Below are 57,671 nucleotides of genomic sequence, written 5' to 3'. Positions count from 1 at the left end.
GGCATGCTGTGAAATCTGACGAACCAATAACTTCCTGTAATCATCTGGCATTACATCTTTGGGTTCTACTTTATTTTCGTCGTGAACGTATTGAACAAATTTTTCTAAGTCCATAATCTTTTAATTTGAGAATTTGAGAATTAGTTAATTTGAAAATTATTTAGAGAAACTGAGAATAAACTATTATCCATTTTCAAATTTCCAAATTAGCGCATTTTCAAATTGAATTAAACATCATAATTAAGCATCACCACATTCGTTGTCGGGTGACATTGACAGGTAAGAACATAGCCTCTGGCTACTTCGTCTTCGGTAAGCGCATAGTTTTTCTCCATGAAAACTTCTCCTTCCAAAACCTCCGCTTTACACGTACAACAAACTCCTCCTTTGCAAGCAAAAGGTACAGGAAGATTGTCTTTCAATGCTTTATCTAAGATACTCTCTTTTTTAGAATTTAAGTGAAACGAATATTCATCATCATCGATAATTACCGTTACCATACTTTCAATATTGGCAATAGCTTTGAATTCATCACTCATCTCCTCCGTATTTTCTTCGTCAGGAGCTGTGAAGTATTCAAATAAAACCTGGATAGCAGGAACTTTTTTATCCTTTTTAAGATAATCGGCGATCCCCTTGATCATTTCTGAGGGTCCACAAATAAAATAAGTGGATTCTTTTACATCAATATCCGTGTATCTTTCAAATAACTGTTCTAATTTTTCGGCAGAAATTCTTCCTTCAAAAACAGGATCTTCATGTTTCTCCCGGCTTACCAGGTAAACCACCTTAAGTCTTCCGTTGAAATGTTCTACCAATTTATCTATTTCCCCTTTTCTCAAAATATGATTCATGCTTCTGTTACTGTAAAACAGATACGCATTACTGTTGGGTTCCTGATAAAGGCTTTCTTTAATATTGGACAAAACAGGAGTGATACCGCTTCCTGCTGCAAGACCTACATAAGTTTTCACATTGGTAGGATGATAAGAAGTATTAAAACCACCCATCGGAGGCATTACTTCCAGCATTTCATCCATATGAAGATGTTCGTTGAAGTATCCTGATACTTTTCCGCCTTCTAATAATTTCACCAAAACTTCCAGCGTATTGCTTTTTTCACTTGGAGCATTACAGATAGAATAAGAACGTCTTTCTTCGTTTCCGTTGATCATCATTCGGAAACTAAGGTACTGTCCCTGTTTGAACCTGAACTTGTCTTTCAGTTCTTCAGGAATTTCCACAGCCACATTTACGGCTTCCGGAGTATCTTTCTGAACTCTAACTGTTTTAAGTTTATAAAATGAATTCATTATTTTTTTAGTATTCTATTAATTTTCCCACCTTCACATTTCGGTAAGCTATCCTGGGTATGAACTTTTACTTTTGTAGTAATCCCTACCCGTTTTTTTATTTCGTTTTCTATATTTTTTCCAAAGATTCCGACAAATTTAAAATATTCATCGGTATTGGCTTCTATTCTTTGATCTTTTACAAGGTCATCATCAATTTCTATATCGATATCCAGTGCTACACACATATGCTCTTTTTCAATCGGGGTCAGATAATAATTGGGAACAACACCTTTTACATATGAAAATGCATCTTCAATCTGGCTTGGATAAACATTTACCCCTCTTACAATCAGCATGTCATCTGCCCGGCCAACAATAGGTTTCATTTTCACCATTGTTCTTTTGGCATTTTCATCATAATAAAGACTTGTAATATCATTGGTCCAGTACCGTAAAAGGGGCATCGCTTTTTTCGTTAGAGTCGTAATCACCAATACGCCTTCTTCTCCGAATGGAACCGGCTGCTTGGTTACCGGATCTAAAATTTCAGGATAAAAATGATCTTCCCAAATATAAGAACCTCCTTTTTCTTTGAAATCTTCCATTGAAACTCCCGGTCCTATAATTTCACTTAAGCCATAAATATTCGTGGCATGAACCCCTAACCTTTCTTCAATATGTCCTCTGATAATCTCCGTCCAGGGCTCTGAACCCAACACCGCATATTGAAGACTGATTTCATCGGCTGAAATTCCTCTGTTGGCAAATTCATCAGCAATAGTCAGTGCATAAGATGGTGAACAGCAGATCACCTCTGGCTTAAAATCCATAATCAAGTCTACCTGTCTGGCTGTCATTCCTCCTGAAATGGGAAGAACACTCATTCCCAACTTTTCCGCTCCGTAATGGAGACCAAGCCCCCCTGTAAAAATCCCATATCCGTATGCATTATGTAACTGCATCCCTGGTCTGGCACCTGCAGCATACAGGGATCTCGCCACTACCTCACTGAAAAGATCCACATCCTCTTTGGTATATCCTACCACAGTTGGTTTCCCTGTAGTTCCGCTTGAACAATGAATTCTCTGCAGCTCATTTTTGGGAACTGTAAACAATCCAAAAGGATAATGATCTCTTAAATCCTGTTTGTAAGTAATGGGAAGTTTCGTGATATCTTCTATTGTCCTTATATCCTGTGGAGATATTTTTAATTCATCGAATTTTCTTTTATAAAACTCTGACTTCTCCTCAAGATAACCAATTAAACCTGTTAACCGGTCGGATTGAAGCTGTCTCAACTGACCCAGCTCCAGATATTCAACTGAAAAACCCATAAAACTAACTAACATTTGTTAGGTGTAAATTTAAAAAGAATTTGCAAGCTGACAAAATTTTTATGATTTTTATCATATTTTGAATGATTCTAAATAAGAACATACTAATGATTCCCTTTATTTAAACCCGTAAGTTTTGATATTAAGGCTAAGGAAAGTACAATAGGGTTATTAATAGCACGCTTAAGTTTTGAAAAAAAAACAATAATTTACTTTAATGGAAATTGACATTCAGAGCAAACGCAATGGAGTGTGGACCTATTTATAAAATAAGTGTAATAAGGCCATTATTGTTTCTGGTTCCCTAATAGCCCAAAAAGTATCTTCTCTCTGATTTCATCAATAATTTCATCAGTAGAATCACTGTTTCTTTTGAACCAGAAATAAGAATTGTTTAGGGTATGAAGAATAAATCTTGTGGTAAATGAAGGTGATTTTAAATCCCAGTTTTCGGCCTGGTAAATTTCAGAAATAAGTTCCTCCACTTCCTGCTGATAGTTTCTCCTTAATTCCACAAATTCAGAAAGTCTTTCTTCCAGGTGTCTCCATTCGTTGGAATAAATATGGGTTACATCCCGGTTCTCCAGGACTACCGATAAATGTTTATCCAGAAATAGGTTCAGTTTTTCTCTGGGAGGAATATTGGTGTTTTTTACTTCCTGAAGCTCATCAAAAAAATCCTGTGCAATGCCAAAGCATATCCATTCCAAGATTTCTTCTTTCGAACGGATATGCGCATAAAGGGATGCGGCCTTAATATTGAGTTTTGTAGCCAGATCTCGTACTGAACTGCCCATATATCCTTTCTCCTTGAAAAGTTCTACAGCTACGTTTAATATTCTTCTTTGTTTTTCTTTAAGCTCCATCTGGTAAAATGCAAAAGTAGTTATTCTCAAAATAATACGCTGGAATTTAACACAGCATCGGGTAAATTAGCTCATTTCTCCCATTGACGGCCAAAGATATTTCACTCCTGGTATGACGTATTGTTCATCATTTTAAAGAAAATTATTAAGAATCGGAAATTTTGTCAAGTTAATTTTACGTTAAAAATGTTGATTTCGGAAATTTTGTCCTATTTTTTTGTAAATTTAATAATTGAACGATTTTTGTGATACAGTCATCGAATAAATGATTAAATAATTGATGGCATTAAGAAGCCAAGCCTTAAAATTTGGTTTCTTGATGTTTTTTAGAACTCCAATTAAAACAACCAAAATATATAAAATATGAACTTAAACCAATATACTGTAAAATCACAGGAAGCCATTCAGGCAGCTCAGCAAGTAGCTCTTGAATTGGGTAATCAAAGTATCGAACCTCAACATATACTTGAAGGGATCTTTCAGGTAGATGAAAATATATCGCCTTTCTTATTAAAAAAATCTGAAGCAGATGCCAATCTGGTAAGAGAGCGCAACCGTGAAAATTTAGAAAAACTTCCAAAAGTACAGGGAGGGAATATTTATCTTTCCCAGTCTGCCAATAAAGTATTGCTGGATGCACCCAACATCGCTAAGAAAATGGACGATGAATATGTAACGATTGAACATTTATGGCTATCCCTTTTGGAGACAAGCTCTGAGGTATCCAAAATGCTCAAGGATATGGGCGTTACCAAAAAATTACTGGAAGGAGGTATTAAAGAATTAAGAAAAGGAAGCAAAGCTACTTCTGCAAGTTCAGAAGAAACTTATCAATCCTTAAATAAATATGCCAAAAACTTTAATGAATTAGCAGCTGAAGGAAAGCTGGACCCTGTGATCGGACGTGATGAAGAAATCAGAAGGGTTTTACAGATCCTTTCCAGAAGAACAAAAAACAACCCGATCCTTATCGGAGAACCGGGAGTTGGTAAAACAGCCATTGCTGAAGGAATTGCTCACAGAATTATCAGTGGGGACGTCCCTGAAAATCTAATGGATAAGACATTGTTTTCATTGGATATGGGAGCATTGATCGCCGGAGCAAAATATAAAGGTGAATTTGAAGAGCGTCTGAAATCTGTAGTGAATGAAGTAAGCAAATCTGACGGACAGATCATACTTTTCATCGATGAGATCCACACATTGGTAGGAGCTGGAGGTGGTGAAGGCGCAATGGATGCTGCCAATATTCTGAAACCGGCTTTAGCAAGAGGGGAACTGAGAGCTATCGGAGCGACTACCCTCAATGAATATCAAAAATATTTTGAAAAGGATAAAGCGTTGGAAAGACGTTTCCAGAAGGTAATGGTAGAGGAGCCTGATACAGAGTCTGCAATTTCCATTCTTCGGGGTATTAAAGATAAATATGAGGCTCACCATAAGGTAAGAATCAAAGATGAAGCAATTATTGCAGCTGTGGAAATGTCTCAGAGGTATATTTCAGACAGATTCTTACCGGATAAAGCAATTGACCTCATTGATGAAGCTTCTGCTAAATTGAGAATGGAAATCAATTCAAAACCGGAAGAACTGGATGTACTGGATAGAAAATTAATGCAGATGGAAATTGAATTGGCAGCCATCTCAAGAGAAGGCAATGAAACTAAAATCAACCACTTAAAAGAAGATATTGCTAAAATTTCTGAACAGAGAAATGAAATTAATGCCAAATGGCTGAAAGAAAAACAGAAAAGTGAAGATTTAACGCAGATCAAAAAGGAGATTGAATCTTTAAAATTAGAAGCGGAAAGAGCATCCAGAGCCGGTGATTATGCCAAAGTAGCGGAAATACAATATGGAATACTCCGTGAAAAAGAGGAACAACTGCAAAAGGTTGAACTTGAAATGCAGAACCATCAGAATGAGCTGATCAAAGAAGAGGTTACTGCCGAGAATATTTCTGAAGTTATTGGTAAATGGACGGGTATTCCTGTCACCAAGCTATTACAGTCGGAAAGAGCAAAATTATTGAATCTTGAAGCTGAGCTTCACCATAGAGTTGTAGGACAGGATGAAGCGATACAGGCTGTAGCAGATGCTATCAGAAGAAACAGAGCCGGATTGAGCGATGAGAAAAAACCTATCGGATCTTTCTTATTCTTGGGAACCACAGGTGTTGGTAAGACTGAGCTGGCAAAAGCATTGGCGGAATTTTTATTCGATGATGAGAACAATATGACGAGAATTGATATGAGTGAATATCAGGAACGTCACAGTGTTTCAAGACTCGTGGGTGCGCCTCCGGGATATATCGGATATGATGAAGGTGGTCAATTGACGGAAGCCGTGAGAAGAAGACCTTATTCAGTAGTGCTTTTAGACGAAATTGAAAAAGCCCATCCTGATGTTTTCAACACATTATTACAGGTGTTGGATGACGGAAGACTTACTGATAATAAAGGTAGAGTTGTAAATTTCAAAAACTCAATTATCATTATGACTTCGAATTTAGGTTCCCATCTGATCCAGGAGAATTTTGAAAATATCACAGAGGAAAATCAGGACGAAATTGTAGCTAAAACAAAAGACGAGGTCTTTGATTTATTGAAACAAAGTCTACGTCCGGAATTCCTGAACAGAATTGATGAGATCGTACTGTTCCAGCCTTTAAGAAAAAAAGAAATCGGAAAAATCGTTCAGTATCAGTTGCGAGGATTCAATGATATGTTAGCAAAACGGAACATTATCATGACTTTCACTCAGGATGCTGTAGATTATCTGATGGAGAAAGGTTACGATCCTGCATTCGGAGCAAGACCTTTAAAAAGAGTTATCCAACAGGATGTACTGAATAAATTATCTAAAGAGATCCTTGCCGGAAATGTAAATGAAGGAGATAGAATCACATTAGATTTCTTTGAAGAAACAGGTCTTGTTTTCAGACCTGCCGAACAATAAAGTAGTTTTTTTTCATATACATTATTTTGTAAGTAAGTGCTGTAGAATTTTCTGCAGCACTTATTTTTTTATCCTACTTTTGGGATAAAATTTCATCATATCCAAAAAACATATTATTAATTTAAATAAAATATCTTAAATCTGTAAAAATATTTCATTTAACAAATGACAATCCCCCAACTACTTTATGAAAGCATCCTTTGGGTAGAAGGAGCTACAGCACTCATCGCACTACTCTGTTATCATCGTGAAAAACAGCAGTATTGGAAATATTTTTGCCTATACCTGATCATTATATTCCTATGTGAGGTGTTCGGAAAATACAGTCCGCGTTTTATAGAATATGACAGTCCAAAATTTTATAATTATTTTGTGATACCGCTGGAGTTTATATTCTTTTATTGGCTGTATGCTGCGAAAGCTTTCGGAAGGCCCAGACTTTTTTACATTGTAACTTTTATATACCTGCTGTCATTTATCCCAAATGAGATTTTTCTTGATACCAATAAGGAAATCTTTTCCATAAATTACACACTGGGCTGTCTTATATTAATGATCCTTGTGATTATGGAGTACTATAATCAGGTAAATTCTTCTGAGATTGTCAATTTCAGCAAAAACAGAATGTTTTACATCAATCTGGGAGTTACTTTATTTTATATCGGAACCTTGCCTTTCTGGACTTTTTTTGCTCAAATAAAGCAGTATAAAGAAATCTGGAATATTTATTATTCTTATTTTCAAATTTCTCTCATTATCATGTACATCCTGTTTTCAATTTCGCTGATAAAAGGAAAACAGGAACTTAAATATCCCTGATATTTTACACTTAAAAATAAGCAGGTTATCTTTTTAACTATTTTTATCCAGACAACGTGAATTATCATTACATTTACATCACTAATCTAACTAAAACAAAATCAACATGAAAAAATTAAAAAGAGATGAATTAAAGAAAATTGACGGTGGCGTTCTTTCATCGATCATTATGTGTGACGAGTTCTGGAATTGCCCAACAGGCCTATGCTGCACAGCAGGACTGGTTTGCAAGGACCGGACAAAATATCCATGCATATAAAATCTAAGCCGGAGATGCCTCCGGTTTTTTTTGTCATTATGATAACCTGGTATTTATTTACGTATAGTTGAATTTGCGTACAACCCGTAAAAACACGGTAAAAATAACAGTATAATCCCCAATCTATTACTGTTCTTTCTACCATATTTTTTCCGAAATTTGCAGATACACTAACATTTTTTATAAATACTAAGTTATGGAAGCAGAATCTACTAATGAACACGGACCAAAATCCGGCAGAATGCCCAATGATTTGATTAAGACTTTAATTGATAATTACCGTCAGAATCATTTGAGCGCAATTAATAATGCGTTGGGTATACAAGATGCCCACTCCATCTGGTTTGATCTTCCTAAATTAAAAAAGTTCATTGCGATGATAGAAGAAGAAGCCATGAAAAAGACTCCCGATGTAACTGAGGAAGATTTAGGAATCAGATTTTATTATGCCGCTTATCCAAAGCTTGAAAACTGGAATCTTATGGAATCTCACCCTGTATCGGAAGACTATGCAGGAAGGCATACCCTGGTGATGATCCCTACGGTAAAAAAAACAGATGAAGAAGGAGAAATCCACCATTATGATTTCAATACTTTAGAACATTCTATAAATTTAACATTAATTGCAAAAAAGGGAGGTAAAGAGGAAGATCCTATCGGAGAAAATAACGGACAACTTATTCCTCCATCCAATCCAATAGCTGAATATTTTTAATACTTAATTGATGATTTTATAGAATATGACCGATTTCCAAGAATTTGTAAGCAAAACTATGCTTTGGGCCGAAGGACTTGCTGCGGTTGTATCGCTTTTGTATTATAATCGTGTAAAGAACCAGTATTGGATTTTCTTCATTTTCTATTTGGTTTTTATTTTTCTTGGAGAAGCTTATGGTAGATGGGGAAAATTCCCTTATTTTTCCAAATCCCACTATTATAATTACTTTTTGATGCCTATCCAGTTTATATTTTTTTACTGGTTATACGCAGCAAAGTCTTTAAGAAAGCCTAAATTATTTTTTGTTTTATCACTCCTATACCTGCTTTCATTTATCCCCAATGAATTATACTTTACGGGAAGTAAAATAGTATTTGCCTTTAATTACACCTTTGGCTGCCTTGTTTTAATGCTTCTTGTAGTGATGGAATATTATAAACAAATTAATTCACAGGAAATTCTCAATTTTAGCAAAAATAGGATGTTTTATATTAATCTTGGAGTAACCCTTTCCTATATCGGAACATTACCGTTCATGGCCCTTTTCTCCGTTTTGATTAATTATATGGAAATCTGGAATATTTATTTTAGTTATTTTCTGATCTCAGGTGTAGTGATGTATATTTTATTTGCAAGTTCATTTATATGGGGAAAACAGAACTCTTAATTGTCATTATTTTATTTAATATATTTTTTGTGATGTTTATCGTTGCAGTGGCTATCTATATCAGAAATTACAGGCAGCGCAAGAAAGAATATCTGACTGAAATTGAAATAAAAAATGAGATCCACCAAAAGGAGCTTCTGGCAACCCAGCTGGAAATCCAGCAGGCAACCATGCAGCAGATTGGAAGGGAACTTCATGACAATATTGGCCAAAAGCTGACGTTGGTAAGTCTCTATACCCAGCAAATGCTTTACGAGAATAAAGTTCCGGAAGCCAGTGAAAGAATTGAACAGGTCTCACAGATTATCAACCAGTCTTTACAGGATCTACGCAGTCTTTCAAAAACATTAACGGACGATAATATCAACCAAAAAGAAATTAAAACACTCATTCAGGAAGAGGTAGATATTACCAATTCTTTTAAAAGGTGTACCGTAAGTTTTGAATGCAGCTTTGATCAGCTCGATTTGAGTTTTGTTCATAAAAACGTAGTTCTGAGAATTATCCAGGAGTTTATTCAAAACAGCATAAAACATTCGGGCTGTAAGAATATTTTTATTACTTTAAATACTTCCGAAAATATCCTTTGGGAACTTTCTATTAATGATGACGGTGCTGGATTTGATACCAGCCAGACAGCGTATAATGGGATTGGCCTTACCAATATGAAAAACAGGGCTAAAATCATTGGTGCAGATTTTCATTTTGAAAGCCAGAAAAATACAGGAACTTATCTTCATATTATTTTAAAAAAGCAATCATGAAAAAAACAATTGTAATTGTTGATGACCATATACTTATTGCCAAAGCTCTGGAGGGTATTATTGGTAATTTTAATGAGTTTGAGGTGATCTACGTGTGTGAAAATGGAAAAGATCTGATTCAGAAATTTGAAGAGGGTAACAAGATTCCGGATATCATCCTATTAGATATCAGTATGCCTATTATGAATGGTTTTGAAACGGCAGCCTGGCTCTCGAAAAACCATCCAGATATCAAGATAATGGCCCTCAGCATGCAGGGTGATGACAATAGCGTCATTAAAATGATTAAAAATGGGGCAAAAGGTTATCTGCTAAAAAATACACACCCAAAAGATCTGGAAACAGCATTGACTAGATTAAATTCTGATGGATTTTTCTATCCTGAATGGGCCTCAAAAATTATATTCTCAACCCTCAATAAAGATAAAGAATCTGAAATCACGGTAAAAATTAGCGAAAGGGAAAAAGAATTCCTGAAATACACTGTTACCGAGCTCAGTTATAAGGAAATTGCAGACAGAATGTGTTGCAGTCCAAGGACAGTAGAAAGCTACCGGGATCAGCTTTGTGAAAAACTGGATTTAAAAACCCGGGTAGGACTTGCCGTTTTTGCCATTAAAAATGGTTTTGGCAGTTGACACAGAATAAAAATATTTCGTTTAAATAAACAATATTTACAATTATTTGCACCAAAATTACACCGTATTGTGAAATATAAAAATGCAATTCATCGGATTGATTAAAATTCAATAAAAATTCAAATTAAATACCAAATAAACAATTAAAATATAGATTAAATAACTATTTATCAAACAAACCGTTAAATAATTTGCATATCAATTTCAAATAATATAATTTCACATCCTCAAACAAAAAGACGATATAAAAAAATTATTATTTGGAGCTATTGTACTAAGCTTCATGTCAGCTTGTAACAGCGACAACATTTCAAACCAAGGTGAAGAGCCTACAGATCAGGCAAATTCTCCTTCTACAACCGCATTAAAAAGAAGCTGTCCTTCTGTAGAACTCAGAGAAGCAGCCCTGCAGAAGGATCCTGCATTGAGACAAAGGGCAACAGAGATTGAAGCCTCTGCTGAAAGATTTGCCAACGATATAAAATTTGGAAAGGTCCTCGCTGATGGAACCGTTGAAATTCCTGTAGTAGTGAATGTATTATACAGAACTGCTACTGAAAATGTTTCAGACGCAAGAATTGCAGAACAAATCGCTGTTTTAAATGCTGATTATAGTGGTACAAATACAGATGCCTCTAAAATACCTACAGAATTCCAAGGGGTAAAAGCTGGCGATGTAAAAGTAAAATTCAAACTGGTAAATACCGTAAGAAAAGTAACAACTAAAACATCATGGACTCCCACTGATGTAGACAACCACACGATGAAAAAAGTCTCTACTGGAGGAATAGATGCTACCAATCCTACCAATTATTTTAATATCTGGGTGGTAAGCAGTATGCCAGATGGTCTATATCAGACTCTTGGATATGCTACTTTTCCTGAATCCGCAGGATTATGGAATGATGGTGTAGTAATTGCAGCTCCATATTTTGGAAAAACAGGAGCAACTGCTAATTTCAACCTGGGAAGAACAGCCACTCATGAAGTAGGGCACTATTTAGGACTTATACACATCTGGGGAGATGCCAGCTGTGGAAATGATCTTGTTGCCGACACTCCAACTCAAACTGGATTCAATAATGGAAAACCACGCTACCCACTTTATAATACTTGTGGCGGAGTAAAAAGATCTGTAATGTTTATGAATTACATGGATTACGTAGATGACGCTGCTATGTTTATGTTCTCCACCGGACAAAAAACAAGAATGCAGTCTGCGGTTGCAGCATCAGGACCAAGATCCGGGCTAAGAGTTTTATAACAAATCTGATTGCAGTTTTATTTAATATTATAAATCCATCCTTCATATTGGGATGGATTTTTATTTTCACATACTATAATTACAACATCAAAAAAGCTTACAACCCTTATCAGGATTGACTGCTTTAGAAATCAAAAAAAACATCTTAACCAATCGATAAAATGTAATATTTTATTATAAATAAAAAATAAATACAATTATTTACATTAAAATAATTAAATACAAGAAAAATTTAAATCATAAATTTTGATTTTGATTAAAATACACTCTAATTGCAATTTACTTAAATAATAATCAAGCAAATTGTATATTTAATAGTAATTTATTAAACAAAACGCGAAATGATTTGCATATTAATTTCAAATACTATAATTTCACATTCTCAAACAAAAAAGAAACGATATGAAAAAATTATTATTTGGAGCTATTGTACTTAGCTTTATGTCAGCTTGTAACAGCGACAACATTTCAAATCAAAATGAAGAATCTACAGATCCGGCAGTTTCTTCTTCATCAATGGCTTTGGAAAGAAGCTGCCCATCAGAAGAAATCAGAGAGGAAGCTTTAAAAAACAGCCCTGAACTCCGACAAAAGTTTGCTGATCTGGAAGCCAATACAGCAAGGTTTGCCAATGACCAAAAACTTGGAAGAGTCTTGGCAGATGGGACCGTAGAAATTCCGGTTGTAGTTAATGTAATCTACAGCAGCACAGCAGGAAATGTTTCAGACGCAAGGATTGCAGAACAAATAGCTGTATTAAATGCTGATTATTCCGGAACAAACACTGACGCTGGTAGTATTCCTACAGAATTTCAAACAGTAAAAGCAGGTGATACAAAAGTACAATTCAGATTAGTTAATACCATAAGAAAGTCTACAACTAAAACAAGCTGGAAAACAGATGATTCCATGAAAAAAGCCTCATCTGGCGGTATTGATGCTACCAACCCAACCAATTATCTAAATATTTGGGTGGTAAGTAAAATGACTTCTCAAGGAAAAAGCATTCTTGGCTATGCCACTTTTCCTGAATCTGCAGGATCATTAAATGATGGTGTAGTCATTGCTGCTCCATTCTTTGGAAAAACAGGAGCTTCTTCTCCTTACAATCTAGGCAGAACTGCTACTCATGAGGTAGGACATTATCTGAATCTAAGACATATCTGGGGAGATGCAATGTGTGGGAATGACCTAGTAGATGATACTCCTACACAAACCTCATCTAATGGAGGCGCACCAACATACCCATTATACAACACCTGCAATAGTGTAAAAAGGTCTGTTATGTTCATGAATTATATGGATTATGTAAATGATGCTTCCATGTTTATGTTCTCATCTGGACAAAAAACAAGAATGCAGGCTGTAGTTGCCGCATCCGGAGCAAGAGCAGGGTTAAGAGTTTTATAATACATCTCTAAATACAATCTTATTTAATATTTTAAATCCATCTCCATTGAGATGGATTTTTTTATTTTTAAGAAGTTTAATCCTCAAACATCATAATGATAAAAGGTCATTATCCTCCAGTTAAAAAAATGCAGTGATCGCGGCAAAATTTACGGGACAATTAGCTTCCTTTTCCAACGGCTTGAAACGGATATGCCAGATGACTAAATTTTCATTAAAAATCAAAAACAATAGTATTTTTTTTAGTTAAAAAACACAAAAAAGTGAAATATAAAAACAAAATTACTAAAATTGATTAAAATTCAAATTAAATTAAATTTATTTAGGATAATCACAATCATTAACAATAAAGATTAATAATAATTAAATAAATTAAGAAATAATTTGCACATTAAGTTTATTTAATATAAATTCACAAACTCAAAACCAAAATAATATAATATGAAAAAACTTCTTTTTGGAGCTGGAATTCTATTTCTGGCTTCTTGTAACAACGATGTCAATTCTGTAACGGAACAACAGGACATGCAACCCCAGGAAACCGCCAGCAGAAGATCTTGCCCGTCGGACGAAATGAGGAACAAAATTCTAAGTACAGATCCTGCAGCCAGAGCCAGAGTTAACGCTATTGAAGAGTTTACGGAAAAGCGTCTTAACGACATAAAAGTAGGCAAGGTATTGGCAGATGGCACCGTAGAAATTCCTGTAGTATTCAATGTTGTTTATAACACAAGCAGTGAAAATGTATCAGACACGCGCTTACAATCCCAGATTGATGTCCTGAACAGAGATTATGGAGCTACCAATGCAGACAACAGCAATACACCATCAGAATTCGTTCCTGTAAAGGCCGGAGATACCAAAATCAGATTCAGATTAGCTAAAACAGTGAGAAAGCAAAGCAGTACAACGCTTTGGAATCCTGACGAGAATAAGATGAAATCAGCAAGTACAGGTATTGCAGCTACTACTCCAGACAATTATCTAAACATTTGGGTAGTCAATAAAATGACAGGCGGCACCCTTGGATATGCTTATTATCCGGGAACTATTACAGGTTCTTTAGATGGCGTGGTAATAGCTGCTCCCTATATAGGAACAGGATCCGGAACTTCAGCACCTTTCAATTTGGGAAGAACAGCCACTCATGAAGTGGGACATTATTTAAATCTTCCTCACCTTTGGGGCTCATCAAACACAGGCTGCCAGACAGATTACTCTAATGATACACCTGTTTCGCCTGGTCCAAATTACGGAACACCTTCTTATCCTCTTAGCCGTGCTTGCGGTGGAGTAAGCCGTTCTCAAATCTTCATGAATTACATGGATTATGTGGATGACAAGATCATGGTCATGTTTACAACCAATCAAAAACAAAGAATGCAGGCTGTGGTTTCTGCATCCGGACCAAGATCAGGGTTGAGAGTATATTAAACCATTAATATATTAAGATTTGCTTAAAAAAAATCTGTCCCAATTTAGGGATGGATTTTTTTTATACTTTTATGCGATTCTAATTTCAGAACAACAAAGATGAAAAAAATAATATTAGCAGCCAGCATGTTTTTACATTTATGCTGTTATAAAGCACAAGATACTGTTCAGTCTCAAAATCTGCAAAAAGATATTTCATTAATAAGCTCTGATATACCTATTGAAAATAAAACAACATTCTTCAAAAAAGAATGGGTGAAAAAATCTATAGCTCCAGCCATACTTTTTACAGCTGCTGCAGCAACCTGGGGAGAGAAGGAAAATATCCGTGAAGTCCGAAACCGCTATCTTCCTACATTCAAGGCAAAATATGATGATTATCTGCAATATGCTCCTGCAGTTGCTGTTTACGGATTAAAACTTTCGGGAGTTAAAGGGCGGAACAATATAGGAAGAGCTACACTTTCTTACATTACCAGTTTAGCTATTATGGGTATTGTGGTGAATTCAATCAAATATACATCAAAAGTTGAACGACCTGACCGCTCTAAAAATAATTCATTCCCATCCGGCCACGCTGCTATGGCTTTTACCAATGCAAGTTTTCTGCATAAAGAATATGGTATGGTAAACCCAGCATACAGTATTGGAGGATATAGTACAGCCACTCTTACGGCGCTTGGTCGGAATTTAAACAACAGACACTGGCTTCCTGATGTATTGGCCGGTGCAGGAATAGGTATTATATCTACGGAATTAGGCTATTTCTTTATTGACAAAATATATAAAAACAAAGGTGATAATTTAAGTCTTTTATCGAGGATACAGGGAAATGATTATCCTTCTTTCCTGGCTATAAAACTGGGCACAGCATTGGGTACAACAAATTTCCTGAAAGAGTCTGATCTTGACAATAAAAAACAAGTAGGCTTTGAAGGCGGATTGGAAGGAGCTTATTTCTTTTCAAAAAAATGGGGTATCGGAGCAGACATCACCTTTAGCAGCTTTCCCGTTAAGCCTCTAAAAGAAACGTTAGATAACGGAGAAGATTTTGGAGATTACACTATTATTACCCAATCTTTAGGTTTTCTAGGTGCCGGAATAGGGCCTTATTTCTCGCACGAGTTTTCAGATAAATGGCAGTTTACATTAAAAGCCACTGCCGGATACGCAGCCACAGCAAGCGGAAAAGTCTCTATAAAAAGTGACAACATAGACACACCAACTCATGAGCTTCCTATTGCCAGTTATAAACCTAAGCCCGCTTTCCGGTGGAATACGGGAGCTTCCCTTACTTATAAATTCAATCCCGGAATAGGACTTACATTATATGCCGATTACAACCAGATAAAATCTACGATCCGATATCATTTTAGTGATGAAATAAAAGAAAACGACGAATTAAATGAAGAGCTTAATCATGTCATTGCAAAGGAAAGAATCAATTATATCACGTTAGGTTTACGGTTAACAGCCTATTTTTAAAATAAAAAAGCCTTCAAAAATCTGAAGGCTTTGCTTTTATAGTATTTTAGTATTGTCTTCCGGAGTGTAATCCATAAAAAGATCTCCATCCAGCTGTACCGATTTTACTTTTTTCTTGATGGGAATCACAAGATCAGTTAGTTTTTGGTCTTTCTCCCAAATGGAAGGTGAAAAATGCAGCTTCTCCGTTGTTCCGTCCTCATAAGACAGGATAGCATCAAACGGAATAGCAAAGCCTCCTACATTGATAACATTTACCGTAAGCAGATCATTCATCTGGGAAACTCCCGCCACTTTTACATCTATATAATGATTGGTATAAAACCAGTTATGGAAGAACCAATTCAAATTTTTTCCGGATCCTGTATTCATAGAATTAAAATAATCCCAGGGAACAGGATGCTTACCATTCCAGTTATCCATATAATGATGCAATGCTTTTTTAAACAATTCATCTCCAAGATAATCTTTTAGGGCAAGATAGGATAACGATGCTTTTACATAAGAATTATTTCCATAGCCGGAGCCGCTTACCTGTGTGCTCATAGTGATAACAGGCTGATCCTGCTCTGCGGAAGCATCATTGATCCATTTTTTAACACGGAAGTTTTTATAAAATTCTTTCGCTTTAGCCTCACCGTTTTCATCAATTCCTATAAGATATTCCAATGTTGTTGCCCATCCTTCATCCATAAAAGCATATCTTGTTTCATTGATTCCCATATAAAAAGGGAAATAGGTATGCGCAATTTCATGATCGGCAGTAAGTCTTGCATCCTGAAGATCATCCGGAATACTGGAATCATTAATCATCATAGGGTATTCCATATCAGCATATCCCTGAATGGCTGTCATTACATTATAAGGATATTCTACTCCCGGCCAGTTTTTCGAAAACCAGTCCAGATTATAGCGCATCCACCCTACATATTGTTCGAAATCTTTCGCTCCGGCTTTGTATCCTGCCTGCACACTCGCTCTTTTTGTTTTCAGCTGGACACTGGCCGCATCCCATACGTAATGATTACTTAATGCAAAACAAAAATCAGTAATATGGTTCGCTTTAAACTTCCAAACATTCCATTTATTCTGTCTGGTTACTTTCCCGGACTTCATTTCCTGCTCTGTTGCAATATGTATCAGCTTATCACTCTTCAGGGAAGCTTTATATCTTTTTAAATATTCCGGCTGAAGGACAGCATCAGGATTCAGGAAATCCCCGGTTGCCCAAACCACATAATTTTTGGGAGCCGTAATAGCAAAACTATAATCATTAAAGTCATTGTAAAACTCCTGTCTGTCTGAATGGGGAAGCATATCCCATCCATTATAATCGTCATATACAGAAATTCTTGGGAAAGAATAAGCTACATAAAAAGTTTCAGGATCTATCTGTCCTTCTCTTCCACTCTGCACAGAAAGCGGGTATTCCCATTCTATTTTAACCTCAGCTTTTGATTTTGATTTTAAAGCTGATTTCAATTTCACTTTTTCAACAGTTCCCCAATCATCGCTGTCAATATCATACTTTTCACCATTTACAATAAATGATTTGATTTTAAGTCCCGAAGACAAAAAATCTTTAGAGACTGTTCCTGACCTTGGAGATTGTGGCTTATGAAGGTTATTAACAAACCTGATGGCCAATTCATTAAGGTTATCTGAGCTATTATTAGTGTAAACAATTGTTTCTTTTCCTGAAACTATTTTTGTATTGGCATCTACCTTTACTTCAACATTATAAATTCCTTTATTCTGCCAATAGTTTTTACCCGGCGCTCCCGAAATTTCGCGGGTTCCTTTTTCATAGGCTTTTTTGATATTTCTCGGCATATATAAGTCCTGTGCAGAAAGCTGGAATAATGAAACCACCACCATCACACCGGAAAAAATTCTCTTCATAACTATCTTTTTTAAGATTGGTATCAAAAATAGCGAAAATGTGACACAGAGCAGCAAATTCTTTGATAAGAATATTTAACAATAACCGTATTTTGTTTAATTATTTACAATCGTTCCTGTTCTTCTGTTTTTTTTATCGTTTTGGCGTTATTTACAGACTGGTTTCCAAAATTGAACTTCAAAGAGAAGGTAAAGCCTTGTGTATCGTTATAATCCAGGAAATAATTATCCTGATTGGCATATTGGGTGCTTACTTTCTGCCCCATGGTCCTGAAGATATCATTGAATATAAAACTGGCATCCAGTTTTTTGTTGAAAAACTTCCTGTTCATTACAAAATAAGCAGTCCAGGCATTCGAAATTTTAAATGTTCCCTGTATTCCCGGAGAATAGTAACGGTGTCCCACTTCTAATTTCCAGTCGTTACTTTTATCCAGCGTAAAGCTTGTAGAAACATTGGAAACCCAGTTCCATACTTTATTTTTGTACAGTATTCCGTCGGTACCTTTAAAATAATTTTCATTATGTTCTAGATTTTCGGACAGAATAAGGTTCCACCATGGTTTTATCTGCAAATTCTTATATACACTCAGTCCGAAAGCTTCTCCTTTTTCAATATTGGTAAAATAGTAGATCAGGCTGTTGGTATTGGGCTCCTGAAAGGAAATTTCCATAGAAGGATAGATCTCTTTTCGGTAGTATAGATCGAGATTCCACTCTTTCCAGGAATAGGTAAAGTTAAGATTATGAGTAATGGTCGCTTTTAATTTGGGATCTCCCTGGTAATAGGAGAAAAGGTTATAATAAGACTTTGCAGGATTCAGCCAGGAATAGGTAGGCCTGCTGATGCGTTTTCCATAAGAGAATCCAAATTCCTGTTTATTTTCCGTAGTATACTGGGTGTAAAAAGTAGGAAAAAGGTTCCAGTATTTATTTTTATTCCGGTCATAAGGCTCAGAAACAATTCCCTCCAGGTCGGTCATTTCTGCACGCAGCCCGGCCTTGAAATTCCATTTTCCAATGGTGTATCCTAAAGAAGAATAAACGGCAAAATTATGTTCCTTATAATCAAAAATACTGCTTTTATCCGGTCTGTACTGCAGCATTCCATTTTCATTATCAGAAAAATCCAATCTGCTGTTTGTTTTTACAAAACTGTATTTTACGCCGGATTCAAGGTCAAATTTTTCGTTTTTCCATTGATAATCTGCTTGTGTGGAATAGAGCTGAACATCAGTTTTATTTTGGGTCATAAAATTCTCTTCCCTTGGAGACTGTCCGGCAAAATTCAGGGAAGTGATCACATTTTGATATTTATCGGTGTTGTTTCCTGTAAAATAATTAATCCATGACAGGCTGCTTTTTTTATTCAATTTTCTATCTATCTGAAAGCTTAAAGAATTATTAATACTGCGGTTTTGGTGATCATTAACTGTGGTATAATCAGACTCAGCAATATTCTGATTATTATAGATTATTGTGGGAACATTGTATATTCCATAAGACTTTGGAGAGTAAAACCCTGAATAGTTGAGGCTTAAGCTGGTCAAACTGTCCAGTTCATATTCCACATTAAAATTCAGGGTATTCTGGTTATGGTTTTTATCCTTCCTGTTCATCGTACTTACCCATCTCTTCTGGCTTTCCAGATAATTGACATAATCTGTTCCTTCCCTGTAGTAAGTCCCCATCCCTTTATAATAGCTCGCCATAACGGAGAGTTTATCTTTTTTATAATATTGAGAAAGTCCGAAAACACCTTTTGCGTACTGTGTCTGTATATATTTAGATGACAAAATTCCCCGGTAGCCTTCAACTTTATTTTTTTTCATGATAATATTGAGCACTGCACTTCCCGATGCTTCATATTTTGCAGGAGGATTGGTAATCACTTCTACAGACTTCACCTCATCTCCCTGAGTATTTTCCAGGAGATTTTTGAGCTCATCGCCAGTCAGCATCACCTTTTTATCATTAATGGTCACCAAAATTCCGGTACTTCCTTTTACACTAAGAACATTATTATTAACCGTTACATTGGGTGTATTTTTCAAAATCTCCCAGGCATTGAGTGATGAAATATTACTGTTCTCCACATTAAACTCCAAACGGTCTACTTTTCTTTTCACCAAAGGCTTGCGCTTGGTCATCACCACCTCTCCTATTTCATGAGATTCTTTTTTCATGATGATATGCAATGGCTCAGGATTTTGAAGGTCCAGATTCTTTTCATACAGGGCATATCCTTCGTTCTTCACAACAAGCTTTACATTTTGTTCTGAAATTCCTTCTAAAATAAAGCTGCCGTCAATATTTGTTTTCAACACTTTAATCAGTTCATTCCGGGAATTATAGAGTTCCACCTTTATTGCGGAAAGCTTTTCATTCTGATTGCTGACAACCATTCCTTCAAGTTTTTGCTTTTGGGCAAATACCAACAGGGGAAAACATAGAAAAAGAAAAATTTTATACATCATTACTGTTTTTTGAATGACACAAAGCAATATGACTGTCTTGCTTTATGGTACAAAACTCTGAAATGAAAAGGAAAGTTTCGGTTAACAGGAGGTTAATGATAGGTTAACGTCCATTGCCCTGTTCTTTTCCTCTTAAGAAACAGAAAAATACAGTGTATGTACGGGTTAATGAAAGGTTAATATCAAAATAAATCTCCCCGAAAATAGCTAAAGCTTTATCTTTGTTTTAATGATGTCCAAAAGCAGATACCTTATTCCTCTATTCGCTACCTTATTCCTGATTTTATTGGGAATCCAGGTGTATTTCATTTATAAAACGTATCAGGTAAAAGAAAGAGATATCTACAGGTCTATTCAGGAAGGTCTGTCCAATTACACCGATAAACTGGAGGATGTGAGTACGAAAGAAATGAAAGATGATTCTCTTCAGAGTATTATTATCAGATATTATGATAAGGAAATCAGCAAAAAAGATTTTTTAAACCACTTCTTAGACAACAGACAACCTACCCGGAAAAAGCTAAATCGTTATATCAGCAGCCGTTTCAAAAAAGAAGGCTATGATATTTCTGCAAAAATTCAATACTACTCAATCATACATCTTCCGGACAGCACTAAAATAATCGATCAGCCAATCATCATTTTTGAAACAAAAAACAAGGTTAAAAATTCTAAAATTTCAACAACCAGCAGCTGGGAAACCTCTTCCACTAAAAGGAATGATAAAAACAATGAAAAAATTGAAAGGAAAAATACTTTTTTAGTCAAAAGTAAAACTGAATTTGAAATTGCCAATATTAAGAGCATTGTATTTAAAGAACTTACCTTATTGATTATTTGCTGTATCATCCTTCTTGCAAGCGTTCTACTGCTGTATATCTTCACTGTTAAAAACCTCATAAACCAGCAAAAACAGGTAGAGGTACTCCATACTGTAGTAGACAATATATCACACGAATTCAAAACACCTATTGCCACATTAAAAATAGCTTCTAAAACTTTAAAGAAAGAATGGAATCCGGAAACGCTTCCCCTTATTGACCGGCAGATTTACAGACTTGAGGCCCTTATGTCCCAGCTTCACAAAGATGAACTCCCGGATAAAACTACTCCCGTAAAGCCTGAAGATTGGGATTTCTTTATTCAGGATCTAGCCTTCACTTACTTCAATACAGACTTTAAATTTGAAAATAATATATCACAGGAGCTTCCTTTTGATAAAAACCTGATGGAAACCATTATCAAAAACCTCTGTGAGAACAGTGTAAAATATGGTGCTTCCAGTATAAAAATCAATATCAGCAGTTCTCTACAGCATTTAGAAATTGAAATTTCCGACAACGGCTTTGGCATGGAAACTAAAGAATTAAAAAATATCTTTGAAAAATTCTACAGGATACAGGCCAACAATATCCATAACAATAAAGGATTGGGGCTTGGGCTGTATATCGTTAAAAAAATTGTTACAGAATATCACGGCAAAATACATGTTTCCAGCCAGCCTAAAGTGGGAACTGCTTTTAAAATATCTATTCCTTATGAAAACTAAAATCCTTTTAGCAGAAGATGATCCTGATTTCGGAATGATCCTGAAACAATATCTTGAACTGGAAGATTTTGAAGTCACCTGGTTTGAAAACCCTGAAGATATTGTAAAAATAATCCCTTCCGAATTCCCTTTCCATATTGGAATTCTGGATATTATGATGCCTAATATTGATGGTTTTTCTTTAGCTAAAATGATCCTGCAGGAAAAAAGTGATTTCCCATTGCTTTTTTTAACCGCCAAGAATCAGAAAATAGACCGGTTAACCGGATTAAAAATAGGAGCAGACGATTATATTGCCAAACCCTGCGATCCTGAGGAACTCATTTTGAGAATAAAAAACATACTCAGAAGAACTTTACCGACGGCTGTAGAAACATACATTAAGATTGGAGAATATTCTTTAGACACCAGTAAACTTTTACTTTCACACAATGAGGGGAGCATACGCCTTACGGTTCGGGAACAGGAACTCCTTGTCTATCTTTTGAAGCATAATCACACCACGATAACAAGAGACAACATCCTGGATAACCTCTGGGAAACCAATGATTATTTTACAGGAAGAAGCCTTGATGTATTTATCAGCAGACTCAGAAAATATTTCAGCCATGACCCGGAAGTAAAAATCCAATCCCTGAGAGGAATTGGATTTGAAGTTGATTTTCCAACGCATTGATCTTAGAAAGAAAGCTCTGTAATCACCGGAAAATGATCCGATGGATACAGCAGGTTTTCCCTTCTGTCATTAATGTGTCTATTTGATTTGATCCTGAAACCTTTTGTAAAAATATAATCAATCCTTTCTTTAGGTACTTCGTTGATATTAAAGCCTGTAAAAGTTCCTACCGGACCATAATGCTTCGTTTCAGAATGATAGAAACTATCTTTCATATGTTGGGAAAGAATCTTAATCGGCTCTGTATCATCTGTCAGGTTAAAGTCTCCACTTAAGGTTACCGGAAGGTTTTTGGGATTAAGTTCTCGAATCTTTTTTATAATCAATTCAGAAGATTTAACCCTTGCCACATTTCCAACATGATCAAAATGAAGATTCATTGCTAAAAATTCTTTTTTAGATTTTCTATCCCTGAACACAGCATACGTACAGATTCTGTTCAATGCAGCATCCCAGCCTTTTGAAGGTTTTTCAGGAGTTTCAGACAGCCAGAATGTTCCGGATTTTACGACATCAAGCCTCTTGGTATCGTAAAAAATAGCAGAAAACTCTCCTTTTTCTTTTCCATCATCCCTGCCTACACCAATATAGTCATAGTTTTTCAATCCGCTTTTAAGATCTTTCATCTGCTCGGGAAGTGCTTCCTGAACTCCGAAATAATCGGGATGGTAATAGGTTAATAAATCGGCGACATCCTGTTTTCTTTGAGGCCAGGCATTCTCTTTATCCGATTCTACATTAAGCCGGATATTAAAACTCATCACCGTAAGGTCCTGTGAAAACCCCAATACAAAAAGCATCAGGAGCATAATTGAAAATCTGAAATTCATAGTTTATTTTATCAATAAGAGACAAAAATAAGACTTCTCTGTGACAGGGAAGCCTTATTTATATGATAATATTGTTAAATCAAGATTATTCTTTATTGAATTTATATTCTCTTCCTCCTTCTGTAAGCGTAATCATCTTTTTATCTTTACTGAAAACAACCGCCAGCTCGGCCTGGTCAAAAGTGAATCTATTATCTCCTGCGTACTCAAAAGGAAATTCCTGCTGTCCCATTACACTTCCAAAAAGCTGTCCGTTCTTCTCCACAAATGTGATCTTAAAATTGTTCTCTTTGCTTCCATATATTCCTGTAAAATCTTTTGCATTGATTTTTTCAACAGGTTTTGCATCAGAAGATGTCCAGGTGTTATTTTTTGTGTTAATATCGGGAACTACAGAATTCGGATCCAGTTTCACCTCATCTATTTCTTTAGCAGCATCTACTTTAAAGGTCCATTCTGTATTTCTTTTCCAGACTTCAACGGGTATTTTTACTGTTTTCGATGTTCCATCCTTAAATTTCATCTGTACTGTAGTAGGCATTGGTAGCTGGCCAAGATTTTCAACAGTTACCTCAGCCCCATTCTTAAAATCTCCATTGATATATTTTACATTTTTAACAGCCTGATCAATTTTCCACTTATTAAAAAACCAACCTCTCCAGAACCAGTTCAACTCTTCTCCGGAAACATTCTCCATAGTGTGGAAGAAATCCCAGGGCGTAGGATGTTTAAAAGCCCAACGGTTGATATAGGTCCGGAATGCTTTATCAAATTTTTCAGGCCCCAAAATGGCTTCTCTTAAAACGGATAATCCTGCGCCCGGTTTATAGTAGGCTAAAGCGGCAATATTCCTTTCTTTCATATTATCCGGTCCTACCATTATAGGTTCCAGGTTATCACCCATCAGATAGCTTCCTGTACGGGCAAGGTTTGGCTTTTTATAATATTCACCCTTATTAAAAGCTTCCGTTGACAGTCCGTTAATGAAAGTATTAAAACCTTCATCCATCCATGCAAATAGTCTTTCATTAGAACCTACGATCATAGGGAACCAATTATGACCAAATTCATGATCGGTAACCCCCCAAAGACTTTCTCCTTTTGAATCCATATGACAGAACACAATTCCCGGATACTCCATTCCGCCTTCATTTCCTGCAACATTAGTCGCTGCCGGATATGTATATTCGTACCATTTATTTGAGTAGTGCTCTATAGCAGCCTTGGTATATTCCGTAGATCTCCCCCATGCTTTATCTCCCGCACTTTCTGCAGGATATGCAGAAATAGCTAAAGATTTTTTCCCACTTGGAAGATTAATTCTTGATGCATCTATAATAAACCCCGAAGATGATGCCCAGGCAAAATCCCTTGCCTGTGTAATCTTAAACTTCCAGGTTTTTGTTCCGGCCGTTTTATTTTTACCAATTTCAGATTCAGAATGGATCATTACTGTTTTATCACTGTTTCTGGCTTCATTCCATCTGTTGATTTCCTCTCTGGTATACACATCTTTCTCATTGAGAAGCTCACCGGAAGCAACTACATAATGATTGGAAGGAACTGTAATATTGGCTGTAATATTTCCATATTCTAAATAAAATTCCGATGCTCCAAGATAAGGCATCGTATTCCATCCCAATACATCATCATAAACGCACATTCTAGGATACCATTGTGCCATGGTAAATATTTTGCCATTTTTCGTATCCTGCACTCCCATTCTGTCTGACCCGTATTCCGGAGAAATAAAAGAATATTCAACGGCAATTTTTGCTTTACCTCCTTTTGCTTTCAGTTCCTTAGGAAGGTCAATCTGCATTCTTGTATCTGTAATGGTATATTGTACTTCTTTACCGTCCAGTTTTACCGATTTAATATGATATCCTCCATTCAGTTCCTCACCATGAGCTCCGTTTCGGCTTCCCGACATAGGAACAACTCCATTTCCCCGGGAATCTTTTGCAAATAAATTCTGATCCAGCTGTAACCAGAGAAAACTCAATGCATCAGGGCTGTTATTCGTATAGGTAATTTCAGCAGTACCTGCTATTTCTTTTTTATCTTCATTCAGGCTGACATTCAAATAATAATCTGCTGAATTCTGCCAATAAGCATGACCGGGCTGCCCACTTGCAGAACGGGTTTCCGTACCTGTCTGGGGATAAAAAAATGGCTTAAACGCCTCTACATAATCATATTTTGGCGTCTCCTGTGCATATACAGATCCTGAAAAAAGGAAAAATGCAACTGCAGAAACCAGGGTTGGAAGTTTACAATTCATTTAATTATTTTATACATAGGTAAAAAAAACTCCTGGAATTGTTACAAATCCAGGAGCTTTTTATTTATTTTTTTTTATTTAATTTGATTTTTTAGACTTAATCATTGCTTCTAAAGCATCCCACATTTCCTGAGGGATATCCTCCAGCATATTAAATTCTCCTGCTCCCTGAAGCCATTCCCCACCGTCAATAGTTACCACTTCACCATTCATATAAGCAGAATAATCTGAAACAAGGTAAGCTGCCAGGTTGGCCAATTCCTGATGTTCTCCCACTCTTCTCAAAGGCACTTTTTTCTTCATATCAAATTTTTCCTGTAAATCACCAGGCAACAGTCTGTCCCAGGCACCTTTTGTAGGGAAAGGCCCCGGCGCTATCGCATTAAAACGGATTCCATATTTTGCCCATTCTACAGCTAAAGATCTCGTCATGGCTAAAACACCGGCTTTAGCACACGCTGAAGGAACAACGTAGGCAGATCCCGTCCACGAATAGGTAGTTACAATATTTAAAACAGTTCCTGCATGTTTAGCATCTATCCAATGTTTACCCACTGAAAGTGTACAGTTTTTTGTCCCTTTTAAAACAATATCTAAAATAGAATCAAAAGCAGAATGCGTTAACCTTTCTGTAGGAGAGATAAAGTTTCCAGCAGCATTATTTAAAAGGATATCTATTTTACCAAATTCTTTCAACGTTGCCTCTTTCATTGCTTCCACCTCATCCCAGTTTCTCACATCACAAGCTACACAAAGAACTTTCCCTCCTGTCTGCTCTTCCAGTTCCTTAGCAGTAGCCTGAAGTTTTTCAATATTTCGGGAAGTGATCACCACATTGGCTCCTAACTCAAGGAAATATTTAGTCATGGCTTTTCCAAGGCCACTTCCTCCTCCTGTTACAATCGCTACTTTATCTTTCAGTGCGCCTTCACGCAACATTGGTTGTGTATATAAATTCATGTATAATATTTTTCTAAAAATAATAAATATTGAACGGATTGTCCCTAAATTAAATTTATAAATAATGCCATAAATAATATTCTTTATTTTTTTAATTAATTTTAGCACTTAATAATATCGTTGCTCATGAAAAATCCGGGAACTGCTCTTGTTCTATCATTGTTATTTTGTAGTTCAAACTTTAACGCTCAAAAGTTTGAAAAGTTATACCAATATGTAAATCCGCTCATCGGAACTGAAAAAATGGGACACACTTATCCCGGTGCAACTGCGCCGTTCGGAGCTGTGCAGCTAAGCCCCGAAACCGATACCATTTCCTATGAACTCAATGGAAAATACAATGGTGATGTTTACAAATATTGTGCAGGCTACCGCTATGAAGACAAAACAATTACAGGGTTCAGCTCCACACACTTCAGCGGAACCGGACATTCTGATCTGGGAGATTTTCTTATCATGCCTACCGTTGGAAAACTGCAGTTGAACCCCGGAACAGCTTCTCATCCTGAAAATGGCTACAGAAGCAGCTTCTCCCATCAGAATGAAAAGGCTGAAGCGGGTTATTACAAAGTAAAACTTGATGATTATAATATTCTGGCAGAGTTAACAGCAACAACCAGAACCGGAGTTCACCGCTATACATTTCCAAAATCGGATCAGTCCCACATCATCCTGGATCTAATGGCCGGAATTTATAATTATGACAGTAAAAATGTCTGGACTTATGTTCGGGTAGAAAATGGGAATACAATAACGGGATACCGTCAGACAAACGGATGGGCAAGAACTAGGACTGTTTATTTTGCAATGACATTTTCAAAACCTTTTAAGTCATACGGCCAGAAAAATTATGATGGAACACAGGTGTATAAAGGATTTTGGAGAAAGTTTAACCAAACGGAAAACTTTCCGGAAATCGCCGGTAAAAATCTGAAAATGTACTTTGATTTTGATACCAATGAAAATGAAGCCATCGAAGTAAAGCTTGCTATTTCTCCCGTAAGTCAAATCAATGCCATGGAAAACCTGGAAAAAGAAACAGGAAATTTATCTTTTGATCAGGTAAGAGCAAAAACTCAGGAAGATTGGAACAAAGAATTAAATAAAATTGTCATTCAGGGATCTGAAACTGAAAAGACTAACTTTTACACTGCCATGTACCACACCTTCATTAATCCGACAGTCTATATGGATGTCAATGGAGAGTATAAAGGATTGGATCAGAATATTCATCAGGCAGAAGGTTTTACAAATTATACCACCTTCTCATTATGGGATACTTACCGTGCTCTTCATCCCTTTTTTAATATCATTCAGCCTAAGCGAAATAATGATATGATAAAATCAATGATGGCCCATTACGATCAGTTTTCGATGAAAATGCTTCCCATATGGTCTCATTATGCCAATGACAACTGGTGTATGAGTGGCTATCACAGTGTAAGCGTTGTCGCGGATGCTATTATTAAAGGAAATTATACCGGTAATCCTAGAGAAGCTCTTAAAGCCTGTGTGGAAACTGCCAATAAAAGGAATTACGAGGGTATAGGTCAGTATATTGATTTAGGCTATATCCCCGCTGAAAAGAACGGAACTTCAGTTTCAAATACATTAGAATATGCTTATGATGACTGGGCAATTGCTCAGCTGGCAAAACATTTGGGTGAAACAGATATTTATAACCAATTCATCAAACGTTCTGAAAACTGGAAAAATAATTTCGACACTACCATCGGGTTTATGCGTCCACGTCTTGCAGACGGAAGTTTCAAAAAAGATTTTGACGTATTAAGTACACACGGACAGGGTTTCATTGAAGGAAATTCCTGGAACTACAGCTTCTTTGTTCCCCAAGACCCTGATGAACTGATCAAAATGATGGGAGGCAAGAAAAAATTTGCCTCAAAGCTGGATGAGCTGTTTACGATGCACTTGCCAGATGCATTTTTTGCAGATACTGAAGATATTACCCGGGAAGGAATCATCGGAGGATATGTACATGGCAACGAACCGGCTCATCATGTTGTTTATTTTTATAATTGGGCAGGGCAACCCTGGAAAACCCAGTCACAAGTCCGACGTATTTTAGAAATGCAGTATAAAGCTACTCCTGACGGACTGGGAGGCAATGACGATACGGGACAAATGAGCGCATGGTATATTCTGAGCTCACTTGGCTTTTACCCTGTTGCTCCCGGTTCAGAAGATTATGCAATCGGAAGCCCGGCCGTTGACCATGCTTTTTTACATTTGGAAAACGGAAAAACCTTTGAAATTGAAGCCGTCAACCAAAGCCAAAAGAATGTATATGTTCAGAAGATTCTTTTAAATGGAAAAGAGATTAAAAATTTCACCTTAAAACATGCTGAGATTATGAACGGAGGAAAACTTACATTTTATATGAGTAATAAAGCAAGGAAGTAAGTGTTTCATAAAGCCTTCTATTATTGGTATTTAATAAATACAGACGCTCTGAGATTAAGCGAATTGTCAGATGATTGTAAAAAAGCACACAGGCTCTTACTCTGTAAAAAAAAGGCTGCATTTAGCAGTCTTTTTTTGATTTATAATCTGGTCTATAGCAGGTTTTGGCTAAAGCCAATGGATACTCTAAAATTAAAAAGCGGGCTAAAAGCCCGCTCCTATTAATATACTTGTTACTAAATATCTTTTACAGCATAGCTACAAAAGCAAATTTAAGATTTTACAGTTTTATCTTTTATTTTGTTACTCCTGAACTTCAAAAAGCAAACGCTCTCCAAACTTTTCTTCTGCAATTTTTCCGTGATCATATACCAAATGTCCATTTACAAAAGTATGCGTTACCTTAGAATGGAAATTCATCCCTTCCAATGGGCTCCAGCCACATTTGTACAATAAATTATCTTTGGCAACCGTCCAGTTTTCGTCCAGGTCCACCAGCACCAGGTCTGCTTTATAGCCTTCTTTCACAAAGCCTCTCTTCTCAACTCTGAAAAGGATAGCGGGATTGTGGCACATTTTTTCAACAATCTGTTCAAGAGAAATTTTACCATTTCTGTAGTTCTCCAGCATCACTACTAATGAATGTTGTACCAAAGGGGCTCCTGAAGGGCATTTTGTATATACATTTTGTTTTTCTTCTGCAGTGTGTGGGGCGTGATCGGTAGCAATCACATCAATTCTGCCATCTAATAAAGCTTCCCAAAGGCCATCTTTGTCTTTTTGTGTTTTTACAGCAGGATTCCATTTAATCAAGCCTCCTCTAGTTTCATAATCTTCATTGGTAAAGGTTAAATGATGAACACATACCTCAGCGGTAATTTTCTTTTCTTTCAATGGAATATCATTTCTGAAAAGACTCATTTCCTTAGCTGTTGAAAGATGGAATACATGAAGCCTCGCTCCTGTTTTCTGTGCCAGTTCAACGGCTTTTGAAGAAGACTTATAACAAGCTTCCTCACTTCTTATCAAGTGATGAAATTTTACAGGAATGTCCTCTCCATATTCATCCAAATACTTTTGTGTATTAGCTCTGATGGTAGCTTCATCTTCACAATGAACAGCAATAAGCATTTTTGTATTGCTGAAAATATTTTCCAGGGTTTCAGGATTATCAACCAGCATATTTCCTGTGGATGAGCCTAAGAATAACTTAATTCCCGGAACATTTCGGGGATTGGTTTTTAAGACCTCTTCAAGATTATCATTAGTTCCTCCCATCATGAAACCATAGTTAGCATAAGCTTTCTGAGAGGCAATTTCATATTTATCGGCTAATAATTCCTGTGTAACAGCATTGGGAACGGTATTCGGCTGATCGATAAAACTCGTTACTCCACCGGCAATAGCTGCTCTTGATTCACTTTCTATATCTCCTTTATGAGTCAGCCCCGGATCACGAAAATGAACCTGATCATCAATAACGCCCGGAAGAAGATGTTTTCCTGAACCGTCAATGACCTGATCTGCCTCGTCAGAAATATCAGTGCCTATTTTAGAGATTAGATCATTTTCTATTAAGATATCGCTTTCAAAGACTTTGCCTTCGTTGACGATTTTTACGTTTTTGATAAGGGTTTTCATTTACTCTTTTAGAAATTAGATGTTAGAGATATTTAGAAATCAGATTATAACAAATCCATTCTATTTCATTGTAAGCAAAATTAAGGTTTATGAATGAATTTTTAATATCACTTCTAAAAAATCAATTTCTAATATTTACATTTGCATAAAATTTTTCGAATTGTATAAGAAATTATTTGGGCAGACAGCTGTATATGGGCTTAGCTCCGTATTGGTTCGCATTTTCCCCTTTATCATTGCCCCAATTGTTACAAAAGCATTCGGGCCTGCTGCTTCATCACCATTTGTAGACTGGTATTCCATTGCAGGAGTAATTACAGTATTACTTACTCATGGTATGGAAACTTCCTTCTTCCGGTTTGCACAGGAAGATAATATCGACAAGAAAACATTGATTTCTACCTGTTCGGTGAGTATCATTAGTATGGGGCTCATCTATCTTATTCTAGGATATGTCTTCAGATACCAGCTAGCAGAAGCCTTTGAAACCCCCGATCAGGTCAACTATCTTATTATATTCCTTTTCATCCTCTCATTAGATGCATTTTCTACTATTCCCTCAGCTATATTGAGGCTTCAAGGGAAACCTTTTAAATATATGCTGTCTAAGGTAGCGGGTTCTTCAGTATACTTCCTATTGGTATTATTCTTTATCAGATGGCTTCCTAATCATCCTGAAGGAATACTAGGTCTAAAATACAATCCTGAATTTGGCGTTGGTTATGTTTTTATAGCAAACCTCATTCAAAGTATTATTACCCTTTTAATCGTAGGAAAAGAATTTTTCAGTTTCAGCATATCAAAATTCGATTTCAATTTATGGAAAAGAATTATGAATTATTCATGGCCGGTCATGATTGCAGGGCTTGCGGGTATTGTTAATCAGACTTTGGACAGACAATTTTTAAAATATCTGCTTCCTGAAGAAGAAGCCCGTCATCAAATAGGTGTTTATGGAGCTGTATATAAAATAGCAACCTTCATTACTGTCTTTAGACAGGCTTACCAATTGGGTATTGAACCTTATTTCTTTTCAAGTTTTAAGAATAAAGATTCCCATAAGACCTATGCTGTATTGATGGATGTTTTTGTCATTTGCAGCTGTATTATTTATATGGGGCTCATGGTTAACCTTCAATGGATATCAGAAAAATATTTAAGAAACCCTCTCTATTATGAAGGAATTGAAATTATTCCTTTTGTAATGTTGGGAGCTCTGTTTTTAGGAATTTACCTTAACCTGTCGATATGGTATAAACTATCAGACCAGACACGGGTAGGATTGTATATTTCAGTAATGGGTGCCATTATTACCATTCTTATCAATTTCTTATTCATTCCTCAGTATGGATATTGGGCCAGTGCAATGGCTGCTCTGATAACCTTTATGTCAATGATGATTATTTCCTATATATGGGGGCAAAAACAATACCCAATCCATTATAATACAGGAAAAATATTAATGTATCTTATTTTTACTATTACATTTTCATTAGTTTCTTTTTATTATTTCAGAACCAACTATCTGGTAGGAAACTTATTTTTAATCCTGTTTCTTTGTCTGGTAGCTTTCAAAGAAAAAGCTATTTTATTAAAAATTATAAAAAGATCTTAGAATTTGGTCTCTAATTTGATGCTTAGCAAGCTTATCATATACAATTAAACAGACTGCTAAAGATGATAGTTATTACGTTTTAATAAGCGTTTTAATAGTATCTTTAACAAAAGGAATAAACTTAAACAAACTTACTTATATAATTTATGAAAATTATTGTTCCAATGGCTGGGCGTGGTTCCAGATTACGTCCACATACACTGACTGTTCCAAAACCTCTTATTCCTATTGCAGGAAAACCTATTGTACAGAGATTGGTAGAAGATATTGCTAAGGTAGCAGGAGAAGATATTGAAGAAGTAGCTTTTATCATCGGAGATTTTGGTCCTGAGATCGAAAAGTCTCTTATTCAGATTGCTGAAAAGCTGGGAGCAAAAGGAAGTATATACTACCAGAACGATCCTCTGGGAACAGCGCATGCTATTAAATGTGCTGAACAGTCTATGCAGGGAGATGTCGTGATTGCATTTGCAGATACACTTTTCCGCGCAGATTTCCAGCTGGATAAAAATTCAGACGGTGTGATCTGGGTGAAAAGCGTAGAAGATCCAGCTGCATTTGGCGTTGTAAAGCTAGACAACTATGGATTTATCACTGATTTTGTTGAAAAGCCACAAACTTTTGTTTCAGATCTTGCCATTATTGGTATCTATTACTTCAACAGTGCTGAAAAGCTAATGAATGAGATCAATTATATCATGGATAATGATATTAAAAATGGTGGAGAATATCAGCTGACTACAGCTCTGGAAAACCTTAGAGCAAAAGGTGCCAAGTTTACTTTAGGAAAGGTAAACGACTGGATGGACTGTGGAAATAAGAATGCTACGGTAGAAACCAACAGTAAAATTCTAGCGTATGAAACGGAGGAAATGTCACACCACCCGGCTTCCGCAACTATTGAAAACTCATTGATTATTCCGCCTTGCTTTATTGGAGAGAATGTGAAAATTTCTAATTCTAAAATAGGACCTGGTGTTTCATTAGGAAACAATACTGTAATTGTAAACTCAAATATTGAACACTCTCTTATTCAGGAGAACACTAAAATCAACCATGGGAATCTTTCGAATTCCATGATTGGTAATTCTGCACAGTATTTCGGTGTAGCAAGAGAAATTTCTTTGGGAGATTATTCTGTTTTAGATTTTCTATCCAAATAAATAAGATCAGAAATTATTTACCCTAAAATATAATATCATCAAACCACACAAAACATCTTGTGTGGTTTGGCGTTAATATTGCAACGTATTTTTTAATTGAAAAGATAAATACATGAAAAATTGGATCCCACTCCTTTTATTACTTCTTGCCTTATCATCCTGTAAAACAAGAAATGCCATTAAAGATAATAATGGCAATCCACGGGACAGCATTACCGCTGCAGAAAATAATAAAAATCCAAAAGATGTAAATGAACCGGTGAGAGATAAACTCACTTTCTTTGAGCATGTATTAATCCCGCCAAAATTTGAGCAGATTAAGATTGACAGTAAAGTACGTGTAGAAACCGGAAGTTTTATTCCTACCCTGGATGCAACTGTCTATATTGAAAATGATAAAAAAGTATGGATGAACTTAAGAGCTGTATTCCTGAATGTGGCAAGAGGAATTGCCACTCCTGAAGGCATAAAAGGTCAGGACAAAGTAAACAAGGTCTATATTGATTCTGATTTTGACTATCTCAATAATCTGCTGAACGTTAATTTCATCGACTATAAGTCTCTGGAGAAAATATTGATGGGCAGAACTTTTGTAAAGATCAGTGATTCACAATTTACCCTGACTCAAAATGCACAAGGATATAAAATGACCTCAAAGGTCAATCAAAAAATTGTTACTGACGAAAAAAACAGGGAGTATAAAATCGTCCTGCAATATGACACGAATTATGACTTACTCAGTGTAAACCTTAAAGATGTTTTATCTCCGGATGAGCTTGAAATTTCTTACAGTGACTGGAATGAATATGAAGGAATACGTCTTCCAAAAAATGTTAAAATAATTATAAAAGGCTCAAAATCTAGTCAGATTTTAATGGAAAATACGAAATTTGACTTTTCGAGGATGGAAACAGCTTATTCTGTACCCTCCAGTTATAAGAAAATTGAGATTAAATGATTAAAAAATTTAGCTTTTTAATAGGTATTTTGGTGTTCGGACTGCACCTGGGACAGCAGAATAAAGAACAGCTGCAAAAACAAAATGCCGAACTTAAAAAACAAATTGCACAAATAAATTCAGATTTAGCAAAAACCCGAAGCGAATCTAAGCTTTCTTTAGCCTACCTCACCAATGTTAATCAAAAGTTGGTTTTAAGAGAAAAGGTTTACAATAATACCCAGAAAGAGAAAAGATTTATTGAGGATGATATCTACCTGCGTCAGCTGGAGATCAATCGTCAGAATAAGGAATTGGCAGTTTTAAGAAAAAACTATGCTGAAGTTCTTGTAAATGCTTATAAAAACAAAGGGGTACAAAATAAGGTAACCTTTATTCTTTCTTCCAAGAATTTGGGAGAAGCTATACGTAGAGTACAGTATCTGAAACAATATTCCGATTACCAGGATAAGAAAGCTAATGAGATTACTGATGCAGCCAATCTGATCAAAAAAACAATTGCACAAAGGCAAAACTCCGTAAAAGCAAAAGAAAATCTGTTGATTAACCAGCAGAAAGATCTTGCTACAATTAATGCAGAAAGAGCACAAAAAGAACAACTCGTTACTGAATTCAAAAAGAACGAGTCGAAACTTACGGTTGAACTTAAACAAAAACAAGTTCAGTCTAAAGCTCTGGAAGGACAGATCAGAGCAATTATTGCTGAAGAAATAAGAATAGCAAAAGCAGAGGAAGAAGCAAGAAGAAAAGCTGAAGCTGAAAAAATCCGTTTGGCCAAACTTGCTGCAGAAAGAGAGAAGGCGAGAATTGAAGCCGAAGCTAAAGCCAGAGCTGAAGCCCTGGAAAGAGAAAGAAGATTGGCAGAGGCAGAAGCAAAAAGAGCTGCTGAGCTAGCGGCTAGAAGAGCTGAAGAAGAAAGAAAACGTAATGAAGAGGCAGCGAAAGTAGAAGCCAGTGCAAGAGATGAAGCCAAAAGATTAGCCGCTAAAAAAGCATCGGATGAAGCAGCTGCCAGATCAAGAGAAGCTGCCAATAAGCTAATAGCAGCAAAAGCCGCAGAAGCTGCTCTTACCAAGAAAAAAGAAGAAGATAAAAAAGCCGCAGAAACAAAGGCAATGACAAGTTATGGGGTAACTACTTCTTCGGGAAGCAGTTTTGCCGATAACAGAGGAAGACTGGGCTACCCTGCAGACAGAGCCGGGCAAATCACCCACCGTTTCGGAAGACAACCACACCCTGTTTTCAAAAATATTACCGAAGAAAATAACGGAATAAAAATTTCTGTTCCTTCAGGTACACGCGCTAAATCTGTGTACCCAGGGTCAGTATCTTCAGTATTGGCAAACAATGATGGAACCAAAACTGTTATTGTAAAACACGGAAGCTATTTTACTATTTATTCCAACTTAGGAAATGTAAGCGTTTCCAAAGGGCAGCAGGTTTCTTCAGGCACTCCTGTAGGAACAGTAGCTCAGGATTTCGACGGTTCCTATACCCTTGATTTCCAAGTATGGAACGGAAGTACACCCGTTGATCCATTAGGTTGGATTTCATATTAAAAAAAGCTTAACTTTGTAAAAATTTTAAGAGATGAATACAATAACAATACTAGCCTTATCTTGGCAACATATCCTTATCGTAGCAGTACTTTTGGTATTACTATTTGGAGGAAAGAAAATTCCGGAATTAATGAGAGGAGTAGGTTCAGGAATCAAAGAATTTAAAGATGCGGTAAAAGAAGAAGATAAACCAGGTTCTGAAAATAAAACTTCTTCTACAAACAATAATTCTTCCAGTAACTAATATTCCTTACGATTAATGAATTTCACTGAGACTGCATGGAAAGTCTTCAATCAATGTATTGAAGACTATCACGTGTCTGATAACGTTAACTCTCTAATTAATAACCCGTTCGAAATAGATAGTTTGGAACGGATTTTGTATGCAAAGAACTGGATTGATACCGTTCAATGGCATTTGGAAGATATAATTAGAGATGAAAATATCGATCCGGCTGAAGCCCTTCAATTGAAGAGAACAATAGACGCCTCCAATCAGAAAAGAACTGATCTGGTAGAATATATTGACAGTTGGTTCCTTAGAAAATTTGAAAATGTAACTCCTAAACCTGAAGCAAAAATAAATACCGAAACTCCCGCTTGGGCAGTAGACAGATTATCAATTCTTGCACTAAAGGTTTATCATATGTCACTGGAAGCGAATAGAGAATCTGCTTCTGATGAGCATCGAAAAAATTGCCAGGCCAAACTGGATATATTGCTTACTCAGAAAGAAGATCTATCAACTTCCATAGATCAGTTGCTTGCTGACATTGAAAACGGTAATATTAAGATGAAAGTTTACAAACAAATGAAAATGTATAACGATGAAAGTCTTAATCCAATCCTTTATCAAAAAGGGCAACAGAAATGAAAAAACGATTTTTTTTTGGAGTACTAATTATAATAATAACTTCTTCCTGCGCAACGGAAAAACTTAACCTTTCCCCGCTGTCGAATAATTTTTATAGTGAAACAAAAGGTTCTGATTCGGACAGAGGCTCAAAAAAGAGTTTCAACATCAATATCAAGGAAAATATAAACGCTTCTGAAATTTCAAATATAATTTCAACCTTTCCTAAATTTAAAAGTAATGGGTTGAATGATGAAATAACAAGCTTGAAATACAGCCTTCAGAATTATTTATATGCTATTGATGCCAACAATTCTGCCGGCAAGAGCAGAGCCCTTAAAAGCTTCGAAAAATCATATAAGAAAATACAAAAGCAAAGACAAAATCTTGATAGAGATGATGATGAGGTTCTCAACAGATACCTGGTTCGTTTAAAAACCAATATTTCTGTGATTGAAGATGCTTTACCAGGAAGTTAAAACAATTAACTATTAATGATTAAAACTCAGGCGGAGGCCAATGTTCCTACAGAACACGGCAATTTCCGAATGATAGCTTTCTCTGAAAATGAAAACGACTGGATGCCTCACATGGCTATTATCGCAGAAAACACAGATTTTTCAAAACCTGTTAATGTGCGTTTCCATTCAGAATGTATTACAGGAGAAGTTTTCCATTCAAAAAAATGTGAATGCGGCCAGCAATTAGACGCCGCTATGAAATATACCCATGAAAATGGAGGAATTATTGTCTATCTTCGTCAGGAAGGCAGAAATATTGGAATAATCAATAAACTAAAGGCTTACTCCCTACAGGAAAAAGGTCTTGACACCGTTCAGGCCAACCTTGAATTAGGGCTTCCTGCTGATGACAGAAATTTCGGAGTAGCTATTGAAATCCTTAATTTATTGGGCGTAAAAGACATCAACCTGCTTACCAATAACCCTGAAAAGGTAAAATATGTAGTAGACAGTAATATTCACCTTAATTCGCGGATTCCTTTACAAATTCCGGCTAACGAAATAAGTAAAGGTTATCTACAGACTAAAAAAGATTTCTTTGGACATCTTCTGGATGACAATGATAATTAATACATAAACAGGCTTCAGATTCTTATCTGAAGCTTTTTTATTTTCTAATACATACCTTGGTTTCATCACATGAGGCTCTGTACCTTTTTTGAAGTGCTTTCTGCCAACAAAAAAGAAATAGTTATAGAATGGCTTCATCCTATTACAGTTGATTCTCCTTTTATATAAATCAAAAGCCCCGGAATTTCTCCCGGAGCTTTCTTTAATTATAAAAAACTGAAAAGATATTTCTTAATTTACTCTTGTAGATGAAACATTAGAATCATTAAGATTGTAATATTTTACCACAGCGTTATAATCGCTATAATCTACAGGCGGAGTAGCATTCGCTGATTTCAGATTATTTCCTGAAACAGCAGGAACTAATACAATTCTGAATCTTTGATTATTTAACCAGTCATTTTTCTCACCGGAAGTTGTACCATTAGTTAAGTCAAAATTTTCATTTTCTACTCTTACTTGTACATTCTGAGTGTCGAAAACAAAATTATATTCAAATACCCTGTTGGTAGGCATACCCGTTACATTATCTAAAACTACAGTCTTAGGAATCTGCTGCCATGCACCTCCGGCATCTCTATACACCAACACGACATCCGTATTCTGAATAGCAATACCTTGTTTGAATGCAAAATTATTACTGCTGTTAAATGTACCTGTAACATCTTTTATCTGGGCATTGGCAGTATTTTGTACGACAACATCATCTTTGTTATCACAGCTGTAAGACAAAAACCCAATTCCGGCTAGTAATATAAATGGAAGAATTTTTTTCATTTCTATTTAAAGTTTAGTTATTATTTATATTGCGTATTCAAATCATATACCAAAAATTAAAAAAACATTGTTTTCGTCGTTTTTTTAATTGTATTTTTGTTCTTATTCAAAAAGTCATGAAGAAAATAGTATATACTTCACTCTTTATTGTTGCACTGATAAGCCCAAAGATTAAAGCTCAGTATCAGCCTAAAAACGCATCTCCGGAAGATTTGAAAAAGGCACAGCAATGGGTGGAAAAAACGTATAAAAATCTTTCTCAGGATGAAAAGCTGGGACAACTCTTTATTGTTGCATTATATACGAATAAAGGAGAAGACTATATCAATCAGGTAAGAAATATTGTTACAAGCGATAAAATAGGGGGTTTGATTTTAATGCAGGACGATGCAGCCAGAGAAATCAGCCTTGTCAATGAATTTCAGCAAAAGTCCAAAGTTCCGTTAATGATCGGAATGGATGCTGAATGGGGGCTGTTCCAAAGAATTGCAACCGCCCACAAATTTCCTTGGGCTATGACATTAGGAGCAATACAGGATAAAAATTTAATTTACCAGATGTCTGCAAAAATTGCAGAAGATTGCCACAGGATGGGGATTAACTGGGATTTTGCTCCGGTAGTGGATGTCAATACAAATCCGGACAATCCTATCATTGGTAACAGAAGCTTTGGATCAGAAGTCAATAATGTGATTGGATCTGCTTTATCCTATTCTAATGGTCTTCAGGATAACAATATATTAGCAGCAATCAAACATTTCCCGGGACATGGGGATACCAATACGGATTCACACCTTGATCTTCCCGTTGTTTCTCATAACCTCAGCAGGCTTAATACTATAGAATTAGCACCATTCAAAGCATTAATGAATAAAGGAATCGGCGGTGTGATGGTTGCTCATTTGTATGTTCCGAGTTTAGAATCAGGAAAAGGAATTCCTGCTTCTGTCTCTAAAAATATCATTACAGGTTTATTGAAAGACCAATTAGGCTACAAAGGATTAATCATCACTGATGCTCTCAATATGGGTGCCGTAGCCAATAAATATAAACCGGGAGAACTGGATGCCATGGCCTTCAGCGCAGGAAATGACATTATGCTCTTTTCACAGGGTGTTTCAGAAGGGAAAAAACTGATTCAAAAAGCTATAGATAAAGGGGAAGTTCCTCAATCCAGAGTGGAAGAAAGTGTAAAAAAGATTTTACTTACAAAATATTTCCTGGGACTGACTCAGTACACTCCCAAAAGTCCTGATAACATCAATGCTGACCTGAATAATGATTCTCACAAAACACTAGTTCAGAATTTATATTCCAATGCATTAACTTTATTAAAAGATGATCAAAAACTTCTTCCTGTCACCGGAAAACAAATTTATTATATTCCGCTGGAAGAAGCTCCTTACCAAACTTTTGCCAATAGGATAGGATCGAATCTTATTATAAAAAAGGCAAGCGAAATCAATACAATTCCGGCAGGTTCTACTGTAGTTGTAGGTTTCCATAAGGACAATTCTACGGCTTATAAGCCTTACAAAATATCGGCAGAATCAAAAAAAGTTCTTGCTGACCTCACAAAAAATCAACGTGTAATCCTCAATGTATTTGGAAGTGCTTATGCTTTAAAAGACATTGATATTTCAAAGGTATCTACGGTTCTTGTTTCTTATGAAAACAATGATGATTCTATGAATGCAGCAGCCGATGCTTTGAACGGAAAAACAAAAATATGGGGAAGACTTCCTGTACTGGTCAATGACCAATTAAAACCGGGAATGGGTATAGATCTTAACCCTACTTTATCTTTAACAACATCAAAACAACAATAATCCAATGAAAATAGGCATACTTTGCTATCCAACATATGGTGGAAGCGGAATTGTAGCAACAGAGCTGGGAATGTCACTTGCCAATAAAGGCTATGAAGTACATTTTATCAGTTCTGCACTTCCTGCAAGATTAGATATTACCAATCCCAATATTTTCTTTCATAGGGTAAATGTTCAAACCTATCCCCTTTTCCAATATCAGCCTTATGATATTGCGCTAAGTTCTATGATCTACCGGGTTGTCAATCTTTATAAGCTCGACTTGCTTCACGCTCATTATGCTATTCCTTATGCCTATGCAGCTTTTACCGCTAAGCAAATGCTTCGTGAGGATAATAATGATATTCCATTGGTAACAACCCTTCACGGAACAGATATAACCCTTGTGGGCCAGCATCCGAGTTATAAACATGCTGTAGAGTTTTCGATCAATCAATCCGACGCTATTACCTCGGTTTCCGAAAGTCTGAAAAAGGACACTCTTCAGTTTTTTAATATTAAAAAACAGATACAGGTTATTACCAATTTTATTGATAATTCTGAATTTGATGACTGTTCAGAATGTCAAAGAACACAGTTTGCGAATCCGGATGAAAAAATACTGATCCATGTTTCAAACCTACGTCCGGTAAAACGTGTAGAAGAGGTACTTCAGATCTTTAAAAACGTAAATAAAAAGGTAAAATCAAAACTGATCATCATTGGGGAAGGTCCTGATATGGAAAAAGTAAACCAGTTCCTGGAAGAAAATCCTGATCTTATCTCCAAAATACGCCTTTTAGGTAAAGTAAATGACCTTTATAAAATATTACAGCTTTCAGATGTATTTTTACTTCCTTCGGAGCAGGAAAGCTTTGGTTTGGCAGCTCTTGAAGCCATGGCTGCCTACACTCCTGTAATCAGCTCCAATGCAGGTGGAATTCCTGAAGTAAATATTCAGGGTGAAACCGGTTATTTAGCAGAAATCGGAAATGTGGAGGCTATGAGCAACTATACGATCAAATTATTGAGTAATGATCAGCTTTTAACACAAATGAAGGAAAATGCGAAAGAACAGGCTATAAAATTCGATTTAAAAAACATTCTTCCTATATATGAAGAAATGTATAGAACAACTATAGAAAATTTTAAGAAAGAGCTGACGAAAGTATAATATTTCTATTATATTTATCGTCACTTATGACGGAAAAACTACTTCAATATCTTTGGAACTATAAGGTTTTCAATAATTTTGACTTCAAGGATATTGAAGGGAATTCCGTTGAAATCATCAATTTTGGAAAGTGGAATAAAGATGCAGGTCCCGATTTTCTGGATGCCAAAATCAAGACTAATGGCTTGGTTATAGCCGGGAATATAGAACTTCACGTCCGCTCATCTGACTGGATTTTCCATAACCACTCTCCAGATCCCAATTACCAGAATATCATACTTCATGTTGTTTTCCAGCATGACCTGGAAATCAGTGAACATACTGACAAAAACGTCCCTACCTTAGAGCTGAGCAGCTATATTGATGAAAATATAATAGGTAAGTATGAAAAATTCATTGATGGCAACCAGTTCATAGCCTGTGAAAAAATTTTTGACCGCAACAAGATCCCTGTTCATTTTCATGAAGGAAATATTCTGAAAAAACTGGACGAAAAGTCCCTTGAGCTTGAGCATAGCTTATCGCATTATAAAAATAATTTCGAAGCCGTTTTATTCCACAGCCTTGCCTATTCTTTTGGATTAAAAGTGAATGCTTATATTTTCAGACAAATTGCAGAAAGTATTGATTTCAGTATCATTAATAAAATCCGGCAGAATCATTTGCAGCTTGAAGCTTTATTCTTCGGAGTTTCCGGATGGCTTGATGTTCCTTTGGACGGACAGATGAAAATATGGAAAAGAGAATTTGATTTTCTTAAAGCCAAATTTATGCTATCCGATGTAAAACTACATCCCAAGTTTTTAAGATTAAGACCTCCTAACTTTCCAACAATCCGACTTTCTCAATTGGCTGATCTTTACAACAGACACCAGAATTTATTTTCAAAAATAATCAGTATTAAAAATCCTGATCAGCTTTATGAGATTTTTCAGCCTGTAAAAGCTTCGGAATATTGGGACTGTCATTTCAATTTCGGAACCATTTCAAAACCTACTCCAAAAATGTTGAGTAAGGATTTTATTGATCTCCTTATTTTAAATACTGTACTTCCGGTAAAATATGCCTACCACAGGTATCATAATGAAGAAATAGCCGATGAAATTCTGGGATTCTACAGTCATATTACGGCAGAGAAAAATTCCGTGATAACGGGATGGAAAAATCTGGGTCTCCATATAAAAAATGCTTTGGAAAGCCAGAGCCTGATTTATCACTACAAACATCTCTGCGAAGAAAAAAATTGCTTAAATTGCAGTATTGGATTTAAACTACTAAAAGAATCTTAAAATGCTGAGTAATATTCGTCATAAAATGGAGAGAGAATGGTTTGGTGTTCTTACAAGAACGGGCGCTAAACTGGGAATACCTGTATCTAAATTAAGAGTTTTCTTCATCTACTCTACTTTTGCTACCGCCGGATTTTTCTTTCTTATTTATTTGGGATTGGCATTTACTTTGTGGATTAAAGATATTTTTATTACAAGAAGACCAAGCGTTTTTGATTTATAATTATGGAATTTTTACCGATTATTAATGCTGAGGATGATAGAGTTCAGGAAATCTATAATTCTTATATCAGCACGTTTCCTATAGACGAACAAAGAGATAGAGAACAGTTTCTGGATCTATTTTCAAACCCACAGACAAAAATAATGTCTGTTGTTCACGAATCTGAAGCCATTGGCTATCTCATTTTATGGAAAATGAGCTCTTTTGTTTTCGTAGAACATTTTGAAGTTTTTGAAACATTCAGAAGTAAAAAACTGGGTTCTCATATCATAGGACATCTATTGGAGACTTACCCTAAAATCATTCTGGAAATCGAACCTGCGGAATTGAGTGAGGATGCTCAGCGCCGTTATTCTTTCTATCAACGAAACCGTTTCAGTCTGATTGATACCAACCACATACAGCCCAGCTATGGTGAAGGGAAACAGTCTTTACATCTATGGCTGCTTGCCAACTATGCTCCGGAGAATGTAGACGAGTTGAAAAATGAAATTTGTGATATTGTATATCCTTAACATATAAAACGCCGGAATATTTCCGGCGTTTATTTTTATATTGATTATAGACTGCTAAAGGATTTCCGCAACTGATGTTTCTAATTCACCTGATATTCCAGTTTTATTGTAATACTGGCTTCTTTATCTTTGGAAGAAGTATTGAAAGTTCCTCCGTATGAATAATCTTCATTGGAATTGGGAGCTGTGATCTGAATAACTCCCATTGTTGCTTTCTTAAGGTTCCCAAGGCTGCTGCCGGAGTTCTCGGCAATTTTTTCGGCCCGTTCTTTGGCATCTTTTGTTGCACTGGCAATCATTTCCTGCTTTACAGTAGCTAACTTGGTATAAAAATAAGAAGGTGAAGAAGAGGTAAATTCAATTCCACGATTGATAATTTCGGTAATATTTCTGGAAAGGTTTTCAATCTTTGCTACTTCCTTGCTTTCAATAGAAACCTTTTGAGTCAGGTTATAACCCGAAAACTCGCCTTGTACAGAATTGCCATTGGAGTCATTATAACTTCTAAACTGTTTTTGAATATCTACCGATGAAAATACAATTTCAGCCTGTTTAATTCCTTTTGAAAGAAGATAATCATTGATCACCTTTCTATCCAGAGCCAATTCATCATACGCTGATTTAAGATCCATATTGTTTTTGGAAAAACTTCCGGACCAGGTAATAAGATCGGAAACAAACTGTTTTGTTCCCAACCCTGTAACCGAGATTGTATTTTCAGATTTATTTCTATTTTTGATGGCATTTCCTAAAAAGCCAAGCCCTATTACAAAACCTAAAGCCCCTATTGCTACTGCAATATTATTTTTATTCATAAGATTTGTGGATTTGATTTATTTTATATCAGTAATGCATCAATTTCCATTCCAATATTTTAAGATTTTGTTAACACTATTTACCACTCTTCTTTAGCCTCTCAACATACAAAGGAATAGTTTCTTCCAGCCTCAGCAGAACTCCCGATAGATTTTTCGCTTTTACATAGGTACGCACCTGAGGTTTGGTAACGAATGAGAATTCTATAAATTCAGAGATTTTATCTTCCGGAATTCCGGCTTTTGTAAAATAATCATCTTCCACTCTATCTCTAATCCAGGCAATGTGCTCTTGTAAATCATCATATCTGTACAGTCTTTTTTGCTTTCGTGCTTTGCCACTTATCAGATCATAAGCTCCCTGAACATTCAGGTTTCCTAAAAGTATAGGCAGCAGAACCTGCTTCACTTCTGCCGGCTTTTCCCTCATTTTTCCAACAGGCTGTGGTAAACCTACTGCATCCCGAACTATTTCCCCTTTGTCCACTTTAGCAACAATTCTGGAATCCTGCTCAAGATCACCCGTCAGTCTTTTTACAATCTTTACTTCTTCTATTTCTTTGGGAATCTGAAAAAGCTGTATTAGCAACTGAAAATTGACTCCATCCGTGAAAATTCTTTTAGACTGTCTTCTGAAACCTTCCTTTACAAATCTGAGTTCATCATTCGAAGATGCTTCAATAGAAAACATTCCCAATGAATTGGAATATACTTTTTTATCGGTAGACATATTGATAATCGTTACTCCGCTTACATCTTCATTACTGTCATCAATAATTTTTCCTGTTATCATTTGTTGGGAAAACAGAGCATTACACAGGAAAAGAAACAAAAGAAAAACTCTTTTCCTCCAAAAAACATTTATAGTCTCAACAGTATTAGCCAATCTTTATTTTAGTTTTATCAGGTTTATTTTTCCCAGCCGTTCAGTTTATGCAGCTTTCGGTATTCTCCAAAGGCCACTTTTAATTCATATTCTACCACATCGTTTTTAAAGTCCTTCCTGTAGTTTTTTGCCAGCATCCTGGTTTTATTGGCATAGAGAAGGAATCTGTTAATCTGCTCTTCATCCATACCGTATTTTTTCAGAAAGTCAAGGCTGATTTCATTTTTTACTCTGATAAGAAAGCTTTGGGTTTCATTATAATCTGCTTTAGTAATTTTCGGTTTTGAAGCCTTCTTAATGATCCCTGAAATAGCTTTAAAAACGCCCATCACATTTACCTGACCGGCATTAAAATCATGTCCGGTAAATGTTTTGGATACCGTATTATCCGGCATAGGCTCATTGAGAGGGCTTTTCATATACATTGTTATATCAGATTTTAAGGCCTTTAATTTTCCGGATTCACTTAAATACTTAGAGTCTTTTACCAGATTTCCTGTGGGCTTATAAGCTATTTCTATTTCAGGAATCTGTATTTCCATTCTTCTCAGAAGTATATGTAACGGTGAAGCTAAATCTTCTTTTGTAATCTTCTTTTCAAAGCGGTAATATCCTTCTTTTACAAATCTGACTTCATCATTTTCTGCTGCCTCAATGGCAAACTCTCCAGATATACTGCTAAGGGAGCTTTTTTGAGCAGAAATATTGATTATTAAAACAGGGTTTACATTTCCGGTACTGCCATCTGTAATCTGTCCCTTTATATTCTCTTGTGAGAATAATTTTCCGGCCACAAATAAAAATATCCAGCACAGTTTAACGAAAGTCTTCATATAGGTTATTTTTGAGTCTGCGGTGCCCGGTATGATGATATTCTGGTGAGTACAAAACGCTGAAACCTGTTCAGATCAGCATCACTGCAGAAGCCATATTTTAAAATTTTCTTTCTTTCAAAACCACCTGCAAGAACATAAGAAATAAAATGATCAATTTGAGGTTTATCTATTTTTAAGCTTGCAAAATAATTTTCCCCCAGGCTCGCACTGAGATACTTCATTAAATCGATATCATCCCATTGATCTTTTACTTTTCCTATTGAAAAACCTTCGCCTTTTGGCTGTACAAACTCTCCTGCCCTTGCCGCCAATATTCTGGGGTCAGATTTTTGGGCAATATACCGGTCTATTTCTTTAGAGAGTTTTTCAACCTTTTTAGGTTTGTTATATATTTTGGAATCTATTTTTAAATTTCCGGTAAGACCTTGTTTCACTTCCACTTCAGGAATCTGTATGGTAACTCTCACCAGACTGATATTCAATGGAGATTGTATATTTTCCTGAGATATAATCCTGGTTAGGCGCTCATAACCTGGCTTTATAAAGCGTAATTCGTCTCCTGTCTTTCCGGAAATCATAAAATGCCCGTCACTATTGGAGAGCACCATTTCGTCCGTTCTGATATTGATCACATTCACGTCCTGTATCTCGGAACTTCCCTCAGAAGTTATTTTGCCGAAAATGTAACTTTGGGCACTGATGGTAATGGAAGAAATGAGAAATAAAAAAAAGAATAGTTTGAGTTTCACAGGCTGTTTTATATAAAGCAAAGCTAAAATTATTTTTAAATTATTCCACAAGTTTAACCACAGTTAACGCCTTTTAGTATTTCTTTTCGGTTTTTGCTCTTGAAACTGTTAAATAGCTGAAGTGAATTGTTAAAATTTCTTTTAAATTTTAGCTAACTTGCAGTTTCAATTCTACTTTTTATAATGCAAAATTCTTATACAGTCATCAATGCTTCAGCAGGATCAGGGAAAACATATGCTCTGGTTCAGAGACTGCTGATGATCTGTCTCCGCTATCCTAATCAACATCAATCGATCAGGAATATCCTCGCTCTGACATTTACCAATAAGGCAGCGAATGAGATGAAGGAAAGGATTTTGACATGGCTGGGAAATTTTTCCGCCAGTAGCTATACTGAAAATGCAGATCTTACAAATATTCAAAAAGCTTTTGCAGAACAGGGCTTAAAAATTACAATTGATGAGCTCCATCTGCGTTCAAAAAAGCTTTTGGATTATATTCTTCATAATTATTCTACACTGAATATCGGGACTATTGACCGTTTTAATTCAAGATTGGTAAGAAGCTTTTCTTATGAATTGGGACTGGCTAAAAATTTCAATCTTGAAATTGAAGCTGAGCCCTACCTGATCGAGGCAGTAGATAAAATGCTCGATCAGATTGGTGAAAATGAAACGATTTCCAATTCTTTCATGGATTATGTAGATTACAGTCTTGAAAACAATGAAAGGATTAATCTTAACAAAAATCTGTATGACTCCGCGAAAGAATTTGTGAAAGATATTCATTATGAACATCTGAAAAACAACAAAAGTTTTGATGATGCGAATTATGACACTATAAAAAACACACTGCGTAAAGAAATTGTTCTTCATAAAAAACAGGCTGCAGAGCTTGCGGCAACATCTGTTGAGCTCTTTAAGTCCAGAAATATTGAAGTTGAAGATTTTGCCCAGGGGAAAAATGGAATTGGAGGCTTTTTTCTTAAAGTTATCGACTTTTATCAGCAGAAAAGAGCTGGATTTCCTTTTCCCACTACTCAGGAAGAATCTGTAGTCAACAATTACAGAAAGGGAGCTTCTTCAAAATCAAAACATAAGGAAGCTGATATTGTAGAGATCCTGGATCAGCTTCTTGATAACAGGATGCAGCTTATTCTTCTGTATATTGAAACGCAAAAGAAAGAAAAAGTACTTTCGGCACTTCTTCCTTTAAAAGTTAATAAAGATATTCAGGATGAGCTCAAAAAGATTGAGGAAGAAAATGATCTGGTGCTGCTCTCAAAATTCAATATTCTGATCAATGAAAATCTTAAAGATGAACCTTCTGCATTTATTTATGAAAAAGTAGGTTCACAATTTCAGCATTACTTTTTTGATGAATTTCAGGATACTTCAGAGCTGCAGTGGCAGAACTTTGTTCCGTTAAGAGACCATAGTGTATCTTCTGAAAACACTTCTTTTACATTAGTTGGAGACCCTAAACAGAGTATTTACAGATTCCGTGGAGGAGAAAGTAAGCTGATGCTCGATATTATCAATAAGAAAGAATTCTCTCCTAAAGAGGCTGATCTTCTGGTTTTAAAAGATAACTGGAGGAGTGCCAGAAATATTGTACAATTTAACAATGAGCTCTACCGTTTCCATTCCGGAGAACTGGAGGAGGAACATCAAAATATCTTTGGAACAGATGCCGAACAAACTCCAAAATCCCAAATGGATGGAAGGGTAAAGGTAAACCTCATTGAAAACCTCACAAACGAAGAATTTTATGATGATACTTCTGAAAAAATGCGAAAAGATATTCAGGAATGTCTGGATAATGGATTTAAATTTTCTGATATCACCATTCTCTGCCGTGGAAATTTTGATATTTTCAGCTATTCTCAAAAGCTGGGAAACTTAAAAGTAAATTACCGGGGTGAAGAGACCAATATAAAAACAATCTCCGATAAAGGGCTTACATTGGAACTTTCCAACACCCTAAAAGCTGTTATTGAATTTCTGAGATGGGAGATAAATCCTAAGAATAAACACTGTCTGATCATGATGATGTATTACCTGAATACGTTGGGTAAAATTCATATGGCTGATTTCACACTGGAAATGAAAGAAATTCTGGATATTGAAAACCATGAAGAGATCCTCGAGATTATTAAGCAAAAATATTCATTACAGCTTAAGCAGGATAACTTTCCAAGGTTTAATCTCTACAACTTTGTAGAATATTATATCAATGAATTTTCCGTTGAGAATAAAGAAACCGATTTCCTGCTCAACTTCATGGAAATGCTTTTTAATTTTACCCAAACTGCTGGTGTAAGTACAAAAGAGTTTTTAAAATACTGGGATGAGGAAGCCTCTTCTTACACTATTCAGGCTTCAGAGAATATTGATGCCATTCAGATCATGACCATCCATAAGTCTAAAGGGCTGGAATTCCCTATTGTTTTTATTCCCATGATGAACAAAAACAGGGATAATGAGTTTACAAATTGGTTTGATACTCATGATAATGAATCTTTAAAAGCAGTCAATATCAACCAGTTCAGTAAAAATCTGGAAGCTTATGACAGTGAGATTCAGTTATTCAACAAGAAAAATTCCTATAAAAACCTGATTGACAGATTATGCCTTCAGTATGTTGCCACTACAAGACCTGTTGAACAGTTATTTTTCTACCTTCAAAAGCCTAATAAAACATCCAACAATCTTGAGCTTTTAGAGTTTATTAAAACAAAGAATACGAATGAAGCTGATGAATTTGATCTGTATGAAGTAAAGCCTGAAATGCTAAAAAAGTATTCTAAAGAAAAAAGCTCGCCTTTCAAAACCCAAAATATTCAGGATCTGAAAAATGTCAATGAAAAGACTACTTCCATAAAGATTGCCACTCCATCAAAAAATTATCAGGTAAGAAATGAAAAAGTAAGAATAGGGCTTTTCGTTCACGAACTTCTCTCAAAAATAAATACGGAAAAAGATATTTCAAAAGTACTGGAAGGATATACATTGGAAGGTCAGATTACATTAGAGGAGAAAAATGAAATCCAGGATACTTTACAGGAAATTGTGAGGACCTACGCCGAGTTCTTTGATGAGAAATGGGAAGTAATTAATGAAAAAGACATCATGATTTCAGAACATGGAGAAAGTTTTATTTTAAGGCCGGACCGTATTTTAAAAAGCAATGAAGGGTATATCATTGTAGATTTCAAAACCGGAGAGCAGAAAAGCAAAGATGAAGCTCAGGTGGAAGGTTATAAAAACATTCTCGAAAGACTGGGTAAAAAGGTTCTCAAAACCCAAATCATCTATTTATAACCCTCTATAATGCTTTTATTCGCGATAATAGAATAGAATTGTCTCAAAAAAAGTCACAAATACAAAAGGTTTGATTATTTTTATTCATTAAAAATTAGTCCGTTGTGTATTTGAATTGATAAAAGACAATAACTAACCATGAAAATATATTTAATCTCAGCCCTTATAAGTATTGTTATGATGATACTCTCTGCTGTAACCATTTACAATATTGCAGATTATATAGATCCACCGGTAACAGATGACGGACATCCCTATATGCCCACAGAAAATATCGCAAAATCCTTCATTGGCAGTTTGATATTAACAGCCATAGCATTTATTGCAGTGGTAAAAATACAAAGGGAAAGACAGAAAAGATAAAGTTCAACAGGTTATATTTTAAATAATTAAATTACAAAACGCTATCATAAAGAACCGGAAGTCTATATTTAGTGTTCGGGTGATCATTTTGACCTAATTTATTCTTTTAACTTTTGTCTGTTATTTCTTTTCACATATATACCAGCAACAATCTGCAGGCTATACAATACTGAATACAATTATAAGCCAAACCATCCAGAACAATTTATTGTATAAAAAAACCGCTATTCTTTTGAAAAGCAGTTTTATATTTTTTGAAAAGATTTGATTCTTAAACAGCCGGATTAGGAGTAAACACTCTCTGTGCTAATTCCTGGTCGAAAAGATATAATGCAGATGGGTTATCACAAACCATCTTAATCTTTGTTACGTATTGCGAAGCACTTGCTTCCTCTTCTACCTGTTCGTTGATAAACCATTGCAGGAAAGACGTTGTTGCAAAATCACCTTCTTCGTTAGCATTCTTTACAATATTGAAAATACTTTTAGTTACAATTTTCTCATGTGCCAATGCTTTCTCGAAAATATCTGTTGCATTATCAAACTCATGTGGAGGTTTTGCAATTTCCCCGATAATGATTTCTCCCCCTACATCATTTAAATAATCAAACATTTTATCCGCGTGCATTAATTCTTCTTTGCTTTGCACTCTGAAATAGTTGGCAATTCCATCTAAATCTTTTCCTGAAAACCAGGCAGACATTGAAAGATAGTATTGAGCAGCATATTGTTCGTGGGCAATTTGTTCGTTAATTAATTTTGCAATTTTTTCGCTAACCATAAGTATTAAATTTATAGCCAAAAATAGGGAATAAATGCCCGAAATCAAAAGTTTTACAGAAAATTAATACAAAAAGGATGGAAAAATTTCCATCCTTTACACATTAAAAAACTACAATTACAAACTATTATTTCACTTCAGGAGTAGCTGTATTCATCGGCTTCTTCATCATTTTCCTATCTTTCATAGCTACTCTTTTCTGCTCCATCTTAGCTTTTCTGTCAGCCTGCCATTTATCATATTGCTGAGGAGTAAGAATCTGTTTCATATCGGCATCCATCCGTGCTCTTTTAGCCTTTCTCTCATCCATCTTGGCTTGTCTGTTATCCTTATTCTTTTCAAAGTCGGCTTTCATTTCAGCCTTTCTTTTTTCATGGAGATCTTTTATTTGAGCTATCTGCGACTGATTAAGGTTAAGGTCTTTCTGCATTTGTGATAGATGCTCCTGTTCTTTTTGTTGTCTTTTCTGCTGCATTTCAGCTTTTCTTGCTTCTTTGTCCTGAGGATTGGTTTGTTGTGCCATTGCGAAACTTCCCATTCCGATAAATGCTATTGCTAAAACTAATTTTTTCATCTTTAAAAATTTTAATTAATTGTTGTTATACATCTTTTGGATTAACAATTAAAACACAAGTTAAATTAACACATTCATAAATAATGTTAATTTTTAATAAAAATAAATCAATAGAACAACAAAAAAAGGACAGATTATAAAAACCTGCCCTTCACACCACTTAAATATAATATATGAAAATTATTAATTCTTTACTAAGCTGCCTCTAAAGCCTCCGCTATTACTGCGGTTTTGCTGACGGGGTGCAGAACTTTCAGACTTTTGTCTAAAGCCTCCGCTATTTCCTCTGAAGCCGCCATTATTTTCTTTTCGGCCTTCGCCGCTATTTCCCCTAAATCCTCCTCCATTATTATTTCTAAAACCGCCGTTATTGTCGGAACTACCTCTAAAACCACCATTATTTTCTTTTCGAACTTCGCCGCTGTTACCTCTGAATCCTCCTCCGTTGTTACTCCTGAAACCTCCGGAATTATCATTATCCCTGAAACCTCCGGAATTGCTGCCATCTCTTACAGGACCTCTGAATCCGTTGTCGGGTCTGCTGTCTCTTCTGATGATATCAAAAGTAGGATTATCCATTCTGCGGAATCTTGATCTGTCCATTCTGTAAATATTGATATTTACATTCCTGTATCTTGGCATTACAGTATATCTTGGTGCATAGTACGTTCTTCTGTAATTCTGAAAATAAATAACTGGGCTTGAGCCACGATAGTAGTTATTTTGGAAAACTACAAAGACTCTCGGACCTAAAATTCTTTCCAGTGCATAAAACCTGTCATAATACCACCTGTCCGGATTATATCTGTAAAAATTATCCCAAGTTGTAAAACTTGAATACAGATTATTCAATCTCATAATCTGGTCAACCTGCCAGCGATTTAATCTGTTCTGTACGAAAAAGCCATTCCAGTCAATATTAATAATACTATTTCTGTAATCGTTATAATAACTTTGATAATAATCACCAGGATAATAATCCTGAGGATAATTGTAATAATAGTCATCCGGAAAATAATTCCTATCATCTTCGTTGCTATAATAGCCGTCTCCATTCTGATAATAACCATCATCTCCCCAACCATTATTCGGATATTGCTGAGCTGCCGTCAAGACTCCAAAGCCCAAAGCTAATCCCAAAAATATTTTTTTCATCTCTACAGTCGTTATTTGGTTAGTATATAGCAGAATATCTTAATTCTACCTTTTTGATTCAAATAAAAAAAAGAAGTTAAATCATAAGATTAAACTTCTTTTAATGTTTTCATAACAAACTGATAATCAGGTGTTAAATTTATCCTCTTCCACTATCTTTTATCCATCTGGATATTTTTTCATTGAAAGCTTGTTTTCCTTTTAGATCTTCCAGCTTTATATGCATTCTATACCGCCAGTAATGAGGAAAAACAGCAGGATTATTGATTCTTTCGTTATCCATATTTTTATTGGATAGTTCTGCATCTGTAGCAAAAAATTCCTGGATAGGGAAAATAGCCAGCATAGCATCATTGTATAAATGCTGCTTCATAATGATCTCAGCAAGATCCGGATTCAGATCTTCCGAAGCTTTTCCGTATTGAATCAATTGTTGGTTAAAATACTTCTGTGTCAAAACAGAATCTTCTTTCCACCATTGCCTTAATGTAGAACTGTCGTGGGAAGAGGCCGTAACCACATTCATATAACCGGCATTCTTAGGATTATAGAATGGAATATTTTCTGAAGGCATACGCTGTACTTTCAGGGCAATAATACCAAGTTCATCCATTACCACCGGTACACATGCCGGAACCATCCCAAGGTCTTCTCCGCAAATCAGCATTTTGGTGGCATTTAGGATTACAGGAAGTTTTTCCATTGCTTTCTCGTACCATAAATGGTCTTGTCTTCTAAAGAAATAGTCATGGTATAAATCATAAATACCTTTCCTTTCAGATTCCGGCAAGTATTTGTATGATTCCGTATGATATACATTGAATCTCGGATGATAAACCAGCTCACCATTTCTTTCCTCCGTTAAAAATAAAACATTGGCACAAAGTGAAATCAGCTGTTCTTCAAGTGCACCTCCCGGATCTTTTTTAAAGAAATCTACCAGCTTTCTCTGCGTATTAAATTCTTCCTTAAAAGAATAGGTTCCGTCGTGATTGCGATCAATAAATTCAAGTACTTTTCCACTGTGCTCCCCAAAGTGATCCCATAAGATCTGATTATTAATAAATGGTTTACAGTATCTGTCAAAATCAAACGGAATCTGCCAGGCTTTAAATTCATCAGCAACAATAGGCACAGCCGGATAAAAATATCCTAAAATACCCTGTACAGCAGAAACCGGCATTCTCCAGATTCTGAAAAAGCCCAGAATATGATCAATTCTCATTGCATCAAAATACTGCTCCAATGCTTTGAACCTATTTTTCCACCACCTATAGTCATCTTCTTTCATTGCTTCCCAATTATAAGTTGGAAACTCCCAATTTTGGCCAAGCTCTGTAAACTGATCCGGTGGTGCACCAGCCTGAAAATCCATACCGAATAATTCCGGTTCTGCCCAGGCTTCTACGGAATATCTGTAAATCCCTATAGGAAGGTCTCCTTTTAGAGAAATACCAAGGTTATGAGCATAATCAACGGCATCTTTCAACTGTTTATGAAGCTGATACTGCACCCATGCATGAAGCATAGAATTATCATAGTCTTTACTTTTTGGAGTAAAAAACTGCAAGATTTTTCCAGCGATATATTTTTTGTGAGTTTTCCACTCATTAAAGTTAGGAGTCTTATATTTATCTCTCAGCACACAAAATGCAGCATAGGGAACCAGCCAGGATTCATTTTCTTTTATAAACTTTTTGAAACTGCGGTCTTTATAAATATTTTCTTTTTCTGTACTGAAAACCGCTTTCAGATATCTCCATTTAGCCACGATCATTTTTTCATAATCAATAAGCTCAAGAGCATTAAGAGTCTGTTTTTCAGAAATATAATTCTCAACTAATTTTTCCGGTAATGGAAAATCCAGTTTTTCGAGTGATATATATTGTGGATGCAGTGCATATACTGATACTGCAGCATAAGGATAAGAATCTGTCCAGGAATAATTCGCTGTAGTATCGTTGATAGGCAGGATCTGAATAATTCCAAGGTTAGTTTCCTTTGTCCAGTCTGCTAGTTTCTTAATATCCGAAAACTCACCAACTCCAAATCCATCTTCACTTCTTAAGGAAAATACGGGAACCGCCACTCCCGCATCATGATACATCTGATATGCCTTGAATTTAAAATAATGGTTGGAAACTATCTGAAGAACATCTGTAAAAGAATTAGCTACAGTAAATCTGTTATCACCGGTTTCAACATCTATTACCTTATTTTCTTTGATATCATAAAGGCAATATTTGAATTGAATAAATTCATTTTCCGGGATTTCAACGGAGGCTTCCCAAACTCCGAAGTCAGTTTGGTATAAATGAACAGCATTATCCACATTCCAGCTTCCCAATGATTTTGTGCTTCCAAACAATACAATTTTCCAGTCAGGATTATAAATAGGAGCTTCCAACCTGAATAAATGCGTATGCTTTTTTAAGACAGCTACTTTCTCCGGAACGAATCCATGTAACTTATTATATAGAATTTTATTATTTAAATAATGCTCAGGAAAATTTTTATTATTCCATTCATCGAAAATAATAAACTCCTTATAATTATGCGGAAAATTAAGATGATGATAAACAAATTCTTCTCTTAAAACATTATTTTTTTCATCTACAAGCTGGTATTTGTAGGAAATCGATTTAGAAAAATAATCTACTTCACACTTCCATAATCCGTTATCTGCATAAAACATAGTATGGATATGAACCGCAGCTCCTTCCTCACCAATAATCAATTGAAGATTTTCTCCGGCTTTTGCAACATACCCTACATTAAAGTATAGCTTCATCTATATTTTTTTATAAAATTACATTTTAATATCGAAAGATAAAACTTATCGAATATCAAATAATCATTAAAAAACCTTCTCAAATTAATTTAAGAAGGTCCTATTTTTATGGACAGAAAGAGTTCTTTCTTTAAATTAAACTTATTCTGTCACCAAAATCTTTTTATTCAATAATATTTTTCCTGATGTATCAACAATACTTACAATATAGGCACCACTCACTAGGTTTTTGAAATATACCTTTTCATGTAAAGAGCCCTCTTTTACATTCAGGCTTTGTGTCATCACATTCTTACCAGACATATCAAAAACATTAAAATGAATATTTCCTTTAACATTCTTATTGTTACTATAAACATTCACATAATGCTCATTAACTCTGGTTGGGTAAATATCAATATTAGCCAATACATTCACTGAAGATGCCTTATCATTAGCAAAATATTTGCTGGCCAAATCATAAATGTGGAGATTTTGTTCTCCTGGAAGCTGCTGTGCCTGTAAAGTACCCAGATCTACTTCATATAAAGGAGCCCCTTTAGCACTTGCAATAACAACTTTCCCGTTTGCATTCACAGCACTGCCATTTACGGAATAGTTATCGGGAATACCTGCAATTTTACCAATAAACTTTGCTTTCAATTCTTTTATTGATACTTTAAAAACATTTCCTGACGCTGCAAAAATATAGAAATTATTATCTGTATCAGCAATCATATCTCCTCCAAAACCGGTTTCTATAGCGGTAAATGAATTTTTACCATTAGAGGTGTCATCTTTTATAATTCCTAGGTCATTTACTTCATATTGTCCATTTTTATTTGTGATCTGTAAAAACTGTGTTCCTGCATTATTTACAGCATAAATATTGCCGTCATAGCCTGTAGCCATCCTCGTTATATGGGAATTAATATCACAGGACGAAGCCTTTGCTATACTGTTTTCTATTAAAGTAATTTCCTTAGTTTCAGGGTTTAGAATATAAACATTTGAAGAGAACATGGGTATGTACACTAAGTTATTATTAGAAGAATTATAAGCTAGTGCAGCCATCGTCGCAGCCTGAGAACTATGGGAAGAATTTCGATCTTCCGTTATCATACTTTTTCTGGTCTGTGAAAATATTTTAGGAGAAGATTCGGTTGTAAAGACTTTTTTACCAGATATTCCACTAGCCGGATCAATTACCCTAAAGTCATTAAAATTAATACTTTGAGTATCCTTTCCGGTAATCGCAAAGAAATCTTGCTGGGCATGAACATTCATACCTAATAACAAGGCAAATAGAGGGAGTAAATGTTTTTTCATAATATGCATATTTTAGAATTCGTAGTCATTTTGGTTATGACTAAGTTACATAATTTTAAAATTGAAAAAACAAAAAGACAGTGATATTTGAATAACATTTACAATAAATTAATCCAAACACTGATATTTTGCAAATAAGGGAGGTTATCAGTCAAAAAAAGAATAATGATGAGTTAAGAGTTGAGAGTTATAAGTTGAGGGTTGACAGCGCTATCAACTATCAACTGAAGTTGGGTATAGTTTATAGTTGGAGTATTAGGAGTATAGTCGTTATAGTATATAAACAAAAAAAAATCCTTTATCTTACGATAAAGGACTTTTAAAAATAAAATAAAAACTGGCGGCGGCCTACTCTCCCGCGTTAGCAGTACCATCGGCGCTGGTGGGCTTAACTTCTGTGTTCGGAATGG

48 protein-coding genes (1 of these 48 running past the window's edge) are annotated in these 57,671 nt (G+C 35.6%); 28 read left to right on the top strand and 20 right to left on the bottom strand.

The window, feature by feature from the left end:
• The 4 genes from paaA to MP477_RS21085 form a co-directional block, all read right to left on the bottom strand.
• On the bottom strand, positions 1 to 114 hold the 5' portion of the coding sequence (gene paaA / locus MP477_RS21100; RefSeq protein WP_230041100.1) for a 1,2-phenylacetyl-CoA epoxidase subunit PaaA. The gene continues 825 nt to the left of window position 1, outside the view; the window shows 114 of its 939 coding nt (coding positions 1-114); it begins with the start codon at positions 112 to 114; the stop codon falls past the left edge of the window.
• A 113-nt stretch (positions 115 to 227) separates the two neighbouring features.
• A complete protein-coding gene (locus MP477_RS21095) occupies positions 228 to 1,313 on the bottom strand; it encodes a 2Fe-2S iron-sulfur cluster-binding protein (RefSeq protein ID WP_257191976.1) in 1,086 nt (361 codons plus the stop codon).
• Positions 1,313 to 2,629 carry a phenylacetate--CoA ligase family protein gene (locus MP477_RS21090; protein ID WP_257191975.1) on the bottom strand — a complete coding sequence of 439 codons (1,317 nt, stop codon included), beginning with the start codon at positions 2,627 to 2,629 and terminating at the stop codon, positions 1,313 to 1,315. The genes MP477_RS21095 and MP477_RS21090 overlap by 1 nt, the downstream gene beginning before the upstream one ends.
• A gap of 287 nt (positions 2,630 to 2,916) precedes the next feature.
• Positions 2,917 to 3,525: a TetR/AcrR family transcriptional regulator gene (locus MP477_RS21085; RefSeq protein WP_230041103.1), complete on the bottom strand. Its 609-nt coding sequence runs from the start codon at positions 3,523 to 3,525 to the stop codon at positions 2,917 to 2,919.
• A 333-nt stretch (positions 3,526 to 3,858) separates the two neighbouring features.
• On the opposite strand from MP477_RS21085, the gene clpB reads away from it, so the two are divergent.
• The 10 genes from clpB (at position 3,859) to MP477_RS21035 (ending at position 15,911) form a co-directional block, all read left to right on the top strand.
• The gene (clpB, locus tag MP477_RS21080) at positions 3,859 to 6,453 is read left to right on the top strand and encodes an ATP-dependent chaperone ClpB (RefSeq protein WP_257191973.1); all 2,595 of its coding nucleotides are present in this window, start codon (positions 3,859 to 3,861) and stop codon (positions 6,451 to 6,453) included.
• 165 nt (positions 6,454 to 6,618) lie between these two features.
• Positions 6,619 to 7,272: a hypothetical protein gene (locus MP477_RS21075; RefSeq protein ID WP_257191972.1), complete on the top strand. Its 654-nt coding sequence runs from the start codon at positions 6,619 to 6,621 to the stop codon at positions 7,270 to 7,272.
• Positions 7,273 to 7,727: 455 nt separating this feature from the next.
• Positions 7,728 to 8,246 (top strand): hypothetical protein, encoded by a 519-nt coding sequence (locus MP477_RS21070; protein ID WP_257191971.1) that lies wholly within the window; start codon positions 7,728 to 7,730, stop codon positions 8,244 to 8,246.
• A gap of 25 nt (positions 8,247 to 8,271) precedes the next feature.
• Positions 8,272 to 8,916: a hypothetical protein gene (locus MP477_RS21065; RefSeq protein WP_257191970.1), complete on the top strand. Its 645-nt coding sequence runs from the start codon at positions 8,272 to 8,274 to the stop codon at positions 8,914 to 8,916.
• A 32-nt stretch (positions 8,917 to 8,948) separates the two neighbouring features.
• Positions 8,949 to 9,680, top strand: coding sequence for a sensor histidine kinase (locus MP477_RS21060; RefSeq protein WP_230041113.1), 732 nt, complete (start codon positions 8,949 to 8,951; stop codon positions 9,678 to 9,680).
• Positions 9,677 to 10,318 carry a response regulator transcription factor gene (locus tag MP477_RS21055; protein WP_230041108.1) on the top strand — a complete coding sequence of 214 codons (642 nt, stop codon included), beginning with the start codon at positions 9,677 to 9,679 and terminating at the stop codon, positions 10,316 to 10,318. Before MP477_RS21060 ends, MP477_RS21055 begins: the two co-directional genes overlap by 4 nt.
• A gap of 244 nt (positions 10,319 to 10,562) precedes the next feature.
• Complete coding sequence (locus tag MP477_RS21050; protein WP_257192025.1) at positions 10,563 to 11,582, top strand: zinc metalloprotease; 1,020 nt, start codon at positions 10,563 to 10,565, stop codon at positions 11,580 to 11,582.
• 402 nt (positions 11,583 to 11,984) lie between these two features.
• Entirely contained in the window at positions 11,985 to 12,992 is a 1,008-nt protein-coding gene (locus MP477_RS21045; protein WP_257191969.1) for a zinc metalloprotease, read from the top strand.
• Between the two features lie 441 nt (positions 12,993 to 13,433).
• Positions 13,434 to 14,426, top strand: coding sequence for a zinc metalloprotease (locus tag MP477_RS21040; RefSeq protein WP_257191968.1), 993 nt, complete (start codon positions 13,434 to 13,436; stop codon positions 14,424 to 14,426).
• Positions 14,427 to 14,525: 99 nt separating this feature from the next.
• Positions 14,526 to 15,911: a phosphatase PAP2 family protein gene (locus MP477_RS21035; RefSeq protein WP_257191967.1), complete on the top strand. Its 1,386-nt coding sequence runs from the start codon at positions 14,526 to 14,528 to the stop codon at positions 15,909 to 15,911.
• A gap of 36 nt (positions 15,912 to 15,947) precedes the next feature.
• Here MP477_RS21035 and MP477_RS21030 read toward each other — a convergent pair whose 3' ends face one another.
• Positions 15,948 to 17,813, bottom strand: a complete 1,866-nt coding sequence (locus MP477_RS21030; protein ID WP_257191965.1) for a M1 family metallopeptidase — start codon at positions 17,811 to 17,813, stop codon at positions 15,948 to 15,950.
• Between the two features lie 104 nt (positions 17,814 to 17,917).
• Complete coding sequence (locus MP477_RS21025) at positions 17,918 to 20,290, bottom strand: outer membrane beta-barrel family protein (protein ID WP_257191964.1); 2,373 nt, start codon at positions 20,288 to 20,290, stop codon at positions 17,918 to 17,920.
• A gap of 229 nt (positions 20,291 to 20,519) precedes the next feature.
• Between MP477_RS21025 and MP477_RS21020 the strand changes: the two genes are divergently transcribed.
• Both MP477_RS21020 and MP477_RS21015 read left to right on the top strand, forming a co-directional pair.
• Positions 20,520 to 21,839 (top strand): sensor histidine kinase KdpD, encoded by a 1,320-nt coding sequence (locus tag MP477_RS21020; protein ID WP_257191963.1) that lies wholly within the window; start codon positions 20,520 to 20,522, stop codon positions 21,837 to 21,839.
• Positions 21,829 to 22,515, top strand: coding sequence for a response regulator transcription factor (locus MP477_RS21015; protein ID WP_230041167.1), 687 nt, complete (start codon positions 21,829 to 21,831; stop codon positions 22,513 to 22,515). The genes MP477_RS21020 and MP477_RS21015 overlap by 11 nt, the downstream gene beginning before the upstream one ends.
• A 2-nt stretch (positions 22,516 to 22,517) precedes the next feature.
• On the opposite strand, the gene MP477_RS21010 is transcribed toward MP477_RS21015, so the two are convergent.
• The 3 genes from MP477_RS21010 to MP477_RS21000 all read right to left on the bottom strand — a co-directional run bounded on the left by MP477_RS21010 (position 22,518) and on the right by MP477_RS21000 (position 26,589).
• Positions 22,518 to 23,345 carry an endonuclease/exonuclease/phosphatase family protein gene (locus MP477_RS21010; RefSeq protein WP_230041168.1) on the bottom strand — a complete coding sequence of 276 codons (828 nt, stop codon included), beginning with the start codon at positions 23,343 to 23,345 and terminating at the stop codon, positions 22,518 to 22,520.
• Between the two features lie 85 nt (positions 23,346 to 23,430).
• Positions 23,431 to 25,629 carry a M1 family metallopeptidase gene (locus MP477_RS21005; protein ID WP_257191962.1) on the bottom strand — a complete coding sequence of 733 codons (2,199 nt, stop codon included), beginning with the start codon at positions 25,627 to 25,629 and terminating at the stop codon, positions 23,431 to 23,433.
• A gap of 78 nt (positions 25,630 to 25,707) precedes the next feature.
• Positions 25,708 to 26,589 (bottom strand): SDR family oxidoreductase, encoded by an 882-nt coding sequence (locus MP477_RS21000; protein ID WP_230041170.1) that lies wholly within the window; start codon positions 26,587 to 26,589, stop codon positions 25,708 to 25,710.
• A gap of 126 nt (positions 26,590 to 26,715) precedes the next feature.
• Here MP477_RS21000 and MP477_RS20995 point away from each other — a divergent pair, with 126 nt between their 5' ends.
• The gene (locus MP477_RS20995) at positions 26,716 to 29,013 is read left to right on the top strand and encodes a GH92 family glycosyl hydrolase (protein ID WP_257191961.1); all 2,298 of its coding nucleotides are present in this window, start codon (positions 26,716 to 26,718) and stop codon (positions 29,011 to 29,013) included.
• 303 nt (positions 29,014 to 29,316) lie between these two features.
• Here MP477_RS20995 and MP477_RS20990 read toward each other — a convergent pair whose 3' ends face one another.
• Positions 29,317 to 30,654 carry a dihydroorotase gene (locus tag MP477_RS20990; protein ID WP_230041172.1) on the bottom strand — a complete coding sequence of 446 codons (1,338 nt, stop codon included), beginning with the start codon at positions 30,652 to 30,654 and terminating at the stop codon, positions 29,317 to 29,319.
• Between the two features lie 160 nt (positions 30,655 to 30,814).
• Between MP477_RS20990 and MP477_RS20985 the strand changes: the two genes are divergently transcribed.
• From MP477_RS20985 to ribA, 8 genes are all read left to right on the top strand, one after another.
• Positions 30,815 to 32,269, top strand: a complete 1,455-nt coding sequence (locus MP477_RS20985) for a lipopolysaccharide biosynthesis protein (protein WP_257191960.1) — start codon at positions 30,815 to 30,817, stop codon at positions 32,267 to 32,269.
• A gap of 146 nt (positions 32,270 to 32,415) precedes the next feature.
• Complete coding sequence (locus tag MP477_RS20980; RefSeq protein WP_230041174.1) at positions 32,416 to 33,432, top strand: sugar phosphate nucleotidyltransferase; 1,017 nt, start codon at positions 32,416 to 32,418, stop codon at positions 33,430 to 33,432.
• 112 nt (positions 33,433 to 33,544) lie between these two features.
• A complete protein-coding gene (locus MP477_RS20975; RefSeq protein WP_230041175.1) occupies positions 33,545 to 34,390 on the top strand; it encodes a DUF4292 domain-containing protein in 846 nt (281 codons plus the stop codon).
• On the top strand, positions 34,387 to 35,949 hold the full coding sequence (locus tag MP477_RS20970) for a murein hydrolase activator EnvC (RefSeq protein ID WP_230041176.1): 1,563 nt from the start codon (positions 34,387 to 34,389) through the stop codon (positions 35,947 to 35,949). The genes MP477_RS20975 and MP477_RS20970 overlap by 4 nt, the downstream gene beginning before the upstream one ends.
• Before the next feature lie 31 nt (positions 35,950 to 35,980).
• On the top strand, positions 35,981 to 36,193 hold the full coding sequence (locus MP477_RS20965) for a twin-arginine translocase TatA/TatE family subunit (RefSeq protein ID WP_047494921.1): 213 nt from the start codon (positions 35,981 to 35,983) through the stop codon (positions 36,191 to 36,193).
• Between the two features lie 15 nt (positions 36,194 to 36,208).
• Complete coding sequence (locus MP477_RS20960; protein WP_257191959.1) at positions 36,209 to 36,823, top strand: DUF4254 domain-containing protein; 615 nt, start codon at positions 36,209 to 36,211, stop codon at positions 36,821 to 36,823.
• A complete protein-coding gene (locus tag MP477_RS20955; protein WP_047494916.1) occupies positions 36,820 to 37,281 on the top strand; it encodes a hypothetical protein in 462 nt (153 codons plus the stop codon). Before MP477_RS20960 ends, MP477_RS20955 begins: the two co-directional genes overlap by 4 nt.
• A gap of 15 nt (positions 37,282 to 37,296) precedes the next feature.
• Positions 37,297 to 37,893 carry a GTP cyclohydrolase II gene (ribA, locus tag MP477_RS20950; RefSeq protein ID WP_230041178.1) on the top strand — a complete coding sequence of 199 codons (597 nt, stop codon included), beginning with the start codon at positions 37,297 to 37,299 and terminating at the stop codon, positions 37,891 to 37,893.
• A 231-nt stretch (positions 37,894 to 38,124) separates the two neighbouring features.
• On the opposite strand, the gene MP477_RS20945 is transcribed toward ribA, so the two are convergent.
• On the bottom strand, positions 38,125 to 38,670 hold the full coding sequence (locus tag MP477_RS20945; RefSeq protein WP_230041179.1) for a hypothetical protein: 546 nt from the start codon (positions 38,668 to 38,670) through the stop codon (positions 38,125 to 38,127).
• A gap of 116 nt (positions 38,671 to 38,786) precedes the next feature.
• Here MP477_RS20945 and MP477_RS20940 point away from each other — a divergent pair, with 116 nt between their 5' ends.
• The 5 genes from MP477_RS20940 to MP477_RS20920 are packed head-to-tail and all read left to right on the top strand — an operon-like array spanning position 38,787 to position 43,679.
• Positions 38,787 to 40,499, top strand: coding sequence for a glycoside hydrolase family 3 protein (locus tag MP477_RS20940; protein WP_257191958.1), 1,713 nt, complete (start codon positions 38,787 to 38,789; stop codon positions 40,497 to 40,499).
• A gap of 4 nt (positions 40,500 to 40,503) precedes the next feature.
• Complete coding sequence (bshA, locus tag MP477_RS20935) at positions 40,504 to 41,652, top strand: N-acetyl-alpha-D-glucosaminyl L-malate synthase BshA (protein ID WP_257191957.1); 1,149 nt, start codon at positions 40,504 to 40,506, stop codon at positions 41,650 to 41,652.
• A 26-nt stretch (positions 41,653 to 41,678) separates the two neighbouring features.
• Positions 41,679 to 42,941, top strand: a complete 1,263-nt coding sequence (locus MP477_RS20930) for a DUF2851 family protein (protein ID WP_257191955.1) — start codon at positions 41,679 to 41,681, stop codon at positions 42,939 to 42,941.
• A 1-nt stretch (position 42,942) separates the two neighbouring features.
• Positions 42,943 to 43,164 carry a PspC family transcriptional regulator gene (locus MP477_RS20925; protein ID WP_047494723.1) on the top strand — a complete coding sequence of 74 codons (222 nt, stop codon included), beginning with the start codon at positions 42,943 to 42,945 and terminating at the stop codon, positions 43,162 to 43,164.
• Positions 43,165 to 43,166: 2 nt separating this feature from the next.
• Positions 43,167 to 43,679, top strand: a complete 513-nt coding sequence (locus MP477_RS20920; RefSeq protein ID WP_257191953.1) for a GNAT family N-acetyltransferase — start codon at positions 43,167 to 43,169, stop codon at positions 43,677 to 43,679.
• Positions 43,680 to 43,759: 80 nt separating this feature from the next.
• Here MP477_RS20920 and MP477_RS20915 read toward each other — a convergent pair whose 3' ends face one another.
• The 4 genes from MP477_RS20915 to MP477_RS20900 all read right to left on the bottom strand — a co-directional run bounded on the left by MP477_RS20915 (position 43,760) and on the right by MP477_RS20900 (position 46,965).
• Positions 43,760 to 44,494: an SIMPL domain-containing protein gene (locus MP477_RS20915; RefSeq protein WP_257191952.1), complete on the bottom strand. Its 735-nt coding sequence runs from the start codon at positions 44,492 to 44,494 to the stop codon at positions 43,760 to 43,762.
• A gap of 76 nt (positions 44,495 to 44,570) precedes the next feature.
• Positions 44,571 to 45,287 carry a carboxypeptidase-like regulatory domain-containing protein gene (locus MP477_RS20910; protein WP_257191951.1) on the bottom strand — a complete coding sequence of 239 codons (717 nt, stop codon included), beginning with the start codon at positions 45,285 to 45,287 and terminating at the stop codon, positions 44,571 to 44,573.
• Between the two features lie 116 nt (positions 45,288 to 45,403).
• Complete coding sequence (locus MP477_RS20905) at positions 45,404 to 46,213, bottom strand: hypothetical protein (protein WP_257191950.1); 810 nt, start codon at positions 46,211 to 46,213, stop codon at positions 45,404 to 45,406.
• Positions 46,214 to 46,218: 5 nt separating this feature from the next.
• The gene (locus tag MP477_RS20900) at positions 46,219 to 46,965 is read right to left on the bottom strand and encodes a hypothetical protein (protein ID WP_257191949.1); all 747 of its coding nucleotides are present in this window, start codon (positions 46,963 to 46,965) and stop codon (positions 46,219 to 46,221) included.
• Positions 46,966 to 47,148: 183 nt separating this feature from the next.
• Between MP477_RS20900 and MP477_RS20895 the strand changes: the two genes are divergently transcribed.
• Positions 47,149 to 50,289, top strand: coding sequence for an exodeoxyribonuclease V subunit beta (locus MP477_RS20895; protein WP_257191948.1), 3,141 nt, complete (start codon positions 47,149 to 47,151; stop codon positions 50,287 to 50,289).
• A 138-nt stretch (positions 50,290 to 50,427) separates the two neighbouring features.
• Positions 50,428 to 50,652, top strand: coding sequence for a hypothetical protein (locus MP477_RS20890; RefSeq protein WP_257191947.1), 225 nt, complete (start codon positions 50,428 to 50,430; stop codon positions 50,650 to 50,652).
• Between the two features lie 271 nt (positions 50,653 to 50,923).
• Here MP477_RS20890 and MP477_RS20885 read toward each other — a convergent pair whose 3' ends face one another.
• The 5 genes from MP477_RS20885 to MP477_RS20865 form a co-directional block, all read right to left on the bottom strand.
• Entirely contained in the window at positions 50,924 to 51,433 is a 510-nt protein-coding gene (locus MP477_RS20885; protein WP_209804726.1) for a ferritin, read from the bottom strand.
• Between the two features lie 127 nt (positions 51,434 to 51,560).
• Positions 51,561 to 52,007, bottom strand: a complete 447-nt coding sequence (locus MP477_RS20880) for a hypothetical protein (RefSeq protein ID WP_257191945.1) — start codon at positions 52,005 to 52,007, stop codon at positions 51,561 to 51,563.
• 183 nt (positions 52,008 to 52,190) lie between these two features.
• Positions 52,191 to 53,162: a hypothetical protein gene (locus MP477_RS20875; protein WP_257191944.1), complete on the bottom strand. Its 972-nt coding sequence runs from the start codon at positions 53,160 to 53,162 to the stop codon at positions 52,191 to 52,193.
• A 139-nt stretch (positions 53,163 to 53,301) separates the two neighbouring features.
• The gene (locus tag MP477_RS20870) at positions 53,302 to 55,953 is read right to left on the bottom strand and encodes a 4-alpha-glucanotransferase (RefSeq protein WP_257191943.1); all 2,652 of its coding nucleotides are present in this window, start codon (positions 55,951 to 55,953) and stop codon (positions 53,302 to 53,304) included.
• A 141-nt stretch (positions 55,954 to 56,094) separates the two neighbouring features.
• Positions 56,095 to 57,261: a T9SS type A sorting domain-containing protein gene (locus MP477_RS20865; RefSeq protein ID WP_257191942.1), complete on the bottom strand. Its 1,167-nt coding sequence runs from the start codon at positions 57,259 to 57,261 to the stop codon at positions 56,095 to 56,097.
• Between the last annotated feature and the right edge of the window lie 410 nt (positions 57,262 to 57,671).

It is taken from the genome of Chryseobacterium sp. WG23 (assembly GCF_024586575.1).
Lineage (GTDB): Bacteria > Bacteroidota > Bacteroidia > Flavobacteriales > Weeksellaceae > Chryseobacterium.
The sequence above is the reverse complement of the archived record's forward strand: the minus strand, read 5'-3'. Positions and strand labels throughout refer to the sequence as shown.

Bases quoted from the DNA above. Each gene is read 5' to 3' on its own strand.
- MP477_RS21095 (WP_257191976.1), bottom strand. From the start codon at position 1,313: ATGAATTCATTTTATAAACTTAAAACAGTTAGAGTTCAGAAAGATACT.
- MP477_RS21090 (WP_257191975.1), bottom strand. From the start codon at position 2,629: ATGGGTTTTTCAGTTGAATATCTGGAGCTGGGTCAGTTGAGACAGCTT.
- clpB (WP_257191973.1), top strand. From the start codon at position 3,859: ATGAACTTAAACCAATATACTGTAAAATCACAGGAAGCCATTCAGGCA.
- MP477_RS21075 (WP_257191972.1), top strand. From the start codon at position 6,619: ATGACAATCCCCCAACTACTTTATGAAAGCATCCTTTGGGTAGAAGGA.
- MP477_RS21070 (WP_257191971.1), top strand. From the start codon at position 7,728: ATGGAAGCAGAATCTACTAATGAACACGGACCAAAATCCGGCAGAATG.
- MP477_RS21065 (WP_257191970.1), top strand. From the start codon at position 8,272: ATGACCGATTTCCAAGAATTTGTAAGCAAAACTATGCTTTGGGCCGAA.
- MP477_RS21060 (WP_230041113.1), top strand. From the start codon at position 8,949: ATGTTTATCGTTGCAGTGGCTATCTATATCAGAAATTACAGGCAGCGC.
- MP477_RS21055 (WP_230041108.1), top strand. From the start codon at position 9,677: ATGAAAAAAACAATTGTAATTGTTGATGACCATATACTTATTGCCAAA.
- MP477_RS21045 (WP_257191969.1), top strand. From the start codon at position 11,985: ATGAAAAAATTATTATTTGGAGCTATTGTACTTAGCTTTATGTCAGCT.
- MP477_RS21040 (WP_257191968.1), top strand. From the start codon at position 13,434: ATGAAAAAACTTCTTTTTGGAGCTGGAATTCTATTTCTGGCTTCTTGT.
- MP477_RS21035 (WP_257191967.1), top strand. From the start codon at position 14,526: ATGAAAAAAATAATATTAGCAGCCAGCATGTTTTTACATTTATGCTGT.
- MP477_RS21030 (WP_257191965.1), bottom strand. From the start codon at position 17,813: ATGAAGAGAATTTTTTCCGGTGTGATGGTGGTGGTTTCATTATTCCAG.
- MP477_RS21025 (WP_257191964.1), bottom strand. From the start codon at position 20,290: ATGATGTATAAAATTTTTCTTTTTCTATGTTTTCCCCTGTTGGTATTT.
- MP477_RS21020 (WP_257191963.1), top strand. From the start codon at position 20,520: ATGATGTCCAAAAGCAGATACCTTATTCCTCTATTCGCTACCTTATTC.
- MP477_RS21015 (WP_230041167.1), top strand. From the start codon at position 21,829: ATGAAAACTAAAATCCTTTTAGCAGAAGATGATCCTGATTTCGGAATG.
- MP477_RS21010 (WP_230041168.1), bottom strand. From the start codon at position 23,345: ATGAATTTCAGATTTTCAATTATGCTCCTGATGCTTTTTGTATTGGGG.
- MP477_RS21005 (WP_257191962.1), bottom strand. From the start codon at position 25,629: ATGAATTGTAAACTTCCAACCCTGGTTTCTGCAGTTGCATTTTTCCTT.
- MP477_RS21000 (WP_230041170.1), bottom strand. From the start codon at position 26,589: ATGAATTTATATACACAACCAATGTTGCGTGAAGGCGCACTGAAAGAT.
- MP477_RS20995 (WP_257191961.1), top strand. From the start codon at position 26,716: ATGAAAAATCCGGGAACTGCTCTTGTTCTATCATTGTTATTTTGTAGT.
- MP477_RS20990 (WP_230041172.1), bottom strand. From the start codon at position 30,654: ATGAAAACCCTTATCAAAAACGTAAAAATCGTCAACGAAGGCAAAGTC.
- MP477_RS20980 (WP_230041174.1), top strand. From the start codon at position 32,416: ATGAAAATTATTGTTCCAATGGCTGGGCGTGGTTCCAGATTACGTCCA.
- MP477_RS20975 (WP_230041175.1), top strand. From the start codon at position 33,545: ATGAAAAATTGGATCCCACTCCTTTTATTACTTCTTGCCTTATCATCC.
- MP477_RS20970 (WP_230041176.1), top strand. From the start codon at position 34,387: ATGATTAAAAAATTTAGCTTTTTAATAGGTATTTTGGTGTTCGGACTG.
- MP477_RS20965 (WP_047494921.1), top strand. From the start codon at position 35,981: ATGAATACAATAACAATACTAGCCTTATCTTGGCAACATATCCTTATC.
- MP477_RS20960 (WP_257191959.1), top strand. From the start codon at position 36,209: ATGAATTTCACTGAGACTGCATGGAAAGTCTTCAATCAATGTATTGAA.
- MP477_RS20955 (WP_047494916.1), top strand. From the start codon at position 36,820: ATGAAAAAACGATTTTTTTTTGGAGTACTAATTATAATAATAACTTCT.
- ribA (WP_230041178.1), top strand. From the start codon at position 37,297: ATGATTAAAACTCAGGCGGAGGCCAATGTTCCTACAGAACACGGCAAT.
- MP477_RS20945 (WP_230041179.1), bottom strand. From the start codon at position 38,670: ATGAAAAAAATTCTTCCATTTATATTACTAGCCGGAATTGGGTTTTTG.
- MP477_RS20940 (WP_257191958.1), top strand. From the start codon at position 38,787: ATGAAGAAAATAGTATATACTTCACTCTTTATTGTTGCACTGATAAGC.
- bshA (WP_257191957.1), top strand. From the start codon at position 40,504: ATGAAAATAGGCATACTTTGCTATCCAACATATGGTGGAAGCGGAATT.
- MP477_RS20930 (WP_257191955.1), top strand. From the start codon at position 41,679: ATGACGGAAAAACTACTTCAATATCTTTGGAACTATAAGGTTTTCAAT.
- MP477_RS20925 (WP_047494723.1), top strand. From the start codon at position 42,943: ATGCTGAGTAATATTCGTCATAAAATGGAGAGAGAATGGTTTGGTGTT.
- MP477_RS20920 (WP_257191953.1), top strand. From the start codon at position 43,167: ATGGAATTTTTACCGATTATTAATGCTGAGGATGATAGAGTTCAGGAA.
- MP477_RS20915 (WP_257191952.1), bottom strand. From the start codon at position 44,494: ATGAATAAAAATAATATTGCAGTAGCAATAGGGGCTTTAGGTTTTGTA.
- MP477_RS20910 (WP_257191951.1), bottom strand. From the start codon at position 45,287: ATGATAACAGGAAAAATTATTGATGACAGTAATGAAGATGTAAGCGGA.
- MP477_RS20905 (WP_257191950.1), bottom strand. From the start codon at position 46,213: ATGAAGACTTTCGTTAAACTGTGCTGGATATTTTTATTTGTGGCCGGA.
- MP477_RS20895 (WP_257191948.1), top strand. From the start codon at position 47,149: ATGCAAAATTCTTATACAGTCATCAATGCTTCAGCAGGATCAGGGAAA.
- MP477_RS20890 (WP_257191947.1), top strand. From the start codon at position 50,428: ATGAAAATATATTTAATCTCAGCCCTTATAAGTATTGTTATGATGATA.
- MP477_RS20885 (WP_209804726.1), bottom strand. From the start codon at position 51,433: ATGGTTAGCGAAAAAATTGCAAAATTAATTAACGAACAAATTGCCCAC.
- MP477_RS20880 (WP_257191945.1), bottom strand. From the start codon at position 52,007: ATGAAAAAATTAGTTTTAGCAATAGCATTTATCGGAATGGGAAGTTTC.
- MP477_RS20875 (WP_257191944.1), bottom strand. From the start codon at position 53,162: ATGAAAAAAATATTTTTGGGATTAGCTTTGGGCTTTGGAGTCTTGACG.
- MP477_RS20870 (WP_257191943.1), bottom strand. From the start codon at position 55,953: ATGAAGCTATACTTTAATGTAGGGTATGTTGCAAAAGCCGGAGAAAAT.
- MP477_RS20865 (WP_257191942.1), bottom strand. From the start codon at position 57,261: ATGAAAAAACATTTACTCCCTCTATTTGCCTTGTTATTAGGTATGAAT.